At 62.5% G+C, this 56,907-nt stretch carries 52 protein-coding genes and 1 pseudogene (2 of these 53 running past the window's edge); 22 read left to right on the top strand and 31 right to left on the bottom strand.

Annotated features, from left to right (window positions below; all coding sequences use genetic code 11):
- The 5 genes from BTN82_RS28120 to lpdA form a co-directional block, all read left to right on the top strand.
- A protein-coding gene (locus BTN82_RS28120; RefSeq protein ID WP_075122278.1) for a phosphatase PAP2/dual specificity phosphatase family protein crosses the window boundary here: on the top strand, positions 1–922 show its 3' portion. It extends 419 nt beyond the left edge of the window; only the last 922 of its 1,341 coding nucleotides appear in the window; its start codon lies off the left edge, out of view; the stop codon is at positions 920–922.
- Positions 912–1,367, top strand: a complete 456-nt coding sequence (locus BTN82_RS28115) for a hypothetical protein (protein ID WP_075122277.1) — start codon at positions 912–914, stop codon at positions 1,365–1,367. Before BTN82_RS28120 ends, BTN82_RS28115 begins: the two co-directional genes overlap by 11 nt.
- A 9-nt stretch (positions 1,368–1,376) precedes the next feature.
- On the top strand, positions 1,377–2,000 hold the full coding sequence (locus BTN82_RS28110) for a lysophospholipid acyltransferase family protein (RefSeq protein ID WP_075122276.1): 624 nt from the start codon (positions 1,377–1,379) through the stop codon (positions 1,998–2,000).
- A gap of 1 nt (position 2,001) precedes the next feature.
- A complete protein-coding gene (locus BTN82_RS28105; RefSeq protein ID WP_075122275.1) occupies positions 2,002–2,934 on the top strand; it encodes a phosphatidate cytidylyltransferase in 933 nt (310 codons plus the stop codon).
- A 219-nt stretch (positions 2,935–3,153) separates the two neighbouring features.
- Entirely contained in the window at positions 3,154–4,554 is a 1,401-nt protein-coding gene (gene lpdA, locus BTN82_RS28100) for a dihydrolipoyl dehydrogenase (RefSeq protein WP_075122274.1), read from the top strand.
- Between the two features lie 132 nt (positions 4,555–4,686).
- Here lpdA and BTN82_RS28095 read toward each other — a convergent pair whose 3' ends face one another.
- Positions 4,687–5,160, bottom strand: coding sequence for an Lrp/AsnC family transcriptional regulator (locus BTN82_RS28095; RefSeq protein ID WP_075122273.1), 474 nt, complete (start codon positions 5,158–5,160; stop codon positions 4,687–4,689).
- A 145-nt stretch (positions 5,161–5,305) separates the two neighbouring features.
- Here BTN82_RS28095 and BTN82_RS28090 point away from each other — a divergent pair, with 145 nt between their 5' ends.
- On the top strand, positions 5,306–5,932 hold the full coding sequence (locus BTN82_RS28090; protein ID WP_075122272.1) for a LysE family translocator: 627 nt from the start codon (positions 5,306–5,308) through the stop codon (positions 5,930–5,932).
- A 127-nt stretch (positions 5,933–6,059) separates the two neighbouring features.
- Here BTN82_RS28090 and BTN82_RS28085 read toward each other — a convergent pair whose 3' ends face one another.
- Genes BTN82_RS28085 through BTN82_RS28065 form a run of 5 tightly spaced genes read right to left on the bottom strand, consistent with a single transcriptional unit; the run spans position 6,060 to position 11,848 of the window.
- Positions 6,060–6,884: a class I SAM-dependent methyltransferase gene (locus tag BTN82_RS28085; protein ID WP_075122271.1), complete on the bottom strand. Its 825-nt coding sequence runs from the start codon at positions 6,882–6,884 to the stop codon at positions 6,060–6,062.
- Positions 6,878–8,032, bottom strand: coding sequence for an acyltransferase family protein (locus tag BTN82_RS28080; RefSeq protein ID WP_075122270.1), 1,155 nt, complete (start codon positions 8,030–8,032; stop codon positions 6,878–6,880). Before BTN82_RS28080 ends, BTN82_RS28085 begins: the two co-directional genes overlap by 7 nt.
- A complete protein-coding gene (locus tag BTN82_RS28075) occupies positions 8,029–8,904 on the bottom strand; it encodes a class I SAM-dependent methyltransferase (protein ID WP_075122269.1) in 876 nt (291 codons plus the stop codon). The genes BTN82_RS28080 and BTN82_RS28075 overlap by 4 nt, the downstream gene beginning before the upstream one ends.
- Positions 8,904–10,208: a glycosyltransferase gene (locus tag BTN82_RS28070; RefSeq protein WP_075122268.1), complete on the bottom strand. Its 1,305-nt coding sequence runs from the start codon at positions 10,206–10,208 to the stop codon at positions 8,904–8,906. The genes BTN82_RS28075 and BTN82_RS28070 overlap by 1 nt, the downstream gene beginning before the upstream one ends.
- The gene (locus tag BTN82_RS28065; protein ID WP_075122267.1) at positions 10,208–11,848 is read right to left on the bottom strand and encodes a glycosyltransferase; all 1,641 of its coding nucleotides are present in this window, start codon (positions 11,846–11,848) and stop codon (positions 10,208–10,210) included. Before BTN82_RS28065 ends, BTN82_RS28070 begins: the two co-directional genes overlap by 1 nt.
- A 431-nt stretch (positions 11,849–12,279) precedes the next feature.
- Between BTN82_RS28065 and BTN82_RS28060 the strand changes: the two genes are divergently transcribed.
- From BTN82_RS28060 to BTN82_RS28025, 8 genes are read left to right on the top strand one after another with little or no spacing between them, the layout of a single operon-like run.
- A complete protein-coding gene (locus tag BTN82_RS28060; RefSeq protein WP_075122266.1) occupies positions 12,280–13,191 on the top strand; it encodes a GDP-mannose 4,6-dehydratase in 912 nt (303 codons plus the stop codon).
- Positions 13,188–14,159 carry a GDP-mannose 4,6-dehydratase gene (gene gmd, locus BTN82_RS28055; RefSeq protein WP_075122265.1) on the top strand — a complete coding sequence of 324 codons (972 nt, stop codon included), beginning with the start codon at positions 13,188–13,190 and terminating at the stop codon, positions 14,157–14,159. Before BTN82_RS28060 ends, gmd begins: the two co-directional genes overlap by 4 nt.
- 3 nt (positions 14,160–14,162) lie before the next feature.
- Positions 14,163–15,605: a mannose-1-phosphate guanylyltransferase/mannose-6-phosphate isomerase gene (locus BTN82_RS28050; protein WP_075122264.1), complete on the top strand. Its 1,443-nt coding sequence runs from the start codon at positions 14,163–14,165 to the stop codon at positions 15,603–15,605.
- A complete protein-coding gene (locus BTN82_RS28045) occupies positions 15,606–16,403 on the top strand; it encodes an ABC transporter permease (RefSeq protein ID WP_075122263.1) in 798 nt (265 codons plus the stop codon).
- Positions 16,403–17,674: an ABC transporter ATP-binding protein gene (locus BTN82_RS28040; RefSeq protein WP_075122262.1), complete on the top strand. Its 1,272-nt coding sequence runs from the start codon at positions 16,403–16,405 to the stop codon at positions 17,672–17,674. The genes BTN82_RS28045 and BTN82_RS28040 overlap by 1 nt, the downstream gene beginning before the upstream one ends.
- Positions 17,671–19,047 carry a glycosyltransferase family 4 protein gene (locus tag BTN82_RS28035; RefSeq protein ID WP_075122261.1) on the top strand — a complete coding sequence of 459 codons (1,377 nt, stop codon included), beginning with the start codon at positions 17,671–17,673 and terminating at the stop codon, positions 19,045–19,047. Before BTN82_RS28040 ends, BTN82_RS28035 begins: the two co-directional genes overlap by 4 nt.
- On the top strand, positions 19,031–20,161 hold the full coding sequence (locus BTN82_RS28030) for a glycosyltransferase family 4 protein (RefSeq protein ID WP_075122260.1): 1,131 nt from the start codon (positions 19,031–19,033) through the stop codon (positions 20,159–20,161). Before BTN82_RS28035 ends, BTN82_RS28030 begins: the two co-directional genes overlap by 17 nt.
- A complete protein-coding gene (locus BTN82_RS28025) occupies positions 20,162–21,310 on the top strand; it encodes a glycosyltransferase family 4 protein (RefSeq protein ID WP_075122259.1) in 1,149 nt (382 codons plus the stop codon).
- Between the two features lie 145 nt (positions 21,311–21,455).
- On the opposite strand, the pseudogene BTN82_RS28020 reads toward BTN82_RS28025, so the two are convergent.
- The 24 genes and pseudogenes from BTN82_RS28020 to rpmH all read right to left on the bottom strand — a co-directional run.
- Positions 21,456–22,331, bottom strand: a pseudogene (locus BTN82_RS28020) (pyridoxamine 5'-phosphate oxidase family protein); the annotation flags it as partial.
- A 48-nt stretch (positions 22,332–22,379) separates the two neighbouring features.
- Positions 22,380–23,003 carry a glutathione S-transferase family protein gene (locus tag BTN82_RS28015; RefSeq protein WP_075122257.1) on the bottom strand — a complete coding sequence of 208 codons (624 nt, stop codon included), beginning with the start codon at positions 23,001–23,003 and terminating at the stop codon, positions 22,380–22,382.
- A gap of 130 nt (positions 23,004–23,133) precedes the next feature.
- On the bottom strand, positions 23,134–24,036 hold the full coding sequence (locus BTN82_RS28010; RefSeq protein WP_075122256.1) for a LysR family transcriptional regulator: 903 nt from the start codon (positions 24,034–24,036) through the stop codon (positions 23,134–23,136).
- Positions 24,037–24,280: 244 nt separating this feature from the next.
- Entirely contained in the window at positions 24,281–26,113 is a 1,833-nt protein-coding gene (gene glmS / locus BTN82_RS28005; protein ID WP_075122255.1) for a glutamine--fructose-6-phosphate transaminase (isomerizing), read from the bottom strand.
- Positions 26,114–26,124: 11 nt separating this feature from the next.
- The gene (locus tag BTN82_RS28000; protein WP_075122254.1) at positions 26,125–26,892 is read right to left on the bottom strand and encodes a DeoR/GlpR family DNA-binding transcription regulator; all 768 of its coding nucleotides are present in this window, start codon (positions 26,890–26,892) and stop codon (positions 26,125–26,127) included.
- Positions 26,893–27,098: 206 nt separating this feature from the next.
- A complete protein-coding gene (gene glmU / locus BTN82_RS27995) occupies positions 27,099–28,466 on the bottom strand; it encodes a bifunctional UDP-N-acetylglucosamine diphosphorylase/glucosamine-1-phosphate N-acetyltransferase GlmU (protein ID WP_075122253.1) in 1,368 nt (455 codons plus the stop codon).
- Positions 28,467–28,580: 114 nt separating this feature from the next.
- Positions 28,581–29,006, bottom strand: coding sequence for a F0F1 ATP synthase subunit epsilon (locus BTN82_RS27990; protein ID WP_009041460.1), 426 nt, complete (start codon positions 29,004–29,006; stop codon positions 28,581–28,583).
- Between the two features lie 45 nt (positions 29,007–29,051).
- Positions 29,052–30,428: a F0F1 ATP synthase subunit beta gene (gene atpD, locus BTN82_RS27985; protein WP_025132146.1), complete on the bottom strand. Its 1,377-nt coding sequence runs from the start codon at positions 30,426–30,428 to the stop codon at positions 29,052–29,054.
- Between the two features lie 27 nt (positions 30,429–30,455).
- Entirely contained in the window at positions 30,456–31,316 is an 861-nt protein-coding gene (gene atpG / locus BTN82_RS27980) for a F0F1 ATP synthase subunit gamma (RefSeq protein WP_075122252.1), read from the bottom strand.
- A 50-nt stretch (positions 31,317–31,366) separates the two neighbouring features.
- Entirely contained in the window at positions 31,367–32,911 is a 1,545-nt protein-coding gene (gene atpA, locus BTN82_RS27975) for a F0F1 ATP synthase subunit alpha (protein WP_075122251.1), read from the bottom strand.
- A 21-nt stretch (positions 32,912–32,932) separates the two neighbouring features.
- Complete coding sequence (locus BTN82_RS27970; RefSeq protein ID WP_075122250.1) at positions 32,933–33,469, bottom strand: F0F1 ATP synthase subunit delta; 537 nt, start codon at positions 33,467–33,469, stop codon at positions 32,933–32,935.
- 12 nt (positions 33,470–33,481) lie between these two features.
- On the bottom strand, positions 33,482–33,952 hold the full coding sequence (locus BTN82_RS27965) for a F0F1 ATP synthase subunit B (RefSeq protein WP_075122249.1): 471 nt from the start codon (positions 33,950–33,952) through the stop codon (positions 33,482–33,484).
- Between the two features lie 57 nt (positions 33,953–34,009).
- Positions 34,010–34,267 (bottom strand): F0F1 ATP synthase subunit C, encoded by a 258-nt coding sequence (atpE, locus tag BTN82_RS27960; protein WP_002555987.1) that lies wholly within the window; start codon positions 34,265–34,267, stop codon positions 34,010–34,012.
- 133 nt (positions 34,268–34,400) lie between these two features.
- Entirely contained in the window at positions 34,401–35,270 is an 870-nt protein-coding gene (gene atpB / locus BTN82_RS27955) for a F0F1 ATP synthase subunit A (RefSeq protein ID WP_075122248.1), read from the bottom strand.
- A gap of 16 nt (positions 35,271–35,286) precedes the next feature.
- Complete coding sequence (locus tag BTN82_RS27950; RefSeq protein ID WP_071552654.1) at positions 35,287–35,694, bottom strand: F0F1 ATP synthase subunit I; 408 nt, start codon at positions 35,692–35,694, stop codon at positions 35,287–35,289.
- Positions 35,695–35,842: 148 nt separating this feature from the next.
- Positions 35,843–36,715, bottom strand: a complete 873-nt coding sequence (locus tag BTN82_RS27945) for a ParB/RepB/Spo0J family partition protein (RefSeq protein WP_075122247.1) — start codon at positions 36,713–36,715, stop codon at positions 35,843–35,845.
- A gap of 9 nt (positions 36,716–36,724) precedes the next feature.
- Positions 36,725–37,522 (bottom strand): ParA family protein, encoded by a 798-nt coding sequence (locus BTN82_RS27940; protein ID WP_009051700.1) that lies wholly within the window; start codon positions 37,520–37,522, stop codon positions 36,725–36,727.
- Between the two features lie 18 nt (positions 37,523–37,540).
- Positions 37,541–38,185 carry a 16S rRNA (guanine(527)-N(7))-methyltransferase RsmG gene (rsmG, locus tag BTN82_RS27935; protein ID WP_075122246.1) on the bottom strand — a complete coding sequence of 215 codons (645 nt, stop codon included), beginning with the start codon at positions 38,183–38,185 and terminating at the stop codon, positions 37,541–37,543.
- Entirely contained in the window at positions 38,182–40,074 is a 1,893-nt protein-coding gene (gene mnmG, locus BTN82_RS27930; protein WP_075122245.1) for a tRNA uridine-5-carboxymethylaminomethyl(34) synthesis enzyme MnmG, read from the bottom strand. The genes rsmG and mnmG overlap by 4 nt, the downstream gene beginning before the upstream one ends.
- 580 nt (positions 40,075–40,654) lie before the next feature.
- Positions 40,655–42,025: a tRNA uridine-5-carboxymethylaminomethyl(34) synthesis GTPase MnmE gene (gene mnmE, locus BTN82_RS27925; RefSeq protein ID WP_075122244.1), complete on the bottom strand. Its 1,371-nt coding sequence runs from the start codon at positions 42,023–42,025 to the stop codon at positions 40,655–40,657.
- A gap of 91 nt (positions 42,026–42,116) precedes the next feature.
- Complete coding sequence (gene yidC, locus BTN82_RS27920) at positions 42,117–43,799, bottom strand: membrane protein insertase YidC (protein WP_075122243.1); 1,683 nt, start codon at positions 43,797–43,799, stop codon at positions 42,117–42,119.
- Between the two features lie 2 nt (positions 43,800–43,801).
- Positions 43,802–44,047 (bottom strand): membrane protein insertion efficiency factor YidD, encoded by a 246-nt coding sequence (gene yidD / locus BTN82_RS27915; RefSeq protein WP_010465488.1) that lies wholly within the window; start codon positions 44,045–44,047, stop codon positions 43,802–43,804.
- The gene (gene rnpA, locus BTN82_RS27910) at positions 44,040–44,441 is read right to left on the bottom strand and encodes a ribonuclease P protein component (protein WP_222610228.1); all 402 of its coding nucleotides are present in this window, start codon (positions 44,439–44,441) and stop codon (positions 44,040–44,042) included. Before rnpA ends, yidD begins: the two co-directional genes overlap by 8 nt.
- A gap of 16 nt (positions 44,442–44,457) precedes the next feature.
- The gene (rpmH, locus tag BTN82_RS27905; protein ID WP_003213577.1) at positions 44,458–44,592 is read right to left on the bottom strand and encodes a 50S ribosomal protein L34; all 135 of its coding nucleotides are present in this window, start codon (positions 44,590–44,592) and stop codon (positions 44,458–44,460) included.
- Positions 44,593–45,156: 564 nt separating this feature from the next.
- On the opposite strand from rpmH, the gene dnaA reads away from it, so the two are divergent.
- Genes dnaA through gyrB form a run of 4 tightly spaced genes read left to right on the top strand, consistent with a single transcriptional unit; the run spans position 45,157 to position 51,362 of the window.
- A complete protein-coding gene (gene dnaA / locus BTN82_RS27900) occupies positions 45,157–46,674 on the top strand; it encodes a chromosomal replication initiator protein DnaA (protein ID WP_075122241.1) in 1,518 nt (505 codons plus the stop codon).
- A 38-nt stretch (positions 46,675–46,712) separates the two neighbouring features.
- A complete protein-coding gene (dnaN, locus tag BTN82_RS27895; RefSeq protein WP_044460382.1) occupies positions 46,713–47,816 on the top strand; it encodes a DNA polymerase III subunit beta in 1,104 nt (367 codons plus the stop codon).
- Positions 47,817–47,836: 20 nt separating this feature from the next.
- Positions 47,837–48,940 (top strand): DNA replication/repair protein RecF, encoded by a 1,104-nt coding sequence (gene recF / locus BTN82_RS27890; RefSeq protein WP_075122240.1) that lies wholly within the window; start codon positions 47,837–47,839, stop codon positions 48,938–48,940.
- Positions 48,941–48,944: 4 nt separating this feature from the next.
- The gene (gene gyrB, locus BTN82_RS27885) at positions 48,945–51,362 is read left to right on the top strand and encodes a DNA topoisomerase (ATP-hydrolyzing) subunit B (protein WP_075122239.1); all 2,418 of its coding nucleotides are present in this window, start codon (positions 48,945–48,947) and stop codon (positions 51,360–51,362) included.
- A gap of 115 nt (positions 51,363–51,477) precedes the next feature.
- On the opposite strand, the gene BTN82_RS27880 is transcribed toward gyrB, so the two are convergent.
- Positions 51,478–52,197 carry a response regulator transcription factor gene (locus BTN82_RS27880; protein WP_075122238.1) on the bottom strand — a complete coding sequence of 240 codons (720 nt, stop codon included), beginning with the start codon at positions 52,195–52,197 and terminating at the stop codon, positions 51,478–51,480.
- 228 nt (positions 52,198–52,425) lie between these two features.
- On the opposite strand from BTN82_RS27880, the gene BTN82_RS27875 reads away from it, so the two are divergent.
- The 4 genes from BTN82_RS27875 to BTN82_RS27860 all read left to right on the top strand — a co-directional run.
- Complete coding sequence (locus BTN82_RS27875) at positions 52,426–52,716, top strand: hypothetical protein (RefSeq protein ID WP_075122237.1); 291 nt, start codon at positions 52,426–52,428, stop codon at positions 52,714–52,716.
- A gap of 304 nt (positions 52,717–53,020) precedes the next feature.
- Positions 53,021–53,710 (top strand): aquaporin Z, encoded by a 690-nt coding sequence (gene aqpZ / locus BTN82_RS27870; RefSeq protein WP_075122236.1) that lies wholly within the window; start codon positions 53,021–53,023, stop codon positions 53,708–53,710.
- Positions 53,711–53,908: 198 nt separating this feature from the next.
- Positions 53,909–54,895, top strand: a complete 987-nt coding sequence (locus BTN82_RS27865) for a FecR domain-containing protein (RefSeq protein ID WP_075122235.1) — start codon at positions 53,909–53,911, stop codon at positions 54,893–54,895.
- Positions 54,896–54,907: 12 nt separating this feature from the next.
- On the top strand, positions 54,908–56,907 hold the 5' portion of the coding sequence (locus tag BTN82_RS27860) for a CHASE2 domain-containing protein (protein ID WP_075122281.1). 316 nt of this gene lie beyond the right edge of the window; 2,000 of the gene's 2,316 nt are visible here — the first part of the coding sequence; the start codon lies at positions 54,908–54,910; the stop codon falls past the right edge of the window.

Below are 56,907 nucleotides of genomic sequence, written 5' to 3'. Positions count from 1 at the left end.
GCTGCACATCGCCCTGCTGGTGGTGCTCTGGACCTGCTACGCGCGGCATACCCAGGGCGTCTGGCGCTGGCTGGTGCATGGCTGGTTCGCCCTGATCGGGGTGTCGGTGCTGACCACTTATCAACACCACTTTATCGACGTACCCACAGGCGCCCTGGCCGGCTGGCTGTGCGTCTGGCTGTGGCCGCTGGACCGTCCCGGGATGCTGCACAGCCTGCGCCTGGCCCGCGATCGCCAACGTTGGCGCCTGGCGCTGCGCTATGCCCTCGGCGCCGCGGCGTTCACGGTGCTGGCGTGGTCCTGCGGCGGCGCCTGGCTGTGGTTGCTGTGGCCGGCGCTGGCGTTGCTGCTGGTGGCGCTGAACTACGCGCTGTTCGACGCCCAGGGTTTCCAGAAGGGCGCGGACGGCCGCCTGGGCAGCGCCACCCGCTGGCTGCTGGCGCCGTACCTGGCAGCGGCCTGGATCAATTCGCGGTGGTGGACGAAAGCCCATCCCCAGCCCGACGAAGTTGTGGATAACGTCTGGCTGGGGCGCATTCCGACCCCGGGCGAGTTGCAGGACAGCCCGTTCAGCGCGGTGGTCGACCTGTGCGCCGAGCTGTCCCTGGACGGCCGCCATCTGCCTTATCGCTGCGTGCCGGTGCTCGACCTGACCGCGCCCACCCCCGAGCAGTGCCGCGAGGCCGCGCAGGCCATCGAGCGCCTGCGCGAACAGGGGCCGCTGCTGGTCTGCTGCGCCCTGGGCTACTCGCGCAGCGCCACCGCCATCGCCGCCTGGCTGTTGTCCACAGGCCGCGCCGCCAGCGTCGACGCGGCCATCGTGCAGATCCGCCGCGCGCGCCCGCACATCGTCCTGCACCCCGCGCACCGTCAGGCCCTGGAAGCGTTATCCACCGCTGCGGAGCCTGCCCATGACCACTGATATGGAATTGCACGCCGTGGCCAGCCTGCTGCGCCGCGGGCACGCGCTGGACCTGTTATCCACAGGCCTGGCCTTGCTCGGCGCGCTGTTCGGCCTCGGCCAATGGCTGCTCGGCCTCTCTAGCCCGTGGGCCATCGCCCTGAGCCTGGCCCTGCTGCTCCTGGGCGTGCTGCAAAAGTACTGGGCGCTACGGGTGGCCTTCGACGCCGAGCTGTTCCAGCGCGTGGCGGACAGCCCGCTGCCGCTGGTCGAACGCAGCATTGCCGTGGACGAGGCGCTGGCGGCGCTGGGCCTGCAACCGCCGGGCGCCGGCGGCCGGGCCTGGCCACAACGCAGCCGCGGCGCCCTGAACCTGTTGCGCCGGCAGACCCAACTCTTGGCCGCGCAAGTACTGCTGACACTGGGCTTCATCCTCGCCAGCCCCTGGCTGGTCGTCGCCGGATAAGGAATTCTCATGCTCGAACCCCTGGTCGCCACCCTCATCACCTCCGCCGCCCGTACCATCACCGGAGCCCGCAGCCTGTGGCTCGGTTGCGGGCCGCAGGCGGTGCAACGCATCTACTTCGCCAACCACAGCAGCCACGGCGACTTCGTGCTGCTCTGGGCCTCGCTGCCGCCCGCGCTGCGCAAGATGACGCGGCCGGTGGCCGGCGCCGATTACTGGCAGGCCAGCCCGCTGCGCCGCTACATCATCAACCGCGTGTTCAACGGCGTGCTGATCGAACGCGAGCCCAGGGAGCCTGTGGATAACCCCCTGCAACCGATGCTCGAAGCCCTGGCCGACGGCGATTCGCTGATCATCTTTCCCGAGGGCACGCGCAACCTGGAGGAAGACGGCCTGCTGCCGTTCAAGAGCGGCCTGTACCACCTGGCGAAAAGTTACCCACAGGCCCAGGTGATTCCGGTGTGGATCGCCAACCTCAACCGCGTAATGCCCAAGGGCCGCTTCCTGCCCCTGCCGCTGCTGTGCACCACCAGCTTCGGCGCGCCGTTGTCCCTCGAAGACGACGAGAGCAAGGCGCACTTCCTCGAACGCAGCCGCGCGGCGCTGCTGGCCCTGGCCCCGGAGCATTCCTGAGATGGATAGACAAACCCTGATGTTGTTCGGCGGGATCGGCGCGGTCCTGGTACTGGCCTCGCTGATCGGCTTCGTGCTCAAGCTGCGCACCGGCGGCGCGCCGAACTCGGTGATCGATAACCTCAACGCCCGTATCAACGCCTGGTGGGTGATGGTGCTGGTGATCGGCATCGCTTTCTGGCTCGGCACCAGCGCGGTGATCCTGCTGTTCTACGCGGTGTCCTTCTACGCCCTGCGCGAGTTCCTGACTCTGATGCCGACCCGGCGCAGCGACTACCCGGCGCTGGTGGCGGCCTTCTACCTGGCGCTGCCCGTGCAGTACCTGCTGATCTATTTCGATTGGTACGGGCTGTTCTCGATCTTCATCCCGGTCTATGTGTTCCTGCTGCTGCCGATCCTCGCGTCCCTGGGCGGCGACGCCACACACTTCCTCGAGCGCGCCTCCAAGGTCCAGTGGGGCCTGATGATCGCGGTGTTCTGCGTGTCGTTCGTGCCGGCGCTGCTGACCCTGGATATCGCCGGCTACGAAGGGCGCAACCTGCTGTTGATCGCCTACCTGGTGATCGTGGTGCAGATGTCGGACGTGTTGCAGTACGTCTGTGGAAAACTCTTCGGCAAACGCAAGATCGCCCCGCGCCTGTCGCCGTCCAAGACCGTGGAAGGCTTTGTCGGCGGCATCCTGCTGGCCTCGCTGATCGGCGGCGCGCTGTGGTGGATCACCCCGTTCAACGCCTGGCAGTCGTTCCTTATCGCGCTATTGATCAACCTGCTGGGGTTTGCCGGCGGCATCGTCATGTCGGCGATCAAGCGCGACCGCGGGGTGAAAGACTGGGGCCACATGATCGAGGGCCACGGCGGCATGCTCGACCGCCTGGATTCGGTGTGCTTCGCCGCGCCGATCTTCTTCCACCTGGTGCGCTACTGGTGGACCTGAACACCCCCCACCACCCCTTGTAGGAGCGAGCTTGCTCGCGATAGCGCCAGATCGAACACCGCGATCAATGGCCGCTGCGCGGATCGCGAGCAAGCTCGCTCCTACACAGGGGCGTGCTCTCCTGCTTGACCGCAGCGGTTTCGCGCGCTCATATTACGGTCGTAATTTTTTATTCGACTCGCCTTGAACCCTTTCTTTGTCGATTGCAGGAGAACAGCCATGAGCCGCTACGACGTCGTCATCCTCGGTGGAGGTCCCGGTGGCTACAACGCCGCCATCCGCGCCGGCCAGCTGGGGCTCAAGGCAGCCTGCGTCGAAGGCCGCGCGACCCTCGGCGGCACCTGCCTGAACGTCGGCTGCATGCCGTCCAAGGCCTTGCTGCATGCTTCGGAGCTGTACGAGGCGGCCACCGGCAAGGCATTCGCCGAGCTGGGCATCGAGGTCCAGCCGCGCCTCAACCTCGCCCAGATGATGAAACAGAAGGACGACAGCGTGGCGGGCCTGACCAAGGGCGTCGAGTTCCTGTTTCGCAAGAACAAGGTCGACTGGATCAAGGGCTGGGGCCATATCGACGGCCCGGGCCAGGTCACGGTGACCGACAGCGCCGGCGCCCAGACCCGGCTGGAAGCCAAGGACATCGTGATCGCCACCGGCTCCGAACCGACGCCGCTGCCCGGGGTGGAGATCGACAACCGGCGCATTCTCGATTCCACCGGGGCGCTGGCCCTCGGCGAGGTGCCCAGGCACCTGGTGGTGATCGGCGCCGGGGTGATCGGCCTGGAGCTGGGCTCGGTATGGCGGCGCCTGGGCGCCGAGGTGACGGTGATCGAATACCTCGACCGGATCTGCCCCGGGGTCGACGCCGAGGCCGGCAAGACCCTGCAACGAGCCCTGGCCAAGCAGGGGATCGCCTTCAGGCTCGGGACCAAGGTCACCCGCGCCAGCAGCTCGGCCGACGGTGTGCAGTTGAGCGTCGAGCCAGCGGCGGGCGGCACGCCGGAGGAGCTGGAGGCCGACTACGTGCTGGTGGCCATCGGGCGCCGGCCCTATACCCAGGGCCTGGGCCTGGAGAACGTCGGCCTGGGCACCGACGCCCGCGGCCAGCTCGCCAACCAGCGGCACCGCACCGCGGCGGCCGGGGTCTGGGTGATCGGCGACGTCACCTCCGGGCCGATGCTCGCGCACAAGGCCGAAGACGAAGCCATGGCCTGCATCGAGCAAATCGTCGGCAAGGCCGGCGAGGTCAATTACGCGCTGATCCCCAGCGTGATCTACACCCGGCCGGAGCTGGCCAGCGTCGGCAAGACCGAGGAGCAGCTCAAGGCCGAAGGCCGTGCCTACAAGGCCGGCAAGTTTCCCTTCACGGCCAACAGCCGGGCCAAGATCAACCACGAGACCGAGGGTTTCGCCAAGGTCCTGGCGGACGCGCAGACCGACGAAATCCTCGGCGTGCATTTAGTCGGCCCGAGCGTCAGCGAAATGATCGGCGAATACTGCGTGGCCATGGAGTTCGCCGCCTCCGCCGAAGACATCGCCCTGACCTGCCACCCGCACCCGACCCGCTCCGAGGCCTTGCGCCAGGCGGCGATGGATGTGGAGGGCATGGCCACGCAGATGTAGACCGAGGCCACAAGATTGCCAGAGGCCCTACGGGCCTTGCGCAGCCTTCGGCAGCGGCTACAAAAGCAGGATCGAGGCGCCCCGAAGAACCCTGTAGCCGCGGCCGAAGGACGCGCCAGCGGCGACCCAGGGTCATGCCGGCAGATGCCCCAGGGGCAGAGCCCCCGGGGTTTTCACCGTGTGGATCGCGAAGTTGCTGCGGATATCGCTGACGCCCGGCAGTTTCAGCAGGCTGCCGGTGAGGAAACGGTCGTAGGCGCGCAGGTCCGGCACCACCACTTGCAGCAGGAAGTCCGACTCGCCGGACACCAGGAACGCCGAAATCACCTCCGGCAGCGCCGTCACCGCCCGGTGAAAAGCCTCGGAATGCTCGTCGGTATGGCGCTCGACCCTGACCCCGACGAACACCGTCAGCCCCAGGCCGACCTCGTCGCGGTCGAGGACGGCCTGGTACCCGCGGATCACTCCGGCTTCTTCCAGCATCCGCACCCGGCGCAGGCAGGGCGAGGCGGACAAGCCGATCTCGTCCGCCAGTTGCACGTTGCTCAGGCGACCGTCGCGTTGCAGGGCAGCGAGAATCTTGCGGTCGTAGGCGTCCAGTTTCATGTTTGGCATATTCCGATAGTCATTCCGGGTTCGACTGGAAGATTATGCCAATTTCTGCCCATCTGCTGGCTGACTACGCAAGCACCTGCCCTGCCCCTTGGCCCTAGACTCTGCTGACCGAATCGACAACGAAAGGGGCGGCAACGTGGCACACCTGTGGATGTTTTTCCTGGCCTTGGCGGTGGTGTATCTGTTGCCCGGCCCCGACATGATCCTGCTGCTGCAAACCGGCGCCCGCCAGGGCCGGAGCCTGGCGCTGGCCACCGCGCTGGGCCTGGCGGTGGCCCGGGGCTGCCATGTGGCGCTGGCGGGGCTGGGCCTGGCCGCGCTGTTCAAGGCCGCGCCCTGGACCTTCGACGTGGTGCGCCTGGGCGGCGCGGCGTACTTGCTGTGGCTCGGCGTACAGTGCCTACGGGCCAACCTACTGCCCAGCCTGCAAGAAGGCCAGGCGGCGCAGGCCCTGCGCTGGGGCGAAGCGATCCGCCGCGGCCTGCTGACCAACCTGCTCAACCCCAAGGCGCTGCTGTTCTGCTCGGTGTTGCTGCCGCAGTTCGTCGACCCGCAGGCCGGCCCCGTGGCCGTGCAGTTCGCCAGCCTAGGCCTGCTGCTGGTGCTGGTGGGCTTGCTGTTCGACAGCGCCTACGCCCTGGCCGGCGCCTGGATCGGCCGCTGGCTGGCGCACAACCGCGCCGCCCAGCGGGCCCAGCAATGGCTGTTCGGCAGCCTGCTGATCGGCTTCGCCCTACGCCTGACCTTCGTCCAGCAGGCCTGAAGCGAACCCTGTAGCCGCTGCCGCAGGCTGCGTAAGGCCCGCAGGGCCTCAGCGGTGTTGAAACCTTGCGCGTCCTGCGGCCGCGATCGCAGCCTCGCGTCGCTCGGCAGCGGCTACAGGGACGTGCCTAACCTGGCTTGCGGGCGATGATGACCTGGCTCTTGGCGACCACCGCGTCCAGCGCCTGCTTGATCTGCGCGCCGCGCGGCGAGTCGAGGATGGTCTGCCAGGTCTGCGCCCAGTGCTCGAGCAGCGGATGGTCGGGGTTGCTGAATTCGACCTTGGCTTCCCAGAACAACAGCATCCACATCGACCAGTAGAAGCCGTACTGGCTATGGCTGAGCACCTCCAGCCCGGCGTCGCCGACCATCTGCTTGAACTGCGCTTCGCTGATGATGCGGATGTGGTTGGGCTTCTGGAAGTACTCGGGCGCGGCGATGTCCTTCTGCAAGTCCTCGGAGCTCGGGTGCGGCACGCTCAACAGGTACAGCGCGCCCGGCTGGCCGACCCGCACCAGCTCGGAAAGAAACTGCGCCGGGTCGTCGACATGCTCGATGACCTCGGTAGACACCACGCGGCTGGCGGTGCCGTCGGCAATCGGCAGCGGGTTGCAGTCGGTGACGTGGCATTCGATCTCGCGGGCCGGCGTATCGCCCAGGCGCTGGCGCGTCGCCTCGACCTTGGCCGCGTCGATATCGGCAATGATGATCTTCGCCCCGCGCATCGCGCAGAAATGCACGTTGCCGCCGTCGCCGCAGCCGACGTCGAGCAGGGTGTCGTCGGCCGACACCGCAAAGCCGGTGAACAGCTCGTTGGTCTGCTGGTTGAACCAGCCGCTGAGCATGGCGTCGTGCAGGCCGAGCATGTAGGGGTCGACCTTGGCCGGCGGTGGTGTCTCGACCGGCACGGCTGCCGGAGCGCTCGCCGTGAGTTTTTTCAGAAGGCTCAGCATGAGGTGACTCCAGTGGAAGTAACGGGCGGGCGGGAGGTGCCCAGGCGTCGTACCAGCTCGGCGCCGCGACTGCGCAGGGGCGACTCGATGACACGGTAGTTGAGTTCGCTCAGCAACAGGATCAGGCCCGCGGCGCAGGCCAGGGCCAGCAGCGGCTGCTCGTTGGGCCCGCCGCTCGCCGCGGGCGCCAGGCGCAACCAGGCTTCGCGCACCAGCATGAACGCCGGTACATGAATCAGGTAGATCCCGTAGGAGCGGCTGCCGACCCAGGCCAGCAGGTTTTTCAGCCGGCCGCGAGGCAACAGGTAGTCGCGGTCGTACGAAGCGATCCACACCAGCAACGCACAGATCACGGCCAGGGCGCCAATCCGGTAGTGGGTGACATTGAAGCCGTCGGTGGCCAGCCAGCCCAGGCCCAGGCCACACAGGACCAGCAGCAGCGGGCCGAGCCCCGCACGGCCCAACCACCTGGGCTCCCAACGCCGGTAGCTGGGGCGCGCCGTCCACAGCGCCAGCAGCACGCCGAGGGCCATGGCATCGGTGCGCACGAACATCAGCAGCACCGAACGCCAGGTGAACAGTTGCGCCAGGACCAACGCCAGCAACACCCAGGCCAGGTACTTGCGGCTCAGCAGCACCAGCAAGGGCAGCAACAGATAGAACTGCTCCTCCAGCGCCAGGCTCCAGTAGACGAAGCTGGCGCCGTATTCGTAGCGGAAAAGGCTGTCGGCGAAACGCACGTTGGCGAATTGCAGCACCCCGGCCAGGGTCGCCCAGAGGTTGGCGGACACACTGCCGAAGGCCCCCGAACGATTGAAGAACAGGCTCGCCAGCAACATCAGCAGCAACCACAACCAGGCCGAGGGCAGCAGGCGAAAGGCCCGGCGAATCCAGAAGTCGCGGGTCCGCTGCCAGAACTGCGTGCCGTTGGTGCAGGCGCGCAACTGCGGGATCAGGCTGCGGGCGATGACGAAACCGGAGATGGCGAAGAACAGGTCCACCCCCCACCAGAACTGCCCGTAGGCCGCCGCGCGGTCCAGCCAGCCGGAGCCTTCGCTGAACAGGCTGCCGCGCAGATGATGGAACACCACGCCGAGCACGGCGACGCCGCGCAGCAGCTCGATGTCGATGATTCGCCTGTCGTTCAAGACGGCTCGGCCAACGGCTTGCGCGCGATGATGACCTGGCTTTTCGGCATGAAGCCGTCCAGCACCTGCTTGATCGCCAGCCCGTCGGGTTGCGCCAGCAGGTCCTCCCAGGTCCGCGCCCAGCCTTCCATCAACGCCGGGTAAGGCGCCTGGATGCGGTCGCGCACGGCGCCCGGCGGCTCGCGTCCGGCGGCCCGTTCGCTGGCCCAGAAAAAGATCATGCCCATGACCCAGAAAAAGCCCGTGGCCTGGCGATGCTCGATGACCAGCCCGGCGTCCTCGATCATCCGGCCGAAGCCCTCGCGGGAAAAGATCTGTACGTGGTTCGGCGCACGGTAATAGCCCGGCGGCGCGATGCCCTGCTGCAAATGCTCGCCCACCGGGTCCGGAACGCTGATCAGGTACTGCGCGCCCGGACGCCCCATACGCACCAGCTCGGCGAGAAACGGTTCCGGCTGTTCGATGTGCTCCAGCACTTCCATGCACACCACTTTGCTGGCGCAGGCCGATGCCAGCGGCAACGGCAGGCTGTTGCTGACCAGCCCCAGGGCCGGCACCCCGGACTGCTCGGCGACTTGCCGGGCCAGGTCGCGAACCTTGTCGAACTCGCTGTCGGTGAAAATCACCGAGGCCCCTTGGCGCATGGCGAACAGGGTCGCCACGCCTTCACCGCAACCGACATCGAGCAGCGTGTCCTCAGGCCCCAGGGCAAAGCCCTTGAGCAGCTCGCCGCTGGCGGACAGGAACCAGCCGTCGAGCATGGCGTCGCGCAAGCCGCAATCACGGGGGGAAACCGCGCCCCTGGGTACGTCGGCCGGTAGCGGCGCCGGCAACGGCGCGCCCCGGCGCAAACGCCGCAGAAACGAGCGCATCACCCGGCAAGCCCGGGTGTGGCCGGCGCGGCGCGTTGCTCCAGCACCTGCCGGAAAAACTCACCCAGCGCCTGCTCCGCCGAGTCCTGGCTACAGAAACGCCGCAGGCTTTCGATGGCATGGTCGGACATCCGCGCATAACGCTGCGGGTCCTCCCGGGCCACGTCGTAGCTGGCGCGATAGGCCGAGCACAGCGAATCCCAGTTGGTGATATAGCGCAGGGTCCGGTAGGCGGCCCGCGGGTCGTGGGGCCAGGCGCTCAGCTCGTCGGTGGAGTCAACGATAAAGGCGTTGTCGGCATCGATGTAGTCGGCCATCGCGGTGTTGCACGGCGCCACCGCCGGCTTGCCGCAGGACATGAACTCCATCAGCGGCAGGCACTGCCCTTCGCCGAACGAGGAATTCACCACATAGCTGGTGGCCTCCACCAGCCGCTCGTAGTCCGGGTCGGCGAGAAAGCCGTGGATCAGCACGATCCGGCAGCGATAGGACTGGTTCTTGTACAGGTGGTGCAGCATGTCGTTCAGCGCGTTGCCGATATCGTGGTGGGTCAGCTTCAGCACCAGGGTGGCGTCGTCGCAGTCGCGGAACGTGCTGCAGAACGCGCTGATCATGTCCTGCCAGTTCTTGCGCCCGTCGTAGGGGTTGAGCACCGAGGTGTAGATCACCCCGTCGAGCACCAGCTGGCAATCGCCGGCCGGGGCATCGAACAGCAGCGGCGAGCCTTCGCGCAGCGGGTTCGGGCCGTAGGCGTCCAGGTCCAGGGTACGGCTGTCGAACAACAGGCCGCGCAGGTTCAGGGTCACCCGGGACGCCCGCGGCTGCTTGTCCAGCTGCGCGCCACGCTTGGCGAAACGATCCCAGACCGGGGCCGCGATCGCCCGGATCGGGTAGTCCGCGCCCATCACGTCGCGCACCGCCTGCACGGTGAAGCGCGAGTGGGTGATCGCCGCGCCGGAGCGGCCCAGGACCCGCCGCCAGTCGTGCCGGGGTTCGCCCTGCCAGCTCTCGGTGGGAATCGTGCTGAACTCCCAGGCGAACACCGGGATGGTCGGGCAGGCGTAATGGTCGGCGGTGCGATGGGGCGGCGAGAACGAAAGGAAAATGCACGCTTCGCCGCGGCTCTGGCAATCGGCATACAGGCGGTCCACCAGCTCGTCGGGATGGCTCACCTCCAGCACCTGGCCGAGGCGCTCCAGCACCGGCCTGAATTCCTTGAGCACGAAGTAGTAGCTGTACTCGGGGCGGCCCAGGTTCTGCTGGATATTGCTCTTGTTGGTTTCCGAATGAATGATGATCAGCATCAGGCGTTACCCGCTACAGCCAGGGAAGAAGGGCCGTCGGCCGCGCTCGGGGCGGGCAGCTTGAGGAAGCCCCGCAGACGCCCCTGCACGCTGGCGAAGCTGCTGTATTGCTGCATGCGCGCGGCCGCGGCCTGGGACATCGCCTGGTACCCCGCGGGGTTTTCCTTGGCCAGGCGGTAGCTGTCCTGGTAGGCGGTTTTCAACGAACCCCAATCCGGCCGATGGCGCAGGGTGCGGAACAGGATCCGCGAATCCTGCGGCCAGATCGCCGGCTCCTGGCTCGACTTGACGACGAAGGCCACGTCCTCGTCGATGTAATCCAGCATGGCCGTGTGCAGCGGCGCGATCGCCGGCTTGCCGCAGGCCATGAACTCCATCAGCGGCAGGCACAGGCCTTCGCAGCGCGAGGCGTTGACGTAGAAACTGGCCGCGCCGTACAGCCGGGCGAACTGTTCGTCGTCCAGGTAACCGTGCAGCGCCACCACCCGGCAGCTGAACGGCGACAGCTGCGACAGCAGGGTCAGGACCTCGACGTAATAGCTCGACAGGTCGCTCTGGGTCATCTTCAGCACCAGGGTCGCGTCCTCGGTGTCGCGCATCGCCCAGCAGAAGGCGGTAATCAGTTGATGCCAGTTCTTGCGGCCGTCGTCGGGGTTGAACACGCTGACGTACACCACGCCGTCGACCTGAAGCTCCACCAACTGGTCGGTGGCCGGCAGGCTGGCCTGGGGATGTTCCGCTTCCGCCGCGGGCACGGGGACTGGCACAGGCAACGGCGGCGGCAACTCGACAGGCGGCGCCGGCTCCGGCGCGCGCTCCCCGGCCATCAACGCCCGCAGGCGCTCGGGAACCAGGTCGCGCAGCCCCTCGCGATAACCTTCGCGCACATAGTGCTTGCTGATGAACAACGGCCGGCGCCATTCGCCGCCGACCAGCGCCCGATACCACTCGCGCAGGTAGTGCTTGGCAATGAACAGGCGGCGCCGGGCCGTCAGCGGCGGCGCGGCCTCGACTACAGGCGCTTCGACCACCACGGCCTCGACCACAGGCTGGGGCGCCTCCTCGATCAAGGGGGCGATCAGGCCGTCGGCGGAAAGCCCCAGCACGCGGCTGTCGATGATGCAGCCCTTGATCTGCAACGGGGTGCCGGCGTTGACCGGAACCGCGGGGTAGTCGGCGCGCACGGCGTCGAAACGCTCCCACAGCGGCGTGGGCAGCACCAGCACCGGGAAATTCTCGCCCAACACCCGGCGCACCGCCCGGGCGGTATGGCTGGACAGGGTAATCACCCGGCCATGGCGGCCCAGGGTACGGCTCCAGTCCTGATGCGGGTCGTTATCCCAGTATTCGTGGGGGATCGAGTCGAACTCCCAGGCCACCACGCACAGCGTCGGGCAGTCCAGGTCGGTCGGGGTTTTCTGCGGCGGGGTGAACGAGAGAAACAGGCAGTCTTCGCCTGTGAGCTGCAGCTCGTGGTACAGCCGGTCGACTTCGCCGGGGGTCTGCACCACATGCACCCGCCCAAGGCTTTCCAGCACCGGGCGATAGGCCTTGAGCACGAAGTAGTAACTGTATTCGGGCCGCCCGAGGCTCTGGCTGATGGAGCCGTCGTTGACGTCCGAGTAAAGAATGAAATTCATGGCATCTCACGATGAAGTCGCCGTCCTGGCAGCCTCACACAATGACGGTAGAGCCATGGCGACGCCCCTGAATGCGAAGGCGTGCGTCCATCGTCCTCATGCCCGTCTACGTTCTTGTTCTATTGGTCAGTTTTTAGCGGCTCAGGGACAGCCGTTGCTGATCGTTTGGGTCGAGACGAGGGGCATTCTAAACACATCCTTTGAAGATTCGGGAACCTCTATTCCAGATATTTCCTATGCTAGAAAACGAGAACTTACCGGTCACGGTAGGACCTGTTGAAATTCCAACCCAATTGGCACAGATTGAGTGCCAAACAACTACAACAACCTTCGTCAATAGGAAACCTCCGAATACATAGCTGGGGTTTCGTATTTCTCACACGATTTATGTGTCCGAATATTGCCGAAGTCTCCGTGTAAGGGGCTGCTGTTTGAAAAAGCGTCTGTTTGTAACGGGCCTGAGTGGATTCGTGGGGCGTCATCTGCGATCCCGCTTGAGCACTGCCGATTCAGCGTGGGAGTTGTTGCCTGCCGTCCCTTTCGACCTGACCCAACCGCAAAGCCTGCATGACCTTTGGCCCGAGTTGCCGGACGCGGTGATTCACCTGGCCGGCCAGACCTTCGTCCCCGAAGCCTTTCGCGATCCTGCCCGGACCTTGCAGATCAACCTCCTGGGTACCCTCAACCTGCTGCAAGCCCTGAAAGCCCGGGGTTTCGCTGGCACTTTCCTGTATGTCAGCTCCGGCGACGTCTACGGCCAGGTCGGCGAAGACGCGCTACCCGTCGACGAACGCCAGCCACCCTCTCCGCGCAACCCCTACGCCGTCAGCAAGGCCTCGGCCGAACTGCTGTGCCTGCAATGGGGCATGAGCGAAGGCTGGCCGGTGATGGTGGCTCGACCGTTCAACCATATCGGCACGGGGCAGCTGGACAGCTTCGCCGTCGCCAGCGCCGCGCGCCAGATCGCCAGGATCAAGCTCGGCCTGCAAGCCCCCAAACTGGAAGTAGGCGACATCGACGTCACTCGCGACTTCCTCGATGTCGCTGACGTGGTGAATGCTTACCTGGCCCTGCTGGACAGCGGCACAGCGGGCCAGGTCTACAACATCTGCTCCGGCCAGGAGCACAGCATCCGTAGCCTGATCCAACAGTTGGCCGACATCGCTCAGGTCGACATGGAACTGGTTCAGGACCCCGCCCGTCTACGCCGGGCAGAACAGCGTCGCGTCCGCGGCAGCCACGCCAGGCTGCGCCAGGTCACCGGATGGACGCCTGAAATCACCCTAGAACAATCCCTGCGGGCGATCCTGTCCGACTGGGAGTCACGAGTACGACAAGAATGACAAAAAGTGCACTGATCACCGGGATTACGGGGCAGGACGGCGCCTATCTGGCCAAGTTGCTGCTGGACAAAGGCTATGAGGTCCATGGATTGGTGGCACGGCGCAGCAGCGACTCGCGCTGGCGCTTGCGCGAGATGGGAATCGAGGACGGGATCCGCTACCTGGACGGCGACATGGCCGACGCCTGTTCCGTGCAGCGCGCGGTGATCAAGGCCGCCCCCGACGAGGTCTACAACCTGGCGGCGCAAAGCTTCGTCGCCGCCTCCTGGGACCAGCCGGTAACCACCGGCATCGTCGACGGGCTGGGCGTTACCCACCTGCTTGAGGCGATCCGTCAGTTCAGCCCGCAGACCCGTTTCTACCAGGCCTCCACCAGCGAGATGTTCGGCCTGATCCAGGCCGAGCAGCAGGACGAGAACACCCCGTTCTACCCGCGCAGCCCCTACGGCGTGGCCAAGCTCTACGGGCACTGGATCACCGTCAACTACCGCGAGAGCTTCGGCCTGCACGCCAGCAGCGGCATCCTGTTCAACCACGAATCGCCGCTGCGCGGCATCGAGTTCGTGACCCGCAAGGTCACCGACGCCGCCGCCCGGATCAAGCAGGGCAAGCAGCAGGAACTGCGCCTGGGCAATATCGACGCCAAGCGCGACTGGGGGTTTGCCGGCGATTACGTCGAAGCCATGTGGCTGATGCTGCAACAGGAGCAGGCCGACGACTTCGTGGTGGCCACCGGTGTGACCACCACTGTGCGCGACATGTGCCGGATCGCCTTCGAACACGTCGGTCTGAATTACCGCGACTACGTGAAGATCGACCCGGCGTTCTTGCGCCCGGCCGAAGTCGATGTGCTGCTGGGTAACCCGGCCAAGGCCCAGCGGGTGCTCGGCTGGAAACCCAAGACCCAGCTGGAAACCCTGATTCGCATGATGATGGATGCGGACATGCAACGCGTCGCCAAGGAGTAAGGCATGCTGATTCCCGTGATTCTTTCCGGCGGTGCCGGAACCCGCTTATGGCCGGTTTCACGCGAAGGCCATCCCAAGCCGTTCATGATCCTGCCCGACGGCCAGAGTCTGCTGGGCAAGACTTATCGTCGAGCGGCCGGGTTGCTGGCCGGCAGCGGCGACATCGTCACCGTGACCAACCGCGACCACTACTTTCAAAGCAAGGATCACTTCCAGGCTGCAAAGCTGGATCGACATCACGGGCATTTCATCCTCGAGCCTTCGGGCCGCAATACCGCTCCTGCAATAGCCATCGCGGCCCTGGCCCTGCAGGCCCGGCACGGCGAGCAGGCAACCATGGTGGTCATGCCGGCCGATCATCTGATCCGCGACGAGGACGCTTTCAAAAACGCCGTCGCCCATGCCGCGCAGTTGGCCGAAACCGGGCATCTGGTCACCTTCGGCGTCACGCCGAACGCACCGGAAACCGGTTTTGGCTACATCGAGTCGGGAGACGCCCTCGACGATCGCGGTGCCACCAGCGTGTATCGCTTTGTGGAAAAACCCGACCTGCAGACCGCCCTGGGGTACCTCGAAAGCGGCCGCTTCCTGTGGAACTCGGGCATGTTCTGTTTCACCGTTGCCACCCTGCTGGAGCAACTGCAACAGCATGCCCCCGAGTTGCTGGAGCTGGGGCGCGCGTGCCTGGCGGCGAGCGCGCCGGTGGACACCGGGCGTATCACCCAGCATGAATTGTCGGCCGAGCACTTCGCCGAGATGCCGGACATTTCCATCGACTATGCGTTAATGGAAGTGTCGAACCGGGTGGCGGTCGTGCCCGCCCGGTTCGACTGGAGCGATATCGGCTCCTGGGGCGCGATCAGCGCCCTGGTGGATGCCGATGCCCAAGACAACCGCGCCAGCGGCGAAGCACTGTTCATCGACAGCCGCGGCAACTTCGTGCAGAGCGAAGGCCGGATGATCGCCACGGTGGGCGTCGACAACCTGATCGTGGTCGAGACCGCCGACGCCATCCTGGTGGCCCATGCCGACCGCGCCCAGGACGTACGCCAGGTGGCGCGCCAGCTCAAGGACCGCAACCACGAGGCCTATCGCCTGCACCGTACGGTCAGCCGCCCCTGGGGCAGCTACACCGTGCTGGAGGAAGGCCCGGGCTTCAAGATCAAGAGAATCGTGGTCAAGCCGGGCGCCGCGTTGTCGCTGCAGATGCACCACCACCGCAACGAGCACTGGGTGGTGGTCAAGGGCACGGCCATGGTCACCAACAACGGCGACGGCTCGCACTTGGTCAACAGCAACGAATCCACCTTCATCGCCGCCGGGCACAAACATCGCCTGGCAAACCCGGGGGTGATCGACCTGGTCATCATCGAAGTGCAGAGCGGCGAATACCTGGGCGAGGACGACATCGTCCGCTTCGAAGACCAATACGGCAGGATCGCCTGAATGCTGCTGAATCTGTATCGATCCCTGCGCAGCTACCGGGGCTTCATCCTCGGCAGCGTGCAGCGCGAGTTCCAGGCGCGTTATCGCAACTCGCTGTTCGGCGCCTTGTGGACCGTGCTCAATCCGCTGTCGATGATCGTCGTCTACACGGTGATCTTTTCCCACGTGATGCGCGCCCGCCTGCCGGGCGTCGAGGACGGCCTGGCCTACAGCGTCTACCTGTGCGCCGGGCTGCTGACCTGGGGGCTGTTTTCCGAGCTGACCCTGCGCAGCCAGAACATGTTCCTGGAAAACGCCAACCTGCTGAAGAAGATCAGCTTCCCGCGCATCTGTTTGCCGGTGATCGTGCTGCTCAACGCCGGCATCAACTTCGCGATCATCCTCGGCCTGTTCCTCGGCTTCTTGCTGATCACCGGACGCCTGCCGGGCCTGGCGTTGCTGGCCCTGATCCCGCTGCTGCTGTTGCAGATCCTGTTCTGCGCCGGCCTGGGGATGATCCTCGGGGTACTCAACGTGTTCTTCCGCGACGTCGGGCAGTTTTTCGGCATCGTCCTGCAGTTCTGGTTCTGGCTGACGCCCATCGTCTACCCGATCAGCATCCTGCCCGAGCCGATCCAGCGCCTGCTGGGGCTCAACCCGATGACCGCGCTGATGCACAGCTATCAGAACCTGTTCCTCTACGGCCAGTGGCCGCAATGGAGTTCGCTGGTACCGATGCTGGTCATCAGCCTGTTGTTCTGTGCCATGGGGCTGCGGCTTTTCCGCCAGCGCGTCGGTGAAATGGTGGATGAGCTCTGATGGGACATATACGCGTCACCGGCCTGGGCAAGGCCTACAAGCAGTACCCGAACCGCTGGAGCCGGCTCTTCGAGTGGCTGGTGCCGTTTTCCCCGCCGCGCCATCACCTGCACTGGGTGCTGCAGGGCGTCGACTTCGAGATCGAGCCCGGCGAAGCCGTGGGGATCGTCGGGGTCAACGGCGCCGGCAAGAGCACCCTGCTGAAAATGATCACCGGCACCACCCAGCCGACCTGCGGCGAGATCCAGCTGCGCGGCCGGGTGGCGGCGTTGCTGGAACTGGGCATGGGCTTTCACCCGGACTTCACCGGGCGCCAGAACGCGGTCATGGCCGGCCAGTTGCTGGGCATGCAGGTCGAGGAGATCGAAGCGCTGATGCCGGACATCGAAGCCTTCGCCGAAATCGGCGAGGCCATCGACCACCCGGTGCGCACCTATTCCAGCGGCATGCAGATGCGCCTGGCGTTCAGCGTGGCCACGGCGCGGCGCCCGGACATCCTGATCGTCGACGAAGCGCTGTCGGTGGGCGACGCCTACTTCCAGCACAAGAGTTTCGAGCGCATCCGCAGCTTCCGCCGCTCCGGCACCACCCTGCTGATCGTTTCCCACGACCGTTCGGCGATCCAGTCGATCTGCGACACCGCGATCCTGCTGGAACAGGGCCGCGTGGCCATGCACGGCAAGCCCGAAGAGGTGATGGACTACTACAACGCCATGCTCGCCGAACGCGAAGGCCAGACGGTGCGCCAGGAAATGCTCGCCAACGGCCAGGTGCGGACCATTTCCGGCACCGGCGAGGCGGTCATCCTCGGCGTGCACCTGCGCGACGAACGCGAGCGTTCGATCGAGGTGGCCGAGGTCGGCCAGCCGGTGGTGCTCGAGGTGCAGGTCGAGGTACGCCAGGACATCGAGCGGCTGGTGCTGGGCTTTTTGATCAAAGACCGCCTCGGCCAGCCCATGTACGGCATCAACACCCACCGCCAGGACCAGGCCCTGACCGACTTGAGCGCGGGCGAACGGGTCACCTTCCGCTTCGCCTTCACCATGGGCCTGGGCAAGGGTAACTATTCGGTGGCGTTGAGCCTGTCGCGGCTGGATTCGCACCTGGATCGCAATTTCGAATGGCGCGACTACGGCCTGGTCTTCCATGTCATCAACAACCGCCAGGAAGACTTCGTCGGCTGCTCCTGGCTGCAGGCGCGGACGCGCATCGAGCGTACCCCCGCGGACCGCGCAAGCCCCGCCCCGGTCAGCCAGCAGGTGGAACCATGAGCCGCCTGTTGATCGAATGCACTTATGTGTTCGAGCACCCCGAGGTCAACTCCGGCATCCAGCGCGTGGTGCGTAACGTCATTCGCGAATTGCCCGCGGCCAGCGGCGCCCAGGAATGCATTCCGGTGGCGATGCGCGGCGGCAAGCTGTACCGGGTGCTGAGCCTCAAGCCGCTGCCGACCAAGCGCTGGGACCTGATGAGCCTGCGGGTGCGCCTGGAGCAGATCGCCAACGTCTTCTGGCTGCGCCACCGGACGCTGGAGCGGCGCCAACCCTTCGCCGACTCGAAGATCGCCCGGGGCTTGCTCTATGTAGCGTGCCGCCTGACCGCCTTCGCCTTTCTCAGCATTCCCCTGCGCCTGTGCAACCGCCTGGTGAACGTGGACCAAATCCCCCAGCGCTGCGTACCGCTGCAACATCAGCCGGGCGATCAACTGGTGCTGCTGGACTCGTCCTGGCACGACGACTTCTTCCCCCTGGCCGAACAGCTCAAGCGCGACGGCGTGGGCATCGTCTCGGTGATCTACGACCTGATTCCCCTGACGCACCCGCAGTTCTGCGACGCCGGGCTGGTCCGGGTGTTCAACCGCTGGTTCGACTGGATCGCGCGCACCGCCGACGGTTACATCGCCATTTCCGCGACCATCCGCGATCAGGTACACGCGGAAATGCTCCGCCGGGTCGGCCGCGAGCAGGTGGCCGAGCGCTGGTTCGACTATTTCCAGCTGGGTTCGGAACTGGACCAGTGCAACGAACACTCGCGGATCGATCCGGACCTGACGCAGTTGTTCAAGCAGCGCGCCCCCGTGTTCCTGATGGTCAGCACCATCGAGCCGCGGAAAAACCACGGTTTCCTGATCGATGCCTTCGAGCGTGTCTGGGCCAACGGGTCCCAGGCCCGCCTGTGCATCGCCGGGCGCATCGGCTGGAAGTGCGAGGCGCTGATCGAGCGGATCCGCCGCCACCCGGAGTTGAATCGCCGTCTGTTCATGTTCAACTCGCTGAACGACAACAGCCTGGAATACGCCTATTCGAAATCCACGGCGCTGGTCTTCCCGTCCTACGTCGAGGGGTTCGGCCTGCCCTTGGTGGAGGCCATGCAGCGCGGCCTGCCGGCCATGGGCAGCGACATTCCGGTGTTCCGCGAAATCGGCGGCGAGTTCATGGCGTATTTCGATCTCGACGATCCGCAGAGCCTGGCCGATCTGGTCATCCAGCAGGAGCGCACCGGGGTATTCCCCGCCGCCCGCAGTGTCGACGAATGGCGCTGGCTGACCTGGCGCGACGCCAGCAAGCAGTTGATCGAACGCATCGTCCGCCAGCAACAGCAGGCCCCCGCGGCCCTGGAGATGAACGATGCGTGTAGCCCTTAACGCGCGCATTCTCCAGGCGCCGCGCACCGGTATCGGCCAGTACGTGGCGGAACTGGCCTCGGCCCTGCTGGGCGAACAGGGGCTCGAACTGTCGCTGTTCCATGGCTGGGGCTGGAGCAGCGAACTGCCGGCCGCCGCCGTGCCCGGTTATTCCCGGCTCAGCCCCTGGCTGCGGCGGGTGCCCGGGGCCTACCAGGCCCGGCGCTGGCTGGAACAGCGCCGCTTCGACCAGGGCCGGCACGCTGCCATCGACCTCTACCACGAGCCCAGCCTGTGGCCGCTGGAGTTCGACGGCCCAACCGTGATGACCCTGCACGATCTGACTCACCTGCATTACCCCACCACCCAGCCGGCGGCGCGCCTGAAGGAAATCGAGCGCCGCCTGGGCGCAGGCATGGCACAGGCCCGGGTGATCCTGACCGACTCGCAGTTCGTCGCCGACGAGGCCCAGGATTATTTCGGCCTGCCGCGCGATCGTTTCGTCGTCGCGCCGCTGGGCGCCGCGCCGCGCTTTCATCCCCGGAAGCCGGCCGAACTGGAGCACGACCTCGCCCGCCACGGCCTGCAACCCGGGGGCTATCTGCTCTGCGTCGGCACCCTGGAGCCGCGCAAGAACCTGGCCCTGGCCCTGCAGGCCCACGCCCTGCTCCCGGAAACCCTGCGCCAGCGGTATCCCTTGCTGATCGCCGGCATGGCGGGCTGGGAACAGGGGCAATTCGACGAAATCCTCTGCCGCGCCCTGGCCAGCGGCCATGTGCGCCTGCTGGGCTACTTGCCGGACGAACAGCTGGCGCAGCTGGTGGCCGGGGCCAGGGCCCTGGTCTTTCCTTCGCGCTACGAGGGGTTTGGCCTGCCGGTCCTGGAAGCCATGGCCAGCGGGACGCCGGTGGTGCTCACGCGGTGCTCGGCGATGCCGGAAGTCGCGGGGCCGGCGGGCAACTATGTCGAAGCCGACGATGTACACGGCTTGCGCCACGCCATGCTGCGCCTGATCGAGGACGACGGCCATTGGCGCGCATGCCGCGAAGCGGGATTGGCGCAGGCAACACTTTTTTCCTGGGGGCGCTGCGCGCGAATTACCGCGCGTGCCTACCGTCAGGCCATGGGAGGCTGAATGCGGGTCTTACACTTTTACAAAACCTACCTGCCCGATTCGGTCGGCGGCACCGAACAGGTGATCTTCCAGCTCTGCGAAAGCGGCGTCCGCCACGGCATCGACGGCCAGGTCCTGACGCTGAGCGCCAGCCCCTCGCCTGCCGCCTTGAAGGTCGGCCAACACGCCGTGCACCAAGCCAAACTGGACTTCCAGTTCGCCTCCACCGGCTTCTCCTACAGCGTGTTCAAGCAGTTTCGCGAAATGGCCGCCGAGGCCGACGTGGTCAACTACCACTTCCCCTGGCCGTTCATGGACCTGGTGCATTTCATGAGCGGCATGAACAAACCCTGCGTGGCGACCTATCACTCCGACATCATTCGCCAGCGGCATCTGCTCAAGCTGTACCGGCCGTTGATGAACCGTTTCCTGGGCAGCGTCGACCGGATCGTCGCCGCTTCGCCGAACTACCTGCACACCAGCGATGTGCTGCAGCAATTTCGCGACAAGACCCGGGTCATCCCCTACGGCCTGGACAAGGCCGGTTATCCACAGGCCGACAGCGAACGCATGGCCCATTGGCGCGAGCGCCTGGGCGAGCGGTTTTTCCTGTTCGTCGGGGTGATGCGTTACTACAAAGGCCTGCACATCCTGCTCGATGCCCTCAAGGACGTGGACTACCCGGTGGTGATCGTCGGCGCCGGCCCGTTGGAAACCGAACTGCATGCCCAGGCCGCGGCCCTGGGCCTGCGCAACCTGCATTTCCTCGGACGCCTGGGGGACGAAGACAAGGTCGCCCTGTTGCAATTGAGCTACGCCATCGTCTTCCCTTCGCACCTGCGCTCCGAGGCCTTCGGCATCTCGCTGCTCGAGGGCGCGATGTACGGCAAGCCGATGATCTCCAGCGAGATCGGCACCGGCACCAGCTACATCAATATCCACGGCGAAACCGGCCTGGTGGTGCCGCCCAGCGATCCCCTGGCCTTTCGCGCGGCCATGCGCCAGCTCTGGGACAATCCCGAACAGGCGGCGCAGATGGGCCTCAAGGCCGAAGCCCGCTACCGGCAGCTGTTCACCGCCGACCGGATGGGCCAGAAGTGGAACGAGCTGTACCGCGAGCTGCTGGAAGAAAAAGCCCTGTCCACCGGAAGAACACCGCAACACCTGTAGGAGCGCAGCTTGCTCGCGATGCAGGCGCCGCGGTGAGTCAGGCACGGCCCCATCGCGGGCAAGCCTCGCTCCTACACAAGCTGGAAGAACACCGCAGTACCTGTAGGAGCGCAGCTTGCTCGCGATGCTGACGCCGCGGTCCCTATCGCCAACGCAACGCCAGGGCCGCGGGCCGGCGCACCAGATGCTCGACCTCGAAACGCCACAACCGCTCGGCGCCTGGAAACGTGGCGATCTGCGGGTCGTCGAGGACGACTTCCGTACGGCCGCTGAGTTGCAACAGGTCGCCACGGCTGAAGTCGATGAACAACAGGCCAGCGCGCGGGTTGAGCAGCAGGTTGCCCAGGGTGTTGAAGTGCAGGTTGCCGGCGAAATCCGGAATGCTCAGGCGATTGCCCTCGACCCGCACGAAACCGGCTGGACCACCGCGGTGCGAGACATCGACCCAGCGCCGCCCCTCGACTTCCACGTAACTGGCGACAAAGAACGTGTCGGCGCCGCGGATCATCCCGCGCGCCGCCTCATCCAGCGCGTCCAGGCGCTGTACCGAGCGTGGTACGGCCAACGGCACCGACTCGAACTGGCGCAGCTGGATATAACGCGGGCAATTGCCGAAAGACTGCTCCACACCCAGGGTAAAACCGCTGTCGTCCCGCTTGAGCACCCGGCCATTGAGGCGGTTGCGCCGCCGTGTGTGCAATTCGATACCCAGCAGGCCGATGGCCGCGCCCGCTTCGATCTGCCCGGGGTCCTCGGCGGCAGGCAGGCTATCGAGTTGCAGCAGCCCGGGGGTCGGCGAATGGGCGAAACCCACAGGCCCTTCGAGCAAGCTGGCCCAGGGGTTGCCGTGGTTATCCACAGTGCCCGCGAGCATGAACGGCAGTTGCTGGAAAAACTGCCGGTGCTGGTCGGGCATCTCGCTGCGGATCACCTTGCGCCCGACAACGTCCATGCGCTCGACAACGCCGGCCTGGGCCTGCAGGCGTTTTTCGCCCGCATGCCAGGGAGAACCGCTGTTCATGATGTTTCTCCCCTGCGTCGATGACGCAGCGATCTGGGCAAAGCCGTCTCAGGCGCTTTGCAGGCCCACGGCGGTACGTGGCATGCCGACGAAACCGGGCAAGGCTTCGATACGCGCCAGCCAGGCACGCACCTGTGGATAATCCGCCAACGACACATTGCCCTCGGGCGCGTGGGCGATGTAGCTGTAGCCGGCGATATCGGCGATGGTCGGCTCGCTGCCCACCAGGTAGGGGCTGGCCGTCAGTTGCTGCTCGACGACCTTGAGCAGCGCATGGGAACGGGCGATGGCCTCTTCGGCGTTGAGCGTGGCGCCGAAAACGGTGATCAGCCGCGCCGCCGCCGGACCGAACGCAATCGGCCCCGCCGCCGCCGACAACCAGCGCTGGACCCGCGCCGCGCCGAGCGGATCGCTGGGCAGCCAGCGGCCCTCACCGTATTTCTGCGCCAGGTACACCAGGATCGCGTTGGAGTCAGCCAGCACCTCGCCGCCGTCGTCGATCACCGGCACCTGGCCGAACGCGTTCAGCGCCAGGAAATCCGCTTGCTTGTGCTCGCCCTTCGCCAGGTCGACGAAAATCGATTCAAACGGCAGCCCCAGCAGCGACAACATCAGTTCGACGCGGTGGGCATGGCCGGAGCGGGGAAAGTTGTAGAGCTTGATGGCAGGCATGGCGAACTCCGTTGGGCAGGTGCGCGGCTCACAGGGGCAGCGCTGACGGAGGCCATCTTCTCGCTTCGATCAAAACAACAGAATCGTCAAAAAATACAATCCATCATTTCATCCGGCGCAATGATCCGAACTACGACTGCAAGGCCGGGTGTGCCCGCAGCGCCTGCACGGCGAAGTCGACAAAGCTGCGTACCCGCGCCGACGCCTTGCGTCCGCCCTGGTACACCACGTGAATCGGCAACGGCGGCAACTCGAACTCCGCCAGGACGATCTCCAGTTCGCCGGCCGCCACCTTGCCCGCCACCTGGTACGACAGCACCCGGGTCAGGCCCAACCCCAGGCACGCAGCAGCGATCGCCGGCTGGTTGGCAGTGACCACCAGCCGCGGCTCGGGACGAACGCTCAAGGGCGTTCCGCCATCGTCGAACAACCAGCTTCTGGACTGGCCGATGGACGACGGGGCAATCACCGGCGCCTGGCGCAGTTCCTGCGGGTGCCGTGGCCGGCCCTGGCGAGCGAGAAACGCCGGCGAAGCGCAGATCACCCGCCGCACCTCGCCGACCCGCATCGCATGCTGGCCGCTGTCGGGCAACTCGCCGATACGTACCGCGACGTCGACCCCCTCCTCCACCATGCTCACCACCCGATCGACCAGCAGCGCATTGATGCTGACCTCGGGAAAACGCCCCAGGTAATCCACCATCAGCGGGGTCACGAACAGCTCGCCGAACAGCACCGGCGCGGTGACTGTCAGTTGCCCGCGAGGCAGAGCATGGATGCCGGCGGCCGAGGCCTCGGCATCCTGCAATTCGGCGAGAATGCGCCGGCTGTCTTCCAGGTAACGCTGGCCGGCTTCCGTCAGGTGCACGTTGCGCGTGGTGCGGGTCAGCAACGGGGTGCCGATCCGCTGTTCCAGCGCCGCCACCGCCCGGGTCACGCTGGGCGCAGACAACCCCAGGCGCCGCGCCGCGGCAGCGAAACCCTGCTCCTGGGCGACGCTGACGAACACCTGCATTTCCTGGAATCGGTCCATGGGCGCTGCTCCGGTTCAACGGGAACCACAGCTTATCCGCATCGCCCGGTGCCCCACAAAATCGATTCGCACGAACGAGCCAACGCGAAGGGAACGAGCCTGTGATGGATACCGGCTTGTGGATAAGTTGTGCTGCAAAGACACGATCGCGGGCTGGATCCTCTACGGATCCGCCCGCGAGCGTCGGGGAAGGGAAAACGCCAGGGCGCTGGCCGGTCGAACCGGCCAGCGCCCTGTGGGTAACTTATTCCACCGTGACCGACTTGGCCAGGTTGCGCGGCTGGTCGACGTCGGTGCCCTTGAGTACCGCCACGTAGTACGACAGCAGCTGCAACGGGATGGTGTAGAGGATCGGCGACAGGATGTCGTGGATATGCGGCATGTGGATAACATGCGTGCCTTCGCCGTTGGTCATGCCGGCCTTCTCGTCGGCAAACACGATCAGTTCGCCGCCGCGGGCGCGGACTTCCTGCAGGTTGGACTTGAGCTTCTCCAGCAGCTCGTTGTTCGGCGCCACGGTGACCACCGGCATGTCGTTATCCACAAGGGCCAACGGACCGTGCTTGAGCTCGCCGGCCGGGTAGGCTTCGGCGTGGATGTAGGAGATTTCCTTGAGCTTCAGCGCCCCTTCCATCGCCACCGGGAATTGCGCGCCGCGGCCGAGGAACAAGGTGTGGTGCTTCTCGGCGAACAGTTCGGCGGTTTTCTCCACCGTGCTGTCCATCGCCAGGGCTTCGCCCAGGCGCGCCGGCAGACGCCGCAGTTCTTCCACCAGGGTGGCTTCGACGCCAGCGCCCAGGGTGCCGCGCACCTGGCCCAGGGCCAGGGTCAGCAACAGCAGGCCGACCAGTTGGGTGGTGAAGGCCTTGGTCGAGGCCACACCGATTTCGCGACCGGCCTGGGTCAGCAGGGTCAGGTCGGATTCGCGCACCAGCGAGCTGATGCCGACGTTGCAGATCGCCAGGCTGGCGAGGAAACCCAGCTCCTTGGCATTGCGCAGGGCGGCCAGGGTGTCGGCGGTTTCGCCGGACTGCGAGATGGTGACGAACAGGGTGTCCGGCTGCACCACCACCTTGCGGTAGCGGAACTCGCTGGCCACTTCGACCTGGCACGGGATCCCGGCCAGTTCTTCCAGCCAGTAACGGGCAACCATGCCGGCGTGGTAGCTGGTGCCGCAGGCGACGATCTGCACGTTACGCACTTGGGCGAACAGTTCGGCGGCCTGTGGGCCGAAAGCCTGGACCAGCACCTGGTTCGGGCTCAGGCGGCCTTCGAGGGTACGTTGCACCACGGACGGCTGCTCGTGGATTTCCTTGAGCATGAAGTGGCGGAACTCGCCTTTCTCGGCGGCTTCGGCGCCGTCGCGGTACTGCACGGCTTCGCGTTCCACCGCCTGGCCATCGACATCCCAGATCTGCACGCTGTCGCGGCGGATCTCGGCGATATCGCCTTCTTCCAGGTACATGAAGCGGTCGGTCACCTGGCGCAGGGCCAACTGGTCAGAGGCCAGGAAGTTTTCCCCCAGGCCCAGGCCGATCACCAGCGGGCTGCCGCTGCGGGCGGCGACCAGACGGTCCGGCTGGCTGGTGCTGATCACGGCCAGGCCATAGGCGCCATGCAGCTCCTTGACGGTGGCCTTGAGGGCCACGGTCAGGTCGCCCAGGTCCTTGAGCTTGTGGTTCAGCAGGTGGGCGATGACTTCGGTGTCGGTGTCCGAGGTGAACACATAACCCTGGGCCTTGAGCTGTTCGCGCAGGGCTTCATGGTTCTCGATGATGCCGTTGTGCACCACCGCCAGGTCGCCGGAGAAATGCGGGTGGGCATTGCGTTCGCACGGCGCGCCGTGAGTGGCCCAGCGGGTGTGGGCGATGCCCAGGCGGCCTGCCAGCGGTTCGCCGGCCAGGGCCTGCTCCAGCTCGCTGACCTTGCCCGGACGGCGCATGCGCTCGAGCTTGCCGCCGTTGGTGAAGACCGCCACACCGGCGCTGTCGTAGCCGCGGTATTCAAGACGCTTGAGGCCTTCCAGCAGGATGGCCGTGACATTGCGTTCAGCAACGGCGCCAACAATTCCACACATGGTTTCTTCTCCTAGATGATTGCCGCGCAAATCAGCGTGATGCCGCGGGCTTGAATCTGGTCGCGGGCCTCTGCAGGCAGGCGATCATCGGTAATAAGGGTATGGACACTGCTCCAGGGCAGTTCCAGGTTGGGAATCTTGCGGCCGATCTTGTCGGCCTCGACCATCACCACGACTTCCCTCGCCACCTCGGCCATCACCCGGCTCAGGCCGAGCAACTCGTTGAAGGTAGTGGTCCCACGCACCAGATCGATGCCGTCGGCGCCGATGAACAGTTGGTCGAAATCGTAGGAACGCAGTACCTGCTCGGCGACCTGCCCCTGGAACGACTCGGAATGAGGGTCCCAGGTGCCGCCGGTCATCAACAGCACCGGCTCGTGCTCCAGCTCGTTCAGGGCATTGGCCACCGGCAGCGAGTTGGTCATGACCACCAGGCCCGGCTGCTGGCCGAGTTCGGGGATCATGGCCGCGGTGGTGCTGCCGCTGTCGATGATGATGCGCGCGTGTTCGCGTATCCGCGCCACGGCAGCGCGGGCAATGGCTTGCTTGTAGCGAGACACCGGCTGGCCGATATCGCCGACCAGTTCCTGGGGCAGGGTGATGGCGCCGCCGTAACGCCGCAACAACAGGCCATTGCTCTCCAGGGCCGCCAGATCCTTACGGATCGTAACTTCCGAGGTTTCGAAACGTTTGGCCAGCTCATCCACACTCACCTCGCCCTGTTCATTGAGCAGGGCAAGAATATTGTGGCGACGTTGGGGGGTGTTGCGTTTCGACATGAGCACTTTAAGTTTCGATTCGAAAGATAACGGAAGCAATCAAAACCTATCGCTGGAAATTCGTCAAGCGCGAGAAACGAAAAAGTTGTCCACAGGGGGACGGCCTTATCGCGAGCCAGCTCGCTCCTACAGGTTTGTCACTTTTCTATAGGAGCGAGCTGGCTCGCGATCGTATCGACTCGGCCTTGCGCCGAACTGTGGATAACTCAGCTTTTCTTGATTTTCACCGGGCGTTTCCAGCCGTCGATGTTCTTCTGCCGGGCACGGGCCACGGCCAGCTGAGCTTTTTCCACCGTCTGGTTGATGGTCGAACCGGCCGCCGTGGTCGCACCGTCGTGGATATCCACAGGCGCCACCAACGAGTTGTTGGAGCCGATGAAGACGTCTTCGCCCAGCACTGTCCGGTGCTTGTTGGCGCCATCGTAGTTGCAGGTGATGGTGCCGGCGCCGATATTGCTGCGCGCGCCGATATCGGCATCGCCCAGGTACGCCAGGTGGCCTGCCTTGGCGCCTTCGCCCATGCGGGCATTCTTCAGCTCGACGAAGTTACCCACATGGGCCCGGGCTTCGAGCACGGTGCCCTGGCGCAGGCGGGCGAACGGACCGGCATCGCTGCCTTCGCCCAGTACCGCGCCTTCGATGTGGCTGTTGGCCTTGACCACCGCGCCCTTGCGCAGGGTGCTGTCCTTGATCACGCAATTCGGACCGATCACCACGTCGTCTTCGATGATCACGCGGCCTTCGAGAATCACGTTGATGTCGATCAGCACATCGCGGCCGACGCTGACTTCGCCACGCACGTCGAAACGCGCCGGATCGCGCAGGGTCACACCCTGGGCCATCAGGCGGCGAGCCGCGCGCAGCTGGTAATGGCGCTCCAGCTCGGCCAATTGCTTGCGATCGTTGGCGCCCTGCACTTCCATGGCGTCGTGCGGTTGCTCGGTGGCCACCACCAGCCCATCGCCGACCGCCATGGCGATCACGTCGGTCAGGTAGTACTCGCCCTGGGCGTTGTTGTTCGACAGCCGGCCCATCCAGTCGCCCAGGCGCTTGGCCGGGACCGCGAGGATCCCGGTATTGCCTTCGGTAATCGCACGCTGGGCTTCGTTGGCGTCTTTCTGCTCGACAATAGCCGCCACCTTGCCGGCGGCATCGCGAACGATACGGCCATAACCGGTCGGGTCGGCCAGTTCGACGGTGAGCAGGCCCAATTGCTCAGGCCCGACCTGCTTGAGCAGGCGTTGCAGGGTTTCCACTTCGATCAGCGGTACATCGCCATAGAGCACCAGCACGGTATCGGCGCTGATGAACGGCACGGCCTGGGCCACGGCATGGCCGGTGCCGAGTTGCTTGTCCTGCAGCACGAAATTCAGGTCATCCGCCGCCAGGCGCTCGCGAACCGCATCGGCGCCATGGCCGATGACCACATGAATGCGTTGTGGATCGAGTTGCCGCGCGCTGTGGATAACATGGCCGAGCATGGAGTTGCCCGCCACCGGGTGCAGGACCTTGGGCAACGACGAGCGCATGCGGGTGCCTTGACCGGCAGCGAGAATAACGATTTCGAGAGACATGACTGGCTACCAATCCTGGGTGGTCAGCGACTGTGACCAAGAGGTGAATTGCAAAAAAAGAAAAAGGGTAGCCGAGGCTACCCTTTTTAATCAATCACGCGGAAATCCCGCGGCTTAGCCGCCGAACTTCTTGCGGATCTGCTGGACGGTGCGCAGCTGGGCTGCGGCCTCGGCCAGACGTGCAGCAGCAGAACCGTAGTCGAAATCTGCGCCTTTTTCATTCAGGGCCTTCTCAGCAGCCTTGACGGCTTCCTGAGCGGAGGCTTCGTCCAGGTCGGCAGCACGTTGCACGGTGTCGGCAAGAACCTTGACCATGTTCGGCTGAACCTCGAGGAAACCACCGGAGATGTAGAACACCTCGGCTTCCCCGCCCTGCTTGATCAAGCGGATCGGACCTGGTTTCAGATTAGTGATCAGCGGCGCGTGGCCCAGGGCGATACCAAGATCCCCGAGTTCGCCGTGTGCGATCACCATCTCGACCAGACCGGAGAAGATTTCTCCTTCCGCGCTGACGATATCGCAATGGACTGTCATAGCCATCTGCTTGCCTCAACCTAAATTAGCGCCCGTTTCCGGGCGCCGGGATTACAGTTTCTTGGCTTTCTCGATCGCTTCTTCGATGCCGCCGACCATGTAGAACGCTTGTTCTGGCAGGTGGTCGTAGTCACCGTTGAGGATGCCTTTGAAGCCAGCGATGGTGTCTTTCAGGGAAACGTATTTGCCTGGAGAACCAGTGAAGACTTCAGCCACGAAGAACGGCTGCGACAGGAAGCGCTGGATCTTACGAGCGCGGGATACCAGTTGCTTGTCGGCTTCGGACAGTTCGTCCATACCCAGGATCGCAATGATGTCCTTCAGCTCTTTGTAGCGCTGCAGCACGTACTGAACGCCGCGAGCGGTCTCGTAGTGCTCGTTGCCGATCACGTTCGGGTCCAGCTGGCGGGAAGTCGAGTCCAGTGGGTCTACCGCTGGGTAGATACCCAGGGAAGCGATGTCACGGGACAGTACGACGGTGGCGTCCAAGTGGGCGAAGGTGGTCGCTGGCGACGGGTCGGTCAGGTCGTCCGCAGGTACGTATACCGCTTGGATCGAGGTGATCGAACCTTCCTTGGTCGAAGTGATACGTTCTTGCAGAACGCCCATCTCTTCAGCCAGGGTCGGCTGGTAACCTACTGCCGAAGGCATACGGCCCAGCAGTGCGGATACTTCGGTACCGGCCAGGGTGTAACGATAGATGTTGTCGACGAACAGCAGAACGTCGTTACCTTCGTCACGGAACTTCTCGGCCATGGTCAGGCCGGTCAGGGCTACGCGCAGACGGTTTCCCGGCGGCTCGTTCATCTGGCCGTAGACCAGTGCCACTTTGTCCAGAACGTTGGAATCCTTCATCTCGTGGTAGAAGTCGTTACCCTCACGAGTACGCTCACCCACACCGGCGAACACGGAATAACCGCTGTGCTCGATGGCGATGTTACGGATCAGTTCCATCATGTTTACGGTTTTGCCCACACCGGCACCACCGAACAGACCCACCTTGCCGCCTTTGGCAAACGGGCAAACCAGGTCGATAACCTTGATGCCGGTTTCCAGCAGGTCGTTGCCGCCTGCCTGGTCTGCGAAGGACGGAGCAGCGCGGTGGATACCCCAGCGCTCGTCGGTGTCGATCGGACCCGCTTCGTCGATCGGGTTGCCCAGCACGTCCATGATCCGGCCCAGGGTCGCTTTACCGACCGGTACGGAGATGGCTGCCTTGGTGTCGACAACGTCCAGGCCGCGTTTCAGGCCTTCGGTGGAACCCATCGCAATGGTACGCACCACGCCGTCGCCCAGCTGCTGCTGAACTTCCAGGGTGGTTTCCGCGCCTTGTACTTTCAGCGCGTTGTAGATGCTCGGTACGCTGTCGCGTGGAAATTCCACGTCGATAACGGCGCCGATGATTTGAACGATACGTCCGCTACTCATAGCTGGATCCTCTGAATATTTGAACCGTTAAACCGCGGCAGCGCCGCCGACGATTTCCGAGATCTCTTGGGTGATCGCAGCCTGACGCGCCTTGTTGTAGATCAGCTGCAAATCGCTGATCAAATCACCGGCGTTGTCGGTAGCGTTCTTCATCGCGATCATCCGCGCAGCTTGTTCGGCCGCGTTGTTCTCGACCACCGCCTGGTACACCTGCGACTCCACGTAGCGCACCATCAGGCCGTCAAGCAGCTCTTTGGCGTCTGGTTCGTAGAGGTAGTCCCAGTGGTGCTTGAGTTCTTGATCCGGGGTCGCCACCAGTGGAATCAACTGCTCCACGGTAGGCTGCTGGGTCATGGTGTTGATGAACTTGTTGGACACTACGCACAGACGGTCGATACGGCCGTCCAGGTAGGCATCCAGCATCACCTTGACGCTGCCGATCAGATCATTGATCGACGGCTCTTCACCCAGGTGGCTGATAGCTGCAACGACGTTACCGCCGAAGTTGCGGAAAAAGGCCGCACCCTTGCTACCAACGACACACAGATCAATCTCGACGCCGTTTTCGCGGTTTACCGCCATGTCCTTGACCAGGGCCTTGAACAGGTTGGTGTTCAAGCCACCGCACAGACCACGGTCACTGCTCACGACGACATAACCGACGCGCTTGATAGCACGGTCGATCATGAACGGGTGGCGGTATTCCGGGTTGGCGTTGGCCAGATGCCCAATTACCTGGCGGATACGCTCCGCATAAGGACGGCTAGCAGCCATGCGCATTTGTGCCTTGCGCATTTTGCTGACCGCCACTTTTTCCATGGCGCTGGTAATTTTTTGCGTGCTTTTGATGCTCGCAATCTTACTGCGAATCTCTTTTGCGCCTGCCATGTAACACCTATCAGGTTAGCAAGCGGGAGCCTTGCGGCTCCCGCTGCGGCTTACCAGGTTTGGGTGGCCTTGAACTTCTCGATACCGGCTTTCATGCCAGCGTCGATTTCGTCATTGAAGTCACCCTTCACGTTGATCTTGGCCATCAAATCGGCGTGATCGCGGTTGAAGTAAGCAATCAGCGCTTGTTCAAAGCTGCCGACTTTGGCGATTTCGACGTCAGTCAGGAACCCACGCTCAGCGGCATACAGCGACAGCGACATGTCGGCGATCGACATTGGCGCGTATTGCTTCTGCTTCATCAGCTCGGTAACGCGCTGACCATGCTCAAGTTGCTTACGGGTCGCTTCGTCCAGGTCAGAAGCGAACTGGGCGAATGCTGCCAGTTCACGGTACTGAGCCAGAGCGGTACGGATACCACCGGACAGCTTCTTGATGATCTTGGTCTGAGCGGCACCACCTACACGGGATACCGAAACACCGGCGTTCACAGCTGGGCGGATGCCCGAGTTGAACATGGCCGATTCCAGGAAGATCTGACCGTCGGTGATGGAAATCACGTTGGTCGGAACGAACGCGGAAACGTCGCCAGCCTGGGTTTCGATGATCGGCAGTGCAGTCAGGGAACCGGTCTTGCCAGTTACCGCGCCGTTGGTGAACTTCTCTACGTACTCTTCCGAAACGCGGGATGCGCGCTCCAGCAGACGGGAGTGGAGATAGAACACGTCGCCTGGGTAAGCTTCACGGCCTGGTGGACGGCGCAGCAGCAGGGAAATCTGGCGGTAAGCCACTGCTTGCTTGGACAGATCGTCATAAACGATCAGCGCGTCTTCACCGCGGTCGCGGAAGTATTCGCCCATGGTGCAACCGGAGTACGGTGCCAGGAACTGCAGCGCTGGAGATTCGGAAGCACTGGCAGCTACCACGATGGTATTGGCCAGGGCGCCGTTTTCTTCCAGCTTGCGAACCACGTTGGCGATGGTCGATTGCTTCTGACCGATAGCGACGTAGACGCAGAAAATGCCGCTGTCTTTCTGGTTGATGATCGCGTCGATCGCCAGAGCGGTCTTACCGATCTGACGGTCGCCGATGATCAGCTCACGCTGGCCACGGCCGACAGGAATCATGGCATCGACAGCCTTGTAGCCAGTCTGTACAGGCTGGTCTACCGACTTACGCCAGATCACGCCTGGAGCAACTTTCTCGACCGCGTCGGTCTCGGTGTTGTTCAGCGGACCTTTGCCGTCGACTGGGTTACCCAGTGCGTCGACTACGCGACCCAGCAGTTCCTTACCAACTGGAACTTCGAGGATGCGGCCGGTGCACTTGGCGCTCATGCCTTCAGCCAGAGACTGGTAAGCGCCCAGTACAACGGCACCTACGGAGTCTTGCTCAAGGTTGAGGGCCATACCGTAGACGCCGCCCGGAAACTCGATCATCTCGCCGTACATGACGTCGGCCAGACCGTGAATCCGCACGATACCGTCAGAAACGCTGACGACAGTGCCTTCGTTACGGGCTTGGGAGGTCACATCGAGCTTGTCGATGCGGCCCTTGATAATTTCACTTATTTCGGAAGGATTGAGTTGCTGCATTGCTCTGCTGCCCCTTCAAACTCAAGATTTCAATGCTTCGGCAAGTTTCGCGAGTTTGCCGCGAATCGAGCCATCGATAACCAGGTCGCCGGCGCGGATGACGACACCACCAATGAGAGTGGCATCCTCCGCAACTTGCAGGCGCACTTCCCGGTCGAGTCGTGCACTGAGAACCTTGGCGAGTTTGTCTTGCTGTTCTTGGTTCAACGCAAAAGCACTGGTGACTTCCACATCTACCGACTTCTCTTGCTCGGCCTTGTACAGGTCGAACAGAGCGGCGATCTCCGGCAGAAGCAGGAGACGGTCGTTTTCGGCAACGACGTGGATGAAATTCTGTGCCTTGGCATCGAACTTGTCGCCGCACACGTCGATAAACGTGGCGGCCTTGTCTGCGCTCGTCAGTCGCGGGGCCTTGAGCACGCGCCGCATGGTGTCGTCTTGCGACACCTTAGCGGCCAGGCCGAGCATGGCTGACCAATTGGCCAGCTGCTGGTGGGCCTGAGCGTGCTCGAAGGCCGCCTTAGCGTAAGGTCGGGCCAACGTGGTCAGTTCTGCCATGATCGCCCTCGCTTAAATTTCAGCAGCCAGTTTGTCAACCAGCTCCGCGTGCGCGTTTTGATCGATTGTGGCACCCAGGATCTTCTCGGCACCGCCAACGGCCAGCACACCCAGTTGGGCACGCAGCGCGTCTTTGACGCCATTGAGTTCCTGCTCGATCTCGGCCTGAGCCTGAACCTTCACACGGTCAGCGTCGACACGGGCTTTTTCAACAGCCTCTTCGACAATCTGGTTACCGCGTTTCTTGGCTTGCTCAATGATCTCGGCTGCCTGAGCTTTTGCTTCGCGCAGTTGCTGACCCGCTTTCTCTTGGGCCAGTTCCAGGTCGCGAGCTGCTCGGCTGGCAGCGTCCAGTCCATCCGCGATCTTCTTCTGACGTTCGTGCAAAGCCGCGATGACCGGAGGCCACACGAACTTCATGCAAAACAGTACAAAAATGAAGAACGCAACGGACTGGCCAATCAGGGTTGCATTAATGTTCACGCCAACACCTCGCTCGTTCGTTGTCCATCACACCAATCAACTCGAAAATTCGAGTGATTAGCCAGCGAGTTGACCAACGAAGGGGTTCGCGAAGGTGAAGAACAGAGCGATACCAACGCCGATCATGGTTACGGCGTCGAGCAGGCCGGCAACGATGAACATTTTAACTTGCAGCATTGGAACCATTTCTGGCTGACGCGCAGCGCCTTCCAGGAACTTGCCGCCCAACAGGCCGAAACCAATTGCGGTACCCAGTGCGCCCAGGCCGATCAACAGTGCAACAGCGATAGCGGTTAGACCAACTACAGTTTCCATCTTTCCTCCCGACTTTTACGTCGTATGGTTTAGGTTTTTTAGATTAAAGCGGTAAAACAAATCGTTTCATCGTGCCCTATACGGGCCCCCTCCCGTTTGACCGGGAGGGACATCAGACAAGTCGAGACTGGTCTTAATGGTTCTCTTCGTGCGCCATCGACAGGTAGACGATGGTCAGCATCATGAAGATAAACGCTTGCAGGGTGATGATCAGGATGTGGAACACAGCCCACGCCCATTGCAGCACCACGCCCAGGCCGCTGAGCCAGAGCAGGCCGCTGCCGAACATCACGGCGATCAGGATGAACACCAGTTCGCCAGCGTACATGTTGCCGAACAGACGCAGTGCCAGGGAGATTGGCTTGGCTACCAGCGTCACGAACTCGAGCAGGAAGTTCACCGGAATCAGCAGCGCCTGAACGAAGATGTTCTTGCTGCCGAACGGGTGCAGGGTCAGTTCGCCGATGAAGCCGCCGATGCCCTTGACCTTGATGCTGTAGAAAATGATCAGCGCGAACACCGACAGGGCCATGCCCAGGGTCGCGTTCGGGTCGGTAGTCGAGACGGCACGGAAAGGAATGTGCGCATCGCCGGAGATCCAGATGGCCAGCTGAGGAATCCAGTCGACCGGAATCAGGTCGATGGCGTTCATCAGGAACACCCAGACGAAGATGGTCAGTGCCAGCGGTGCGATCACCGGGCTACGGCCATGGAAGCTGTCTTTCACGCTGCCATCGACGAATTCGACCAGTACTTCAACGAAGTTCTGCAAAGCGCCTGGCTGACCGGAAGTTGCCTTCTTGGCCGCCATGCGGAAAAGCAGGACGAAGATCAGACCCAAGGCTACGGACCAGCCGAGCGTATCGACGTGGAATGCCCAGAAGCCCATTTCCTTGGCTTCTGCTGCGGTGTGGGCAAAGCCCCAGCCGCCATTAGGTAGCTGACCGAAGGTCAGGTTCTGCAAGTGGTGCTGGATATAGCCCGAAGCGGTTGTTTCTGCCATGGTTGCCTCAAACGCCCTAAGGTCTCGAAAGTCTTGTTCTCATAAGCAGGGGAGCGAACCAGCTGACCAGTTGGGTCAACACGAAGACGCCGAATACAGCTAGCGGCGCCAATGGCTTCACACCTGCGAACGTCAATGCAAAGAGCACTGCCGTCAAAATCAATTTGCCCGCCTCGCCGGCATAAAAAGACCGGACGATGGCTTGAGCTGCTCGGGCGCCGGAAAACCGAAAGGCCCTGTGAGCGAAATACACATTGGGTAGCAAGGCTATCAGTCCTCCGCAAAGGCCTGAATATCCGGCTACGACTCCATGCCATTGCCAGAGCGCCAAGGCAGCCAGCAACAAAACGACAAATTGAGCCAATAAAACCGGGAAAACCGCCAAGCGATGGAACGGCAAGCGGTTTGGCGTGCGGGTTTCCATCACTCTTGCTCCTCATGGGTCGGCTGCCAGAATTCAATAACTTGGCATAATTTGTGCCGACAAAATGCGCGCAGAGTATAGGGGCGGTTCAGCCCCTATTCAACTGCCGGGTAGTGATTTCCGACTGCACGCTACATAAGGAAATGTTTCAGCGGATGTGTGCGAGGACGCCTTGAAGCTCATCGAGGGAGTTATACCCGATGACCAACTGACCTTTCCCTTTCTTTCCGTGACGAATCTGCACCGCAGAGCCTAGGCGCTCGGCCAAGCGCTGCTCGAGGCGCGCGATATCGGGATCGGGTTTGACCGGTTCGGCAGGCTGCTGTTTGCCACTCAACCACTGGCGAACCAGGGCTTCGGTCTGGCGTACGGTGAGACCGCGTGCGACAACGTGTCGCGCCCCTTCAACCTGTTGATTTTCCGGCAAACCGAGCAAGGCACGGGCATGACCCATTTCCAGGTCGCCGTGGGACAACATGGTCTTGATCACTTCAGGCAAGGCGATCAGGCGCAGCAAGTTGGTCACCGTGACGCGGGACTTACCCACAGCCTCGGCAACCTGCTGCTGAGTCAGCTGGAATTCCTGCTGCAGGCGCTGCAGGGCAATCGCTTCCTCGATGGGGTTGAGATCTTCGCGCTGGATATTCTCGATCAACGCCATGGCAATGGCGGTTTCGTCCGGTACGTCGCGGACCATCGCCGGGATGGTTTCCTGACCCGCTTGCTGGCTGGCGCGCCAACGGCGTTCACCGGCAATGATCTCGAAACGGCCGGAACCGATCGGACGCACCACGATCGGCTGCATGACGCCCTGAACCTTGATCGAGTTCGCCAGCTCTTCCAGCGCCTGCGGGTCCATGTCCCGGCGCGGCTGATACTTGCCACGCTGGATCAGGTCCAGCGGCAAATGCTGCAGTTCGCGCGCATCAGCTTGAACGGCTTGTTCTTCCAACGCGCTGACAGTCGGACCACTCAGCAGTGCATCCAGTCCACGTCCGAGACCTCGTTTCTTGACGGCCATGGGGATTCCTTAAGTTGGCTGGGCAGCGGCTGCGCGTGAATTTTTGCGTTGCCGACGCACCATCTCGCCAGCGAGGGCCAGATAAGCGATGGCACCGCGGGACTGTTTGTCGTAGGCCAACGCCGGCATGCCATAACTCGGGGCTTCCGCCAGGCGTATATTGCGCGGGATCACCGTGTCGTACAGCTGATCGCCGAAGTGTTCCTTGAGCTGGGCGGAAACGTCGTTCATCAGGCTCAGGCGCGGGTCGTACATGGTCCGCAGCAGGCCTTCGACCTTGAGGTTCGGGTTCAGCAATTCGGAGATGCGCTTGATGTTATCCACAAGGTCGCTCAAGCCTTCGAGCGCAAAGTACTCGCACTGCATGGGGATAATTACCCCATCGGCGGCAACCAGGGCATTGAGCGTAAGCATCGACAGCGACGGCGGGCAGTCGATCAGGATGTAATCGTAATTCTCGCGGATTGGCGCCAGGGCGCTGCGCAGACGGCTTTCCTTCATCTGCATTTCCAGCAGGACGACTTCGGCCGCGGTCAGGTCGCGGTTCGCTGGCAGCAGTTGATAACCGCCGTGCTCGGAGTAGTGCATGGCCTGGGCCAGATCGCATTCGCCGATCAGCAGGTCGTAGACCGAATTTTCCAGGCCGTGTTTATCCACACCGCTACCCATGGTGGCGTTGCCCTGTGGATCGAGATCGATCAACAGCACCCGGCGCTTGGTAGCGACCAGCGATGCTGCGAGGTTGATGCAGGTGGTGGTCTTGCCCACACCACCTTTCTGGTTCGCTATCGCGAATACCTTAGCCATTCTTGCTTGTGTTCCCAATCATGCCGTGCGGCGCAGTATCAGCAGATGGCGTTGGCCTTGGCAACCGGGTACGGCCAGGGCGTGTTCGCTATCGAGGTGGAAGTCTGCCGGCAATGCTACCAGCTCATCGGCGGGATGAACGCCCTTCATTGCCAGCCAGCGTGTATCGCGATCGCCCAGGTGGCGAGTCCAGCTGGTGAAGTTCTCCATGCTGCTGAACGCCCGGGAAATGATCCCGTTGAATGGCTGCTCAGGTGCGAAGGCTTCGACCCGGCTGTGGATAACTTGCAGGTTATCCAGCTTGAGTTCGAGTTTGACCTGGGTCAGGAAGCGAGTTTTCTTGCCGTTGCTGTCCAGGCAGGTGACCTGCGACCCGGGAAACAGGATCGCCAGGGGGATGCCAGGCATCCCGCCGCCGCTGCCGACGTCCAGCCAGCGACCGTCTTCGATGAACGACATCACGCTCAGGCTATCGAGCAGGTGACGCGAGACCATTTCGTCCGGATCGCGCACGGCGGTCAGGTTGTAAGCCTTGTTCCATTTGATCAACAGGCCCAGATAACCCAGCAGCAACTCGTGCTGGGCAGCTGTCAGGTTGACACCGAGTTGGCGAGCACCTGTGGATAACTCTTCTGCATGTTGCGAGGTGACCTGCGAACTCAAGCGCTTTGCTCCAACTGACGGCCCGCGCCGCGTTTTTTCAAGTGAATCATCAACAGGGAAATCGCCGCCGGCGTAACGCCCGGAATCCGCGACGCCTGGCCCAGGGTTTCAGGACGGGTGGCGCCAAGCTTGCTCTGGATCTCTTTCGAGAGCCCGGAAATACCGGTGTAGTCGATATCCACAGGCAGTCGGGTGTCTTCGCTGGCCCGCAGGCGAGCGATCTCGTCCTGCTGGCGATCGATGTAACCGGCGTACTTGGTCTTGATTTCGACCTGTTCGGCGACCTGTGGATCTTCCGCGCCCTGCCCGGTCACTTCGACCAGACCAGCGTAGTCGATTTCCGGACGGCTCAGCAGATTCAGCAAGTTGTACTCATGGGTCAGCGGCGTGCCGAACTTCTCGGCAATCGCGTCGCCTTGCTCGGTGCCTGGGCGAACCCAGGTACTTTTCAAACGCTGCTCTTCCAGGGCAATGCCTTCGCGTTTCTTGCAGAACGCAGCCCAACGGACATCGTCCACCAGGCCCAGTTCCCGACCTTTCTCGGTCAGGCGCAGGTCGGCGTTATCTTCGCGCAGGATCAGGCGGTATTCGGCCCGGGATGTGAACATCCGGTACGGTTCCTGGGTTCCCAGGGTAATCAAGTCGTCGACCAATACACCGATGTAGGCTTCGTCGCGACGCGGACACCAGCTGTCTTTGCCCTGCGCGCGCAAGGCGGCGTTGGCACCGGCGAGCAAACCTTGTGCACCGGCCTCTTCGTAACCGGTGGTGCCGTTGATCTGGCCGGCAAAGAACAGCCCGCCGATCACTTTGGTTTCCAGGCTGTACTTCAGGTCGCGCGGATCGAAGTAGTCGTACTCGATGGCGTAGCCGGGACGCACGATATGGGCGTTTTCCATACCGCGGATCGATTGCACGATCTGCAACTGCACATCGAACGGCAGGGATGTGGATATCCCGTTCGGGTACAGCTCGTGGGTGGTCAGGCCTTCCGGCTCGATGAAGACCTGATGGCTTTCCTTGTCGGCAAAGCGATGGATCTTGTCTTCGATCGACGGGCAGTAACGCGGACCGATGCCTTCGATCACCCCGGAATACATCGGCGAACGATCAAGGTTGGACGCGATGATTTCGTGGGTCCGGGCATTGGTGTGGGTAATCCAGCAACTGACCTGTCGTGGGTGCTGTTCTTTCGAGCCCAGGAACGACATCACCGGAATTGGCGTATCACCCGGTTGTTCGGTCATCACCGAGAAATCCACCGAGCGGCCATCGATACGTGGCGGCGTGCCAGTTTTCAGGCGGCCGACACGCAGTGGCAATTCACGCAGGCGCTGGGCCAGGGCGATCGAGGGTGGATCGCCGGCGCGGCCGCCGGAATAGTTCTGCATTCCGATGTGGATAAGTCCGCCGAGGAAGGTCCCGGTAGTCAGCACCACGGATTCGGCGAAGAAGCGCAGGCCCATTTGGGTCACGACGCCACGTACCTGGTCCTGTTCGACGATCAGGTCGTCCGCAGCCTGTTGAAATATCCACAGGTTCGGCTGGTTTTCCAGGATTTCGCGGACAGCGGCCTTGTACAGGACACGGTCGGCCTGGGCGCGGGTGGCGCGTACGGCCGGGCCTTTGCGGCTGTTCAACACACGAAACTGAATACCGCCTTTATCGGTAGCCATGGCCATCGCGCCGCCGAGGGCATCGATTTCTTTGACCAGATGACTTTTACCGATCCCGCCAATCGCGGGGTTGCAGCTCATCGCTCCGAGGGTTTCCACGTTGTGCGTCAGCAACAGGGTTTTTGCCCCCATGCGTGCTGATGCAAGTGCTGCCTCGGTACCGGCATGACCGCCGCCGATGACGATCACTTCAAAACGGGAAGGGAAATCCACCACGCACCTCGTGCCTGCTTATATGGGTAAAAAAGGATGGGTTCTTGGGATAACGGACAAGTATAGGGTCTTCGCCCTCCCTAAAGAACCCTTTGCACAAAATTTAACCAGCTGTGGATGACTCGCGGATAATAGAAATTAAAAAGAGAGAAATTTATTAAATCTTTGTTTTTATGTTTATTCTTAGGCACCACCCTTTCTGTGGATAGATCTACACAGGCCTTTATTTTCAATATGTACAGAGATTTAAAAGTCTGTGGTTAGCTACTCATGAGGGCGTTGGATAACCGGTCTAAGCCTGTGGATTAAAGCGCAGGTTATCCACAGAAGGAGTTTTCCTCACTTTTCAGGCCCTGTTATCAACTGAGCCCAAGGGCATTTATTCACAGGGCTTAATCCACAGAAAATGGCTCAGGCAGCCAAATGGCGCTCAGCCGAGAACGCCCGGGCCGCTCGATGGCGCTCGGCAAATTCGAAAAGGAGGGGAGATGCAGGAGCAGGCTGTCCGCCATGCAAGCATGACGGCGCTATTGATCATTGCAATCGAGCGTCGGCCGACTGCTCCTACAGGAGGATGGGACTATTTACCGATACAGAAGCTGGAAAAGATCCGCCCCAGAAGGTCGTCCGAACTGAAGGCACCGGTAATTTCGCCCAAGGATTGCTGGGCTTGGCGCAGGTCTTCCGCTAGCAGCTCGCCAGCCCCGGCCAGGGTCAATTGTGAACGACCATGTTCGAGGGCGGCGCTGGCGTGGTGTAGCGCTTCCAGATGACGCCTGCGCGCACTGAAACTGCTCTCGGAAGTTTGTTCGTAACCCATGCAGGCCTTGAGGTGTTCGCGCAGCAGTTCCAGGCCTTCGCCCCCGGCCTTGGCGCTCAGGCTGATGGTGACGTGGCCGTCGTCGCTGACTTCCAGCCCAATGGTTTCGGCGCTCAGGTCGGCCTTGTTGCGGATCAGCGTCACTTTGGCCGGATCCGGCCGCTGTTCCAGGAATTCCGGCCACAAGGCAAAGGGATCCAGGGCTTCAGGCGCAGTAGCGTCGACTACCAGCAACACCCGGTCGGCCTCACTGATGGCCTTGAGCGCACGTTCCACACCGATCTTTTCAACCTGGTCTTCGGTATCGCGCAGCCCTGCGGTATCCACGACATGCAACGGCATGCCGTCGATGTGGATATGTTCGCGCAGGACGTCCCGGGTGGTGCCGGCAATATCGGTGACAATTGCCGCTTCGCGTCCGGCCAGTGCATTGAGCAGGCTGGATTTGCCGGCATTCGGCCGGCCGGCGATCACCACTGTCATGCCGTCCCGCAGCAAGGCCCCCTGCCCGGCTTCGCGGACCACGGTGGATAACTCCTCGCGCACGGTATCGAGCATCTGCAGGACGTGGCCATCGGCAAGGAAATCGATTTCCTCCTCGGGGAAATCGATGGCCGCCTCGACATAAATACGCAGTGCGATCAGTTGCTCGGTCAGGTTATGCACACGCTTGGAGAACGCCCCCTGCAAGGAGCGCAAGGCATTGCGCGCCGCCTGTGCGGAGCTGGCCTCGATCAGGTCGGCGATGGCCTCGGCCTGGGCCAGGTCGAGTTTGTCGTTGAGGAACGCGCGCTCGCTGAACTCTCCCGGCCGGGCCAGGCGGCAGCCCAGTTGCAGGCAACGCTGCAGCAGCATATCCAGGACGATCGGGCCGCCGTGCCCCTGGAGTTCCAGCACATCTTCGCCGGTAAAGGAGTTCGGCCCCGGGAAATACAGGGCGATGCCTTCGTCCAGGACCTCGTCCCGATCGCTGAAAAACGCTCCGTAATGGGCGTAGCGCGGTTTCAGCTCGCGGCCGCTGATGGCTTTGGCGGCAACGCCGGCCAACGGTCCGGAGATACGCACGATCCCCACGCCGCCGCGCCCCTGGGCAGTGGCGACGGCTGCGATGGTTTCACGAGGGACATTCATAACCCGCTCCAGACATAAAGAGGCAAACAAAAGAGACAGACAGCAAAACGCCCCACTAGGGGGCGTCTTGAGTGGTTATCCACAGCGTAGGTCAGGCAGCTGCTTTCTTGGTAGCAGCTTCGATCTTACGAGTGATGTACCACTGTTGGGCGATCGACAGGCAGTTGTTCACAACCCAGTACAGCACCAGGCCCGCCGGGAACCACAGGAAGAAGAAGGTGAAGATGATTGGCATCATTTTCATCACCTTGGCCTGCATCGGGTCCGGAGGAGTCGGGTTCAGCTGCTGCTGGATGAACATGGTGGCGCCCATGATGATCGGCAGGATGAAGAACGGATCCTTGATCGACAGGTCGGTAATCCACAGCATGAACGGCGCCTGGCGCATTTCCACGCTTTCCAGGAGTACCCAGTACAAGGACAGGAACACCGGCATCTGCACGAGGATTGGCAAGCAACCACCCAGCGGATTGATCTTCTCTTTCTTGTACAGCTCCATCATGGCTTGCGACATTTTCTGCCGGTCGTCGCCATGTTGCTCTTTCAGCGCCGCCAGTTTCGGCGCCACTGCGCGCATGCGCGCCATCGACTTGTAGCTGGCTGCCGACAATGGGAAGAAGATCCCTTTGATCAGCATGGTCAGGAAGATGATCGACCAACCCCAGTTACCCACGATGCTGTGGATATGTTGCAGCAGCCAGAAGATCGGCTGGGCGATGAACCACAGAATGCCGTAGTCGACGGTCAATTCCAGGCCTGGGGACAACTCTTTCAGCACCGCCTGGCTTTTCGGACCGGCGTACAGAGTGGCAGTGGCTTCAGCCTTGGCGCCCGGAGCAATGGTCAGCGCTGGGCCAGTGAAACCGATGATGTAGTTGCCCTGGTTGTCCTTGCGGGTCTGAACAGTGTTGCTTTCGTTCTTCGCCGGAATCCAGGCAGTCACGAAGTAGTGTTGCAGCCAGGCAACCCAGCCACCTTGCACGGTTTCTTTCAGCGAACCCTTGTCGATATCTTTCATCGACACTTTTTTGTACGGCTCGGAACTTGTCCACAGGGCGGCGCCCAGGTAAGTCGCGGTGCCGGTGGCAGTGCTGGAAGAAGGATCGGAGCTGGCGTCGCGCTTGAGCTGGGCAAACAGGTTGCCGGTCCAGGCCTTGTCGCTGGTGTTGTCGATCAGATAAGTGACTTTCAGATCGTACAGACCGCGGGTAAAGGTGAAACGCTTGATGTAGTTGACGCCGGCGTCGCTGAATTTCAGGTCGACGTTCAGTTGGTCCTGGCCATCAGCCAGTTGATAAGTCTTTTGCGCGGTCGAGTAAACCGGGCGTCCGGCAGGACGGGCATCCGGACCGTTGGTACCGGTCAGGCCGCTTTGCGCCAGATAAGTACGCTCGCCACCGTTATCGAACAGCTGGAACGGAATTTCCGGATGGTCCTGGCGACGTGGATACAGCGGCAGCTTCAGCTGGGCAATATCACCACCTTGAGGATCGATAGCCAGATCGAGCACATCCGTTTTTACCTGGATGAGGTCTTTGCTTGCCGCTACCGGAGTTTCGGTAGGGGTGCTGGTATCGGTATTCGCGCTGGGTACATCGGCACTGGCGGAAGCATTGTTACCAACAGGCGTATCCGGCAGGGCCGGGGTGGCAGTGTTGGCAGCAACATTCTGAGTCGGCAGGGCAGCCTGGCCATAGTCCTGGTTCCACTTAAGGACCATGACGTAGGACACGATTGCCAGGGCGACGATCAGGATCGTGCGTTTAATATCCATGATTACTCGGCCATCGAAGAAGAACGGGAGGTAGGGATAGGTGGAACCGGGTCATAACCACCGGGATTCCACGGATGACAGCGACCTAAACGACGAAAGGTCAGCCAGCCTCCGCGCAGAAGGCCATGATTTTCGATGGCTTCATACGCGTAGCAGGAACAACTGGGGTAGAAACGACAGTGACTGGCCATCAGAGGACTAATGGCGTAGCGATAAAACTGGATCGGAACGAGGGCCAGTTTACGCATTGGGACTGTCTACCCCTACAGTTTCGGTTTGAACTGCTGATGCCGGCTTGTTACGGGCCAGACGCTTCCAGAGTTTGCCGAAATGCTGAATCAATTCGGGGTTTTCTACATCGCCCAAACCTTTGCGCGCGACGATAACGATGTCCCAGCCGACCAGAGAATCCTGGTGCAGGCGAAACGATTCGCGCATAAGACGTTTGAGACGATTGCGCTCAACGGAGAGCTTGACGCTCTTTTTGCCGATAACCAGCCCCAGACGGGGATGATCCAGATCGTTGTTGCGCGCAAGGAGCAGGAGATTTTTCCCCGGAACCTTGCCGGTAGGGGAGTCAAAGACTGCCTTGAAATGCCGGGGAGTAAGCAGACGCTTTTCCCGACTGAAGTCCTGACTCACCTCCAGTGCCGGAGTATCAAACTGCCAGACGCGCACGACCTTTGGCGCGACGGCGCGACAGGACGGCACGGCCGTTCTTGGTAGCCATGCGAGCACGGAAACCGTGGGTACGAGCGCGTTTGATAGTGCTTGGTTGGAAAGTACGTTTCATGTCGTGTTACCTGGTTCGTCCACAACGGGCCGGAATGGCCCCCGTTTTAAGAGATCGGCGATTCTAGAGAAAGCAAGCCTCTAGGTCAATTTCCAACCAGCTTTTCCTTTATCTGGGTATGTCCGCCCGGCAAATACAAACAGGTCTGGCCAAAGATAAAAATAAAGAAGGGAATTATTTAAAGCTTTTCTGTAAAGCTTATAAAGGCTAGGGCAGCATCCTTCTGTGGATAACCAGCTTAAAGCCTTATAAATCGTGATGTACAGAGAATGACAACACTGTCGAGAAGCGGTGCTCTGCCTGTGCCGCACCCGCGGAAAAGCTGTGGGTGAAAAGGTCAGTTATCCACAGGCGGGTTATCCACTGATTTCAACCCCCAGTTGTGCAATGCCCTTAAGTGGGGTTATCCACAGAGCTTATGCACATACCATTGGTCGTGTTTTTTCAGGATAAAGCGTTGATTCATAGTGCTCTGTGATGAACCTACATGTGGATAAGTGGGCGTCTGCTCGCTACAATGTCGGCTTGTTTTTGCCTCACCGGCTTTCGACTTAGGGGATATCCGTGTCAGTGGAACTTTGGCAGCAGTGCGTGGAGCTTCTGCGTGATGAGCTGCCTGCCCAGCAATTCAACACTTGGATCCGTCCGCTACAGGTCGAAGCCGAAGGCGACGAGTTGCGTGTATACGCACCGAATCGTTTTGTTCTCGATTGGGTCAACGAAAAGTACCTGGGCCGTGTGCTCGAACTGCTGGATGAGCATGGCAATGGCATGACTCCGGCGCTTTCCTTATTAATAGGCAGCAAACGCAGTTCCGCCCCTCGTGCTGCGCCCAATGCGCCGTTGGCCGCCGCTGCCTCTCAAGCCCAGCAGGCCGCCGCGGCAGCTCCGGTCAGTGCTCCGGCGCCGGTCGCCCCGGCAAAGCCTGCGGCTCAGAAAGTCGCCGAAGTCAGCGAAGAACCCTCTCGTGACAGCTTCGATCCGATGGCGGGCGCCAGCTCGCAGCAGGCTCCAGTGCGTGCCGAACAGCGCACCGTGCAGGTAGAAGGCGCGCTCAAGCACACCAGTTATCTGAACCGCACCTTCACCTTCGAAAACTTTGTGGAAGGCAAGTCCAACCAGCTGGCCCGCGCCGCGGCCTGGCAGGTAGCCGACAACCCCAAGCACGGTTACAACCCGCTCTTCCTTTATGGCGGCGTTGGCTTGGGTAAGACGCACTTGATGCACGCTGTGGGTAACCATCTATTAAAGAAGAACCCGAATGCCAAGGTCGTGTACCTGCATTCCGAGCGTTTCGTGGCTGACATGGTCAAGGCGCTGCAACTCAACGCGATCAACGAATTCAAGCGTTTCTATCGTTCGGTGGATGCCCTGCTGATCGACGATATTCAGTTCTTCGCCCGCAAGGAGCGTTCCCAGGAAGAGTTCTTCCACACCTTCAACGCCCTGCTCGAAGGCGGCCAACAGGTGATTCTCACCAGCGACCGTTATCCGAAGGAGATCGAAGGCCTGGAAGAACGCCTGAAGTCGCGCTTCGGCTGGGGCCTGACCGTGGCGGTAGAGCCGCCGGAGCTGGAAACCCGGGTCGCGATCCTGATGAAGAAGGCCGACCAGGCCAAGGTTGAACTGCCCCACGATGCGGCGTTCTTCATTGCCCAGCGGATTCGCTCCAACGTGCGTGAGCTGGAGGGTGCGCTCAAGCGGGTCATCGCTCACTCGCACTTCATGGGGCGCGATATCACCATCGAGCTGATTCGCGAATCGCTGAAAGACCTGTTGGCCCTGCAGGACAAGCTGGTCTCTGTGGATAACATTCAGCGCACCGTCGCCGAGTACTACAAGATCAAGATCTCCGATCTGCTGTCCAAGCGCCGCTCGCGTTCTGTCGCGCGGCCGCGCCAGGTGGCCATGGCCTTGTCCAAGGAACTGACCAACCACAGCCTGCCGGAAATCGGCGATGTCTTCGGCGGCCGTGACCACACCACGGTCTTGCATGCATGCCGCAAGATCAACGAACTTAAGGAATCCGACGCGGACATCCGCGAGGACTACAAGAACCTGCTGCGTACTCTGACCACGTGATGACTCCAGCGCAGCTTATTAAGGCAAGGGACTAGACCATGCATTTCACCATTCAACGCGAAGCCCTGTTGAAACCCCTGCAACTGGTCGCCGGCGTCGTCGAACGCCGTCAGACCTTGCCGGTACTTTCCAACGTGCTGTTGGTCGTCGAAGGCCAGCAGCTGTCTCTGACCGGTACCGACCTGGAAGTCGAGCTGGTCGGTCGCGTACAGCTGGAAGAGCCGGCGGAACCGGGCGAAATCACTGTTCCGGCGCGCAAGCTGATGGACATCTGCAAGAGCCTGCCGAACGACGCGCTGATCGACATCAAGGTCGACGAGCAGAAGCTGGTGGTCAAGGCCGGCCGTAGCCGTTTTACCCTGTCCACCCTGCCGGCCAACGATTTCCCGACGGTGGAAGAAGGCCCGGGCTCGCTGACCTGCAGCCTTGAGCAGAGCAAGCTGCGTCGCCTGATCGAACGCACCAGCTTCGCCATGGCCCAGCAGGACGTGCGCTACTACCTCAACGGCATGCTGCTGGAAGTCTCCGCCGGTATTATCCGCGCCGTGGCCACCGACGGTCACCGCTTGGCCATGTGCTCCATGCAGGCCGATATCGGTCAGCCGGATCGCCACCAGGTCATCGTGCCGCGCAAAGGCATCCTGGAACTCGCCCGCCTGCTCACCGAGCCGGACGGCAACGTCAGCATCGTGCTGGGCCAGCACCACATCCGCGCGACCACCGGCGAATTCACCTTCACTTCCAAGCTGGTCGACGGCAAGTTCCCGGACTACGAGCGCGTACTGCCTAAAGGTGGCGACAAGCTGGTACTGGGCGACCGCCAGGCGCTGCGCGAAGCGTTCAGCCGTACCGCGATCCTGTCCAACGAGAAGTACCGCGGCATCCGTCTGCAACTGGCCAACGGTCAGCTGAAAATCCAGGCGAACAACCCGGAGCAGGAAGAAGCGGAAGAAGAAGTCGGCGTGGAATACAACGGCGGTTCGCTGGAGATCGGCTTCAACGTGAGCTACCTGCTTGACGTGCTGGGCGTGATGACCACCGAACAGGTCCGCCTGATCCTGTCCGACTCCAACAGCAGCGCGCTGGTTCAGGAGTCCGATAACGACGACTCGGCCTACGTTGTCATGCCGATGCGCCTGTAATCATGTCCAGCAGAAGCTAGATGTCCCTCAGTCGCGTCTCGGTCACCGCGGTGCGCAATCTGCACCCGGTGACCTTCTCCCCCTCCCCCCGCATCAACCTCCTCTACGGCGCCAACGGCAGTGGCAAGACCAGCGTGCTGGAAGCCATCCACTTGCTGGGGCTTGCTCGCTCGTTTCGCAGTGCCCGTTTGTTGCCGGTGATCCAGTACGAACAGCTGGCGTGCACGGTGTTTGGCCAGGTTGAGCTGGCGGAAGGCGGGCACAGCAACCTGGGGATATCGCGCGACCGCCAGGGCGAGTTTCAGATCCGCATCGATGGGCAGAACGCTCGCAGCGCGGCGCAGTTGGCGGAAATCCTGCCTTTGCAGTTGATCAACCCGGACAGCTTCCGCCTGTTGGAAGGCGCCCCGAAAATCAGGCGGCAGTTTCTGGATTGGGGCGTGTTCCACGTGGAACCCCGCTTCATGTCAACCTGGCAGCGCTTGCAGAAGGCCCTGCGGCAGCGAAACTCATGGCTGCGGCATGGTACACTTGACGCCGCTTCGCAAGCAGCCTGGGACAGGGAACTGTGTCAGGCCAGCGCTGAAATCGATGAATACCGCCGCGCTTACATCAAAGCCTTGAAACCAGTCTTTGAGCAGACCTTGAGCGAACTGGTAGCGCTCGAGGGCTTAACGCTTAGCTATTACCGTGGTTGGGATAAAGAGCGAGAGCTCAGTGCAGTGCTCGCCGCTTCCCTCCATCGTGATCAGCAAATGGGTCATACCCAGGCTGGTCCCCAACGTGCTGATTTGCGCCTCAGATTGGGTGCACATAACGCGGCGGATATTTTGTCCCGCGGTCAGCAGAAGTTGGTGGTCTGTGCCTTGCGGATCGCCCAGGGACACCTGGTCAGCCAGGCCCGGCGCGGTCAGTGTATTTATCTGGTGGACGACTTGCCGTCCGAGTTGGACGAGCAGCATCGCCGCGCACTTTGTCGCTTGTTGGAAGACTTACGCTGCCAGGTGTTTATCACCTGTGTAGACCACGAATTATTGAGGGAAGGCTGGCAGACGGAAACGCCAGTCGCTCTGTTCCACGTGGAACAGGGCCGTATCACCCAGACCCACGACCATCGGGAGTGAAGGCATGAGCGAAGAAAACACGTACGACTCGAGCAGCATTAAAGTGCTGAAAGGTTTGGATGCCGTACGCAAACGTCCCGGTATGTACATTGGTGACACCGACGATGGCAGTGGTCTGCACCACATGGTGTTCGAGGTGGTCGATAACTCGATCGACGAAGCTCTGGCCGGCCATTGCGACGACATCAGCATCACCATCCACCCGGACGAATCCATTACCGTGCGTGACAACGGTCGCGGCATCCCGGTCGATGTGCACAAGGAAGAAGGCGTTTCCGCGGCCGAGGTCATCATGACCGTGCTGCACGCCGGCGGTAAGTTCGACGACAACTCCTACAAAGTATCCGGCGGCCTGCACGGCGTAGGTGTGTCGGTAGTGAACGCGCTGTCCGAGGAGCTTATCCTCACCGTGCGCCGTAGCGGCAAGATCTGGGAACAGACCTACGTTCATGGCGTGCCTCAGGCGCCCATGGCTATTGTTGGCGACAGCGAAACCACCGGTACCCAGATCCACTTCAAGGCTTCCGGCGAGACCTTCAAGAATATCCATTTCAGCTGGGACATCCTGGCCAAGCGGATTCGTGAACTGTCCTTCCTCAACTCCGGTGTCGGCATCGTCCTCAAGGACGAGCGCAGCGGCAAGGAAGAACTGTTCAAGTACGAAGGCGGCCTGCGTGCGTTCGTTGAATACCTGAACACCAACAAGACCGCGGTCAACCAGGTGTTCCACTTCAACATCCAGCGCGAAGATGGCATTGGCGTGGAAATCGCCCTGCAATGGAACGACAGTTTCAACGAAAACCTGCAGTGCTTTACCAACAATATTCCGCAGCGCGACGGCGGTACCCACCTGGTGGGCTTCCGTTCGGCGCTGACGCGTAACCTGAACAACTACATCGAGCAGGAAGGTCTGGCGAAGAAGCACAAGGTCGCCACCACCGGTGACGATGCCCGCGAAGGCCTGACCGCGATCATTTCGGTCAAAGTGCCGGATCCGAAGTTCAGCTCCCAGACCAAAGACAAGCTGGTGTCTTCCGAAGTGAAGACCGCGGTCGAACAGGAAATGGGCAAGTACTTCTCCGACTTCCTGCTGGAAAACCCGAACGAAGCCAAGCTGGTGGTCGGCAAGATGCTCGACGCCGCCCGGGCTCGTGAAGCGGCGCGTAAAGCCCGTGAAATGACCCGTCGCAAAGGCGCGCTGGATATCGCTGGCCTGCCGGGCAAACTGGCGGACTGCCAGGAGAAGGACCCTGCCCTCTCCGAACTGTACCTGGTGGAAGGTGACTCTGCTGGCGGCTCCGCCAAGCAGGGACGCAACCGCAAGACCCAGGCGATCCTGCCGCTCAAGGGCAAGATCCTTAACGTCGAGAAAGCGCGTTTCGACAAGATGATCTCCTCGCAAGAGGTCGGCACCTTGATCACTGCACTCGGCTGCGGCATCGGTCGCGAAGAGTACAACATCGAGAAGCTGCGTTATCACAACATCATCATCATGACCGACGCCGACGTCGACGGTTCGCACATCCGTACCCTGCTGCTGACGTTCTTCTTCCGTCAGCTGCCGGAGCTGATCGAGCGTGGCTACATCTATATCGCTCAACCACCGTTGTACAAGGTCAAGAAAGGCAAGCAAGAGCAATACATCAAAGACGACGACGCCATGGAAGAGTACATGACGCAATCGGCCCTGGAAGATGCGAGCCTGCACTTGAACGAAGACGCCCCGGGCATTTCCGGCGAGGCGCTGGAGCGCCTGGTGAACGACTTCCGCATGGTGATGAAGACCCTCAAGCGTCTATCGCGCCTGTACCCTCAGGAGTTGACCGAGCACTTCATCTACCTGCCGGCGGTGACGCTGGAGCAGTTGTCCGATCACGCGGCCATGCAGGAGTGGCTGGGCAAGTTCGAAGCCCGTCTGCGTAACGTCGAGAAATCCGGCCTGGTGTACAAGGCCAGCCTGCGCGAAGACCGCGAGCGTAACGTCTGGCTGCCGGAGGTCGAACTGATTTCCCACGGCCTGTCGAGCTACGTCACCTTCAACCGCGACTTCTTCGGCAGCAACGACTACAAGACCGTCGTTTCCCTCGGGGCGCAACTGAGCACCCTGCTGGACGAAGGCGCCTATGTTCAGCGCGGCGAGCGCAAGAAGTCGGTGACCGAGTTCAAGGAAGCCCTGGACTGGCTGATGACTGAAAGCACCAAGCGCCACACCATCCAGCGATACAAAGGTCTGGGCGAGATGAACCCTGACCAGCTGTGGGAAACCACCATGGACCCAACCGTGCGCCGCATGCTCAAGGTCACCATCGAAGACGCCATCGGCGCCGACCAGATCTTCAACACCTTGATGGGTGATGCGGTCGAGCCTCGTCGCGACTTCATCGAAAGCAACGCCCTGGCGGTCTCCAACCTGGACTTCTGATCCGGGTTGTATCGCCGAAACAAAAAGGCCGCGATCTCACGATCGCGGCCTTTTTGTTTATCGGTAGGAGCGAGCTTGCTCGCGATAGCGGTGTATCAGCCGACGCGCGATTGCCCTACTCCGTCGCGCCCGTCACGCTTTCCAGGCGATAGCCGTAGCCGTAGATGGTCAGCAATTGCCAGCCACGATCCGCGGTCAGCCCCAGCTTGTTGCGCAAGCGGTAGATGTGCGTGTCCAGCGGACGCGAAGAGACGATTTCCTCGTGGGTCCAGAAACGCTCGTAGAGGTATTCCCGGGACAACGGACGGCCAAGATTGGCGAACAGGCAGCGGGCCAGGCGGTACTCGCGTTCGGTGAGGCTGATCGGGCTGCCGGCGCGGGTTACGGTCAACTCGGCATCGTCGAAGACCAGGTCGTTGAAGGTTTGCACCTCGACCGCCGCCGAGCGCTGCAAGCCATGGCGGCGCAGGACCGCGGTCACCCGGGCCTTGAGCTCGTTGGGACGGAAGGGTTTGCTCACATAGTCGTCGGCACCGGTGTTGAGCGCCTGGACGATATCGCTCTCGGCATCGCGACTGGTGAGCATGATGGCCGCTGGCGGCGCTTCCATGTGCTCGCGGGTCCAGCGTAGCAATGACAGGCCGCTGAGGTCCGGCAACTGCCAGTCGAGAATCAGCAGGTCGAAGGTTTCGCGCCGCAACTGTCGCAGCAGGTCTTCGCCGCGCTCGAAGCTGTGCAGCGTCCATGGCTGCTCCCCAGAGGCAGGGATCTGTCGCAGTGTCTGTTCCACCCGCGCCAGTTCGGCGGGCTCGTCATCCAGTATTGCGACACGCATGCGGGGCAGTTCCTTCTATCACGAGAGAGTGCTGATGGCTTTTTCTTGAGGCCTTTATGGCGCTGAGTTTAGGCCGTTCGGAGGAATCTGAACAATTGTGGCGAATTGCTCCGACTCATACCGTTGCTCGGTACGCTGATGTCATATGGCCGGTAGCCGACAGGAGCACTGTCGCGGCCTGCATGCGTTGCAGAACGATACCGGCTCGAACGTGCAAGGAAAAGGACTATGGGGAAGATGCTGGGGAGGGGGCGGTTGCTGGTCGCACGTATTGCGCATGCGCCGGGCCTGGCTCGATTTGCCACACTGATGCTCGCGGTTTGCTTGGGCCTGGGCCTGGGGGCGACCGCGGAACAACCCGCGCTGCCGTCTTCGGACTATGCCTTGCCGGTGCAGCGCTATTTCAGCCCATCCGTGACGCCCATCGGCTTCAGCGACTCCCAGGGATTCGCGCCGATCGCTGCTCCACAGATGGCACAGCCTGTCGTGCACCAGGAGCAGCAGCGTTGGGTGTTCTAGATCAGACAATTCTGAACAAATATTGCAAATCGGCCCGGCCCCCACGGCGTGCCGGTAAATTCGCAGTTGCTGAGTGGCACACAGGGGGCAACCGGAATTGCTCCGACACAGGGAGTGTCATCCGCCGGATTGGCGGGCGTCAGGTCGGGGTTCGTCCGCGGCTTGCAGTACAGGGGAATACAGGGAGTGCCTCCTCAGGACGTAATGCTTCGACACAGGGATGTGTCATCCCTCCTCTCCCGCGCGGCCCCATGCGTCGCCAACCAACAAACAACTCCTCATTTTCTATCGGTGAAAATCTCTGATGAAGACATTCGGCGCTGAATTTTTCGGTACGTTCTGGTTGGTCCTGGGCGGATGCGGGAGCGCCGTGCTGGCGGCCGGCGTTCCACAGTTCGGGATCGGTTACCTGGGGGTGGCCCTGGCCTTTGGCCTGAGTGTCCTGACCATGGCGTACGCCGTGGGCCCGATTTCCGGTGGACACTTCAACCCCGCGGTTTCGGTTGGCCTGTGGTTGGGCGGGCGCTTTCCCGCTAGCCGGCTGCTGCCTTACATCGTCGCCCAGGTGCTCGGTGGCCTGGCCGCTGGCGGCGTATTGTTCCTGATCGCTTCCGGCAAGACCGGGTTCGATGCTTCGGCGGGCTTCGCGGCCAACGGTTATGGCGAACACTCCCCGGGCGGTTACTCGATGTTCGCCGCGCTGCTGACCGAGGTCGTGCTCACCGCGATGTTCCTGTTGATCATCCTGGGCGCCACCGCCAAGCGCGCATCCGCCGGCTTCGCACCGATCGCCATTGGCCTGACGCTGACCCTGATCCACCTGATCAGCATTCCCGTCACCAATACCTCGGTCAACCCGGCTCGCAGCACCGCGGTGGCCTTCTTCGCCGGCGAGTGGGCGGTGTCCCAGCTGTGGCTGTTCTGGGTTGCGCCTCTGCTGGGCGCCGGCCTGGGCGCGCTGGCCTATCGCTTGATCTCCAGCGAGCGGGACTGACCGGAGCGGCTGGATGCGTCGAGTGCATCCGGCCGATCATCGCGCCAGACAGCACAGCCGCTCTTGAGCGGTTGTGCTGTTTGTCCCTGGCAGGAAATGACACTGGCCGCCTTGCTCGAGAGGTATGGTCAGAACGCTAATAATGCAGTTCTAATGGCACGGACTTCAGAAGAGCGCGACTACGGACCGAATGAACCCATGACCTCTTTGCACATCCGCCACCGGGCCCTGCTCGCGTCGTTTCTTCTCGGCAGCGCCATGGCCTTTACCACCGCGCAGGCTGCCATTGCGGCGCCCAAGCGTCCTCCTTATATCGATGACAACCAGCAATGCCGCGGCCAGCCGCTGCCGGCAACGGTCGAGCACCTCACGGGCGAAGCCTGGAAGCTGGATGCCAAAGGCAACCAGGTGCCCCTGGAAGAGGGCATGAGCGTCGATGAGCTCGAAGGGGTGAAGACCTCGCCTTCGGCGTTTGTCAGCTTGTCCCTGGGCGATGGCTCGCTGGTGGTACTGCCCTCCAGCTCGCAGATCACCCTGCACCTGAACGAAGAGCATGCGATCCCTCAGATCGCGCTCGAGCAGGGCCAGATCGAGTCCTATGTGATCAAGCGCGCCAGCGATTACGACCGTTTCCAGATCGTTACGCCGATTGGCGTATTGGGTGTGCGCGGTACGCACTTCCGGGTACGCAACGACGATCAGCAGTCGTTGGTGGAAGTGCTCAACGGCCAGGTAGCGGTCAACCGTGAAGACGGCGAAGCACCGCCAAAGACCAAGGGCAAGAAACGCCCTGTGGATAAACCGGTAGGGCCGGTGGCCGGCGAGGTTCAGGTCATGGGGCGGCAAGGGTTGCGTATCCACAAGGAAGGCCCGCTGAAACCGGTCGATCTGTTGCCTGCGCCGCAGCTGATGGGCCAGGCTGGCCAGAGGGGCGATCTGCCGGTCTGGCAACTGATCATGAAACCTCTGCCGGGCGCCAAGCGTTACCGCGCCCAGGTGGCGACCGACAAGGCGTTCCTCAATATCAAGCAGGAACAGTTTTCCAGCACGCCGGAAGTCAACTTCAGCGGCCTGGAAGCGTTTTTTTATCATGTCCGCCTGTCTGCTTTCGATGAGCAGGGACTCGAAGGAGAGACGGGGGTCTATGACATCTTCTATTACCCCAGGACCACGCGTGTTCAGTAAGTGCGCGGTGGCGTGTCGGTGAGGCGCTGGCGCCGACCCGAGGGCAGGGAGCCGACGCAAGCCCAGCGACTGTTCGGCGGTCTGGTGCGGGAATGGGCCTGGGTCAGCCTGGTTCTCCTGCCGTTGACCGCGCTGCTGTCGCTGAGTCATGGGCTGGCGCTGAACAACCTGCTGTACGACAACCTGCGGCGGCTCAGCCCGCTGCCGGTCGATTCGCGCCTGCTGATGATCACCATCGACGACTACAGCCTGCAGCAACTGGGCCAGTGGCCCTGGCCGCGCACCCTGCACGCCGACCTGCTGGATCGGCTGACGGCGGCCAAGGTCCAGGGCGTGTTGTTCGACGTGATCTTCAGCGAGCCCGACAGCATCTCTGAGAACGACCAACGCTTGGCGCAGGCGGTCTGCCGCAACGGCGAGGTGTTCCTGCCCCTGCTGCGCGAGAGCGTGGCCCGCTACGGCCAGCCCCTGGGCGAAATCGAGCCGGTGCAACCGTTGAGCCAGTGCGCCAAGGCAGTCGGGCATATCAATGCCGAAGCCGACACCGATGGCACAGTCCGCAGCGTCTACCTGCGCGAGGGTCCGCCGCAGGCGCCCAAGGCGCAATTGGCCTGGCTGCTTTATCAACAGGCGCACCCGGGCACTGCGTTGTCGATGCCGGGTTCGGACACGGCGCAGATTGCCCAGGGCTGGCTGCGCAGCAACGAAATACGCATCCCCTTCATCAGCCCGCATGCCGGTTTTCCCAGCGTTCCCTATGTCAGCGTATTGCGTGGCGAAGTCCCGCCGCAGTTGCTGCGCGACCGGCTGATCCTGATCGGCACCACCGCGCCGGGTCTTGGCGACCGGTATGTCACCCCGCAGTCGGCCAGCGTCGGCACGACCCCCGGCATCGAGATCCAGGCCAACCTGCTCAACGGCTTGTTGCAGCAGCGCAGCATCGTGACCCTGGGGCAATGGCCGGCGGCAGCGTTGTCGCTGTTGCTGGTGGCGGCCTTGCTGGGGTTGCTCCTGGTACAGCCGCGGCACGCCTTATGGTTGACCCTCGGCTGCATGGCCGTTGCCTTGCTCGGCTCGGCCGGGCTGTTGCGCCTGGGCCTCTGGTGGCCGCCGGTGGCCAGCCTGCTGGGCATGCTGCTGGCTTACCTGATCTGGAACTGGCGGCGTCTGAGCGTGATCCTGGCCTACTTCGGCTGGGAGCTGGAGCGCCTGGACCACGAGCCGAAGGTCTTGCCCGAACGCCGGCGTATCCAGGCGCCTGCCGGGGACGTGCTGCAGGGGCAGATCGTGGCGCTGGAGCAGGCTCTGAGCCGTACCCGCGACACCCGCCGGTTCATTGCCGACGGTTTGGAATACCTGCCGGTGGCGACCCTGATCAGCGATCCGGACGGCTGCGTGCTGCTGGCCAACCGCAACGCCCGCGACGTGTTCGGCAACGCCCTGATTGGCGAAGACCTGGTGCAGCAGCTGGCGGCCCTTGGCTACCCCGGCTTGCAGGACGGGCAGCGCCCTGCCCTGGCGCAATTGCAGGCCCTGGAATTCCGTGACGTCGAACAGCGCAGCTTGCGCGTGGACCTGGCGCCCCTGCTGCCGACCGACAGCGACACGCCGATCGGCTGGCTGCTGAGCCTCACCGACCTGAGCCTGGAGCGGGATGCCGAACAGCAGCGGGCGACGCTGCTGCGCTTCCTGTCCCACGACCTGCGCGCGCCGCATTCGGCGATCCTCGCCTTGCTCGACGTACAGCGGCACCAAGGCCTGGGGGACATGCGGATCTACAGCCAGATCGAACTGCAGGTGCGCCGCGCGCTGGGGCTTACCGAGGCGTTCGTGCAACTGGCGAAGGCCGAGTCCGAGGCCTATCAGTTCCAGCCGAGCATGTTCGCCATGTTGGTACTGGATGCCTTCGACCAGGCCATGACCATTGCCCAACTGAAAAACATCCAGCTGCTGCACGACCTCGACGACGATGCCGAAGGCATGGTGCTGGCCGATCAGTCGCTGCTGACCCG

It is taken from the genome of Pseudomonas chlororaphis, assembly GCF_001921865.1.
In the GTDB taxonomy this organism is placed as follows: domain Bacteria; phylum Pseudomonadota; class Gammaproteobacteria; order Pseudomonadales; family Pseudomonadaceae; genus Aquipseudomonas; species Aquipseudomonas chlororaphis_D.
This window is presented reverse-complemented; position numbering and strand designations above follow the sequence as displayed.

What these genes read in the sequence shown, in the direction of transcription:
- glmU (WP_075122253.1), bottom strand. Translation starts at nt 28,466, where the DNA reads ATGTCTCTCGAAATCGTTATTCTCGCTGCCGGTCAAGGCACCCGCATG.
- BTN82_RS27940 (WP_009051700.1), bottom strand. Translation starts at nt 37,522, where the DNA reads ATGGCTAAGGTATTCGCGATAGCGAACCAGAAAGGTGGTGTGGGCAAG.
- BTN82_RS28040 (WP_075122262.1), top strand. Translation starts at nt 16,403, where the DNA reads ATGGGACATATACGCGTCACCGGCCTGGGCAAGGCCTACAAGCAGTAC.
- BTN82_RS28015 (WP_075122257.1), bottom strand. Translation starts at nt 23,003, where the DNA reads ATGCCTGCCATCAAGCTCTACAACTTTCCCCGCTCCGGCCATGCCCAC.
- BTN82_RS27950 (WP_071552654.1), bottom strand. Translation starts at nt 35,694, where the DNA reads ATGGAAACCCGCACGCCAAACCGCTTGCCGTTCCATCGCTTGGCGGTT.
- atpD (WP_025132146.1), bottom strand. Translation starts at nt 30,428, where the DNA reads ATGAGTAGCGGACGTATCGTTCAAATCATCGGCGCCGTTATCGACGTG.
- BTN82_RS28110 (WP_075122276.1), top strand. Translation starts at nt 1,377, where the DNA reads ATGCTCGAACCCCTGGTCGCCACCCTCATCACCTCCGCCGCCCGTACC.
- atpG (WP_075122252.1), bottom strand. Translation starts at nt 31,316, where the DNA reads ATGGCAGGCGCAAAAGAGATTCGCAGTAAGATTGCGAGCATCAAAAGC.
- BTN82_RS27990 (WP_009041460.1), bottom strand. Translation starts at nt 29,006, where the DNA reads ATGGCTATGACAGTCCATTGCGATATCGTCAGCGCGGAAGGAGAAATC.
- BTN82_RS27875 (WP_075122237.1), top strand. Translation starts at nt 52,426, where the DNA reads ATGGGGAAGATGCTGGGGAGGGGGCGGTTGCTGGTCGCACGTATTGCG.
- BTN82_RS28075 (WP_075122269.1), bottom strand. Translation starts at nt 8,904, where the DNA reads ATGCGCTCGTTTCTGCGGCGTTTGCGCCGGGGCGCGCCGTTGCCGGCG.
- dnaN (WP_044460382.1), top strand. Translation starts at nt 46,713, where the DNA reads ATGCATTTCACCATTCAACGCGAAGCCCTGTTGAAACCCCTGCAACTG.
- BTN82_RS27865 (WP_075122235.1), top strand. Translation starts at nt 53,909, where the DNA reads ATGACCTCTTTGCACATCCGCCACCGGGCCCTGCTCGCGTCGTTTCTT.
- yidC (WP_075122243.1), bottom strand. Translation starts at nt 43,799, where the DNA reads ATGGATATTAAACGCACGATCCTGATCGTCGCCCTGGCAATCGTGTCC.
- gyrB (WP_075122239.1), top strand. Translation starts at nt 48,945, where the DNA reads ATGAGCGAAGAAAACACGTACGACTCGAGCAGCATTAAAGTGCTGAAA.
- BTN82_RS28070 (WP_075122268.1), bottom strand. Translation starts at nt 10,208, where the DNA reads ATGCTGATCATCATTCATTCGGAAACCAACAAGAGCAATATCCAGCAG.
- BTN82_RS28095 (WP_075122273.1), bottom strand. Translation starts at nt 5,160, where the DNA reads ATGAAACTGGACGCCTACGACCGCAAGATTCTCGCTGCCCTGCAACGC.
- aqpZ (WP_075122236.1), top strand. Translation starts at nt 53,021, where the DNA reads ATGAAGACATTCGGCGCTGAATTTTTCGGTACGTTCTGGTTGGTCCTG.
- BTN82_RS28000 (WP_075122254.1), bottom strand. Translation starts at nt 26,892, where the DNA reads ATGTCGAAACGCAACACCCCCCAACGTCGCCACAATATTCTTGCCCTG.
- BTN82_RS28115 (WP_075122277.1), top strand. Translation starts at nt 912, where the DNA reads ATGACCACTGATATGGAATTGCACGCCGTGGCCAGCCTGCTGCGCCGC.
- recF (WP_075122240.1), top strand. Translation starts at nt 47,837, where the DNA reads ATGTCCCTCAGTCGCGTCTCGGTCACCGCGGTGCGCAATCTGCACCCG.
- atpE (WP_002555987.1), bottom strand. Translation starts at nt 34,267, where the DNA reads ATGGAAACTGTAGTTGGTCTAACCGCTATCGCTGTTGCACTGTTGATC.
- gmd (WP_075122265.1), top strand. Translation starts at nt 13,188, where the DNA reads ATGACAAAAAGTGCACTGATCACCGGGATTACGGGGCAGGACGGCGCC.
- yidD (WP_010465488.1), bottom strand. Translation starts at nt 44,047, where the DNA reads ATGCGTAAACTGGCCCTCGTTCCGATCCAGTTTTATCGCTACGCCATT.
- mnmE (WP_075122244.1), bottom strand. Translation starts at nt 42,025, where the DNA reads ATGAATGTCCCTCGTGAAACCATCGCAGCCGTCGCCACTGCCCAGGGG.
- glmS (WP_075122255.1), bottom strand. Translation starts at nt 26,113, where the DNA reads ATGTGTGGAATTGTTGGCGCCGTTGCTGAACGCAATGTCACGGCCATC.
- BTN82_RS28025 (WP_075122259.1), top strand. Translation starts at nt 20,162, where the DNA reads ATGCGGGTCTTACACTTTTACAAAACCTACCTGCCCGATTCGGTCGGC.
- BTN82_RS28050 (WP_075122264.1), top strand. Translation starts at nt 14,163, where the DNA reads ATGCTGATTCCCGTGATTCTTTCCGGCGGTGCCGGAACCCGCTTATGG.
- lpdA (WP_075122274.1), top strand. Translation starts at nt 3,154, where the DNA reads ATGAGCCGCTACGACGTCGTCATCCTCGGTGGAGGTCCCGGTGGCTAC.
- BTN82_RS28030 (WP_075122260.1), top strand. Translation starts at nt 19,031, where the DNA reads ATGCGTGTAGCCCTTAACGCGCGCATTCTCCAGGCGCCGCGCACCGGT.
- atpB (WP_075122248.1), bottom strand. Translation starts at nt 35,270, where the DNA reads ATGGCAGAAACAACCGCTTCGGGCTATATCCAGCACCACTTGCAGAAC.
- rpmH (WP_003213577.1), bottom strand. Translation starts at nt 44,592, where the DNA reads ATGAAACGTACTTTCCAACCAAGCACTATCAAACGCGCTCGTACCCAC.
- BTN82_RS28065 (WP_075122267.1), bottom strand. Translation starts at nt 11,848, where the DNA reads ATGAATTTCATTCTTTACTCGGACGTCAACGACGGCTCCATCAGCCAG.
- BTN82_RS27880 (WP_075122238.1), bottom strand. Translation starts at nt 52,197, where the DNA reads ATGCGTGTCGCAATACTGGATGACGAGCCCGCCGAACTGGCGCGGGTG.
- BTN82_RS27970 (WP_075122250.1), bottom strand. Translation starts at nt 33,469, where the DNA reads ATGGCAGAACTGACCACGTTGGCCCGACCTTACGCTAAGGCGGCCTTC.
- BTN82_RS28010 (WP_075122256.1), bottom strand. Translation starts at nt 24,036, where the DNA reads ATGGACCGATTCCAGGAAATGCAGGTGTTCGTCAGCGTCGCCCAGGAG.
- BTN82_RS27945 (WP_075122247.1), bottom strand. Translation starts at nt 36,715, where the DNA reads ATGGCCGTCAAGAAACGAGGTCTCGGACGTGGACTGGATGCACTGCTG.
- BTN82_RS28085 (WP_075122271.1), bottom strand. Translation starts at nt 6,884, where the DNA reads ATGCTGAGCCTTCTGAAAAAACTCACGGCGAGCGCTCCGGCAGCCGTG.
- atpA (WP_075122251.1), bottom strand. Translation starts at nt 32,911, where the DNA reads ATGCAGCAACTCAATCCTTCCGAAATAAGTGAAATTATCAAGGGCCGC.
- BTN82_RS28045 (WP_075122263.1), top strand. Translation starts at nt 15,606, where the DNA reads ATGCTGCTGAATCTGTATCGATCCCTGCGCAGCTACCGGGGCTTCATC.
- BTN82_RS28105 (WP_075122275.1), top strand. Translation starts at nt 2,002, where the DNA reads ATGGATAGACAAACCCTGATGTTGTTCGGCGGGATCGGCGCGGTCCTG.
- BTN82_RS28035 (WP_075122261.1), top strand. Translation starts at nt 17,671, where the DNA reads ATGAGCCGCCTGTTGATCGAATGCACTTATGTGTTCGAGCACCCCGAG.